At 28.5% G+C, this 57,671-nt stretch carries 52 protein-coding genes and 3 tRNA genes (2 of these 55 only partly in view); 23 read left to right on the plus strand and 32 right to left on the minus strand.

Features of this window, described 5'->3' with window-relative positions:
• Together ACTT9L_RS05130 and ACTT9L_RS05135 are read left to right on the plus strand one after the other, a co-directional pair.
• A protein-coding gene (locus ACTT9L_RS05130) for a histone deacetylase family protein (protein ID WP_440928244.1) crosses the window boundary here: on the plus strand, nucleotides 1–771 show its 3' portion. 159 nt of this gene lie to the left of the window's left edge; only the last 771 of its 930 coding nucleotides appear in the window; its start codon lies beyond the left edge, outside the window; it ends in the stop codon at nucleotides 769–771.
• 33 nt (nucleotides 772–804) lie between these two features.
• Nucleotides 805–1,296: an SET domain-containing protein gene (locus ACTT9L_RS05135; RefSeq protein ID WP_440928245.1), complete on the plus strand. Its 492-nt coding sequence runs from the start codon at nucleotides 805–807 to the stop codon at nucleotides 1,294–1,296.
• On the opposite strand, the gene truA is transcribed toward ACTT9L_RS05135, so the two are convergent.
• The 5 genes from truA to ACTT9L_RS05160 are packed head-to-tail and all read right to left on the minus strand — an operon-like array spanning nucleotide 1,276 to nucleotide 5,403.
• Complete coding sequence (gene truA, locus ACTT9L_RS05140; RefSeq protein ID WP_440928246.1) at nucleotides 1,276–2,016, minus strand: tRNA pseudouridine(38-40) synthase TruA; 741 nt, start codon at nucleotides 2,014–2,016, stop codon at nucleotides 1,276–1,278. The two genes, ACTT9L_RS05135 and truA, sit on opposite strands and share 21 nt — an antisense overlap.
• Nucleotides 2,016–2,939, minus strand: a complete 924-nt coding sequence (fmt, locus tag ACTT9L_RS05145; protein ID WP_440928247.1) for a methionyl-tRNA formyltransferase — start codon at nucleotides 2,937–2,939, stop codon at nucleotides 2,016–2,018. The genes truA and fmt overlap by 1 nt, the downstream gene beginning before the upstream one ends.
• A 9-nt stretch (nucleotides 2,940–2,948) precedes the next feature.
• Complete coding sequence (gene def, locus ACTT9L_RS05150; RefSeq protein ID WP_440928248.1) at nucleotides 2,949–3,461, minus strand: peptide deformylase; 513 nt, start codon at nucleotides 3,459–3,461, stop codon at nucleotides 2,949–2,951.
• 21 nt (nucleotides 3,462–3,482) lie between these two features.
• Nucleotides 3,483–5,246: a hypothetical protein gene (locus ACTT9L_RS05155; protein WP_440928249.1), complete on the minus strand. Its 1,764-nt coding sequence runs from the start codon at nucleotides 5,244–5,246 to the stop codon at nucleotides 3,483–3,485.
• The gene (locus ACTT9L_RS05160) at nucleotides 5,221–5,403 is read right to left on the minus strand and encodes a hypothetical protein (RefSeq protein ID WP_440928250.1); all 183 of its coding nucleotides are present in this window, start codon (nucleotides 5,401–5,403) and stop codon (nucleotides 5,221–5,223) included. Before ACTT9L_RS05160 ends, ACTT9L_RS05155 begins: the two co-directional genes overlap by 26 nt.
• A gap of 57 nt (nucleotides 5,404–5,460) precedes the next feature.
• Here ACTT9L_RS05160 and ACTT9L_RS05165 point away from each other — a divergent pair, with 57 nt between their 5' ends.
• Together ACTT9L_RS05165 and aroB are read left to right on the plus strand one after the other, a co-directional pair.
• Complete coding sequence (locus ACTT9L_RS05165) at nucleotides 5,461–5,973, plus strand: shikimate kinase (RefSeq protein ID WP_440928251.1); 513 nt, start codon at nucleotides 5,461–5,463, stop codon at nucleotides 5,971–5,973.
• On the plus strand, nucleotides 5,960–7,066 hold the full coding sequence (gene aroB / locus ACTT9L_RS05170; protein WP_440928252.1) for a 3-dehydroquinate synthase: 1,107 nt from the start codon (nucleotides 5,960–5,962) through the stop codon (nucleotides 7,064–7,066). The genes ACTT9L_RS05165 and aroB overlap by 14 nt, the downstream gene beginning before the upstream one ends.
• Here the strand turns inward: aroB and ACTT9L_RS05175 are convergent.
• Complete coding sequence (locus tag ACTT9L_RS05175; protein WP_440928253.1) at nucleotides 7,055–7,315, minus strand: BolA/IbaG family iron-sulfur metabolism protein; 261 nt, start codon at nucleotides 7,313–7,315, stop codon at nucleotides 7,055–7,057. The two genes, aroB and ACTT9L_RS05175, sit on opposite strands and share 12 nt — an antisense overlap.
• Before the next feature lie 17 nt (nucleotides 7,316–7,332).
• Between ACTT9L_RS05175 and ACTT9L_RS05180 the strand changes: the two genes are divergently transcribed.
• From ACTT9L_RS05180 to ACTT9L_RS05190, 3 genes are read left to right on the plus strand one after another with little or no spacing between them, the layout of a single operon-like run.
• The gene (locus ACTT9L_RS05180) at nucleotides 7,333–7,866 is read left to right on the plus strand and encodes a J domain-containing protein (RefSeq protein ID WP_440928254.1); all 534 of its coding nucleotides are present in this window, start codon (nucleotides 7,333–7,335) and stop codon (nucleotides 7,864–7,866) included.
• Nucleotides 7,850–8,824, plus strand: coding sequence for a cobaltochelatase subunit CobS (cobS, locus tag ACTT9L_RS05185; RefSeq protein ID WP_440928255.1), 975 nt, complete (start codon nucleotides 7,850–7,852; stop codon nucleotides 8,822–8,824). Before ACTT9L_RS05180 ends, cobS begins: the two co-directional genes overlap by 17 nt.
• Nucleotides 8,824–10,623: a cobaltochelatase CobT-related protein gene (locus ACTT9L_RS05190; protein WP_440928256.1), complete on the plus strand. Its 1,800-nt coding sequence runs from the start codon at nucleotides 8,824–8,826 to the stop codon at nucleotides 10,621–10,623. Before cobS ends, ACTT9L_RS05190 begins: the two co-directional genes overlap by 1 nt.
• On the opposite strand, the gene ACTT9L_RS05195 is transcribed toward ACTT9L_RS05190, so the two are convergent.
• The 3 genes from ACTT9L_RS05195 to ACTT9L_RS05205 form a co-directional block, all read right to left on the minus strand.
• Nucleotides 10,620–11,900 (minus strand): ActS/PrrB/RegB family redox-sensitive histidine kinase, encoded by a 1,281-nt coding sequence (locus tag ACTT9L_RS05195; protein WP_440928257.1) that lies wholly within the window; start codon nucleotides 11,898–11,900, stop codon nucleotides 10,620–10,622. The two genes, ACTT9L_RS05190 and ACTT9L_RS05195, sit on opposite strands and share 4 nt — an antisense overlap.
• Nucleotides 11,901–11,902: 2 nt before the next feature.
• Nucleotides 11,903–13,966 carry a DNA gyrase subunit B gene (locus ACTT9L_RS05200; protein WP_440928258.1) on the minus strand — a complete coding sequence of 688 codons (2,064 nt, stop codon included), beginning with the start codon at nucleotides 13,964–13,966 and terminating at the stop codon, nucleotides 11,903–11,905.
• A 115-nt stretch (nucleotides 13,967–14,081) separates the two neighbouring features.
• Nucleotides 14,082–14,171, minus strand: a tRNA-Ser gene (locus ACTT9L_RS05205).
• A 55-nt stretch (nucleotides 14,172–14,226) separates the two neighbouring features.
• Here ACTT9L_RS05205 and ACTT9L_RS05210 point away from each other — a divergent pair.
• Together ACTT9L_RS05210 and ACTT9L_RS05215 are read left to right on the plus strand one after the other, a co-directional pair.
• Entirely contained in the window at nucleotides 14,227–15,051 is an 825-nt protein-coding gene (locus ACTT9L_RS05210) for a glycosyl transferase family 17 (protein WP_440928259.1), read from the plus strand.
• A gap of 1 nt (nucleotide 15,052) precedes the next feature.
• Nucleotides 15,053–15,877, plus strand: coding sequence for an NAD-dependent epimerase/dehydratase family protein (locus ACTT9L_RS05215; protein ID WP_440928260.1), 825 nt, complete (start codon nucleotides 15,053–15,055; stop codon nucleotides 15,875–15,877).
• Here ACTT9L_RS05215 and ACTT9L_RS05220 read toward each other — a convergent pair.
• Nucleotides 15,867–16,556, minus strand: coding sequence for a class I SAM-dependent methyltransferase (locus ACTT9L_RS05220; protein WP_440928261.1), 690 nt, complete (start codon nucleotides 16,554–16,556; stop codon nucleotides 15,867–15,869). The two genes, ACTT9L_RS05215 and ACTT9L_RS05220, sit on opposite strands and share 11 nt — an antisense overlap.
• 44 nt (nucleotides 16,557–16,600) lie before the next feature.
• Between ACTT9L_RS05220 and ACTT9L_RS05225 the strand changes: the two genes are divergently transcribed.
• Nucleotides 16,601–17,293: a NeuD/PglB/VioB family sugar acetyltransferase gene (locus ACTT9L_RS05225; RefSeq protein WP_440928262.1), complete on the plus strand. Its 693-nt coding sequence runs from the start codon at nucleotides 16,601–16,603 to the stop codon at nucleotides 17,291–17,293.
• A 2-nt stretch (nucleotides 17,294–17,295) separates the two neighbouring features.
• Here the strand turns inward: ACTT9L_RS05225 and lepA are convergent, their stop codons facing one another.
• Genes lepA through ACTT9L_RS05265 form a run of 8 tightly spaced genes read right to left on the minus strand, consistent with a single transcriptional unit; the run spans nucleotide 17,296 to nucleotide 26,869 of the window.
• Nucleotides 17,296–19,107, minus strand: a complete 1,812-nt coding sequence (lepA, locus tag ACTT9L_RS05230) for a translation elongation factor 4 (RefSeq protein ID WP_440928263.1) — start codon at nucleotides 19,105–19,107, stop codon at nucleotides 17,296–17,298.
• A 9-nt stretch (nucleotides 19,108–19,116) separates the two neighbouring features.
• Nucleotides 19,117–21,525: a phenylalanine--tRNA ligase subunit beta gene (pheT, locus tag ACTT9L_RS05235; protein ID WP_440928264.1), complete on the minus strand. Its 2,409-nt coding sequence runs from the start codon at nucleotides 21,523–21,525 to the stop codon at nucleotides 19,117–19,119.
• A complete protein-coding gene (gene pheS / locus ACTT9L_RS05240; RefSeq protein WP_440928265.1) occupies nucleotides 21,522–22,589 on the minus strand; it encodes a phenylalanine--tRNA ligase subunit alpha in 1,068 nt (355 codons plus the stop codon). The genes pheT and pheS overlap by 4 nt, the downstream gene beginning before the upstream one ends.
• A 43-nt stretch (nucleotides 22,590–22,632) precedes the next feature.
• A complete protein-coding gene (gene rplT / locus ACTT9L_RS05245; protein ID WP_023854435.1) occupies nucleotides 22,633–22,989 on the minus strand; it encodes a 50S ribosomal protein L20 in 357 nt (118 codons plus the stop codon).
• A 2-nt stretch (nucleotides 22,990–22,991) separates the two neighbouring features.
• Nucleotides 22,992–23,198 carry a 50S ribosomal protein L35 gene (gene rpmI / locus ACTT9L_RS05250; protein WP_023854436.1) on the minus strand — a complete coding sequence of 69 codons (207 nt, stop codon included), beginning with the start codon at nucleotides 23,196–23,198 and terminating at the stop codon, nucleotides 22,992–22,994.
• 53 nt (nucleotides 23,199–23,251) lie between these two features.
• A complete protein-coding gene (gene infC, locus ACTT9L_RS05255; RefSeq protein WP_440928266.1) occupies nucleotides 23,252–23,797 on the minus strand; it encodes a translation initiation factor IF-3 in 546 nt (181 codons plus the stop codon).
• Nucleotides 23,798–25,714 carry a threonine--tRNA ligase gene (gene thrS, locus ACTT9L_RS05260; protein ID WP_440928267.1) on the minus strand — a complete coding sequence of 639 codons (1,917 nt, stop codon included), beginning with the start codon at nucleotides 25,712–25,714 and terminating at the stop codon, nucleotides 23,798–23,800. It abuts the gene before it with no gap.
• The gene (locus ACTT9L_RS05265; RefSeq protein ID WP_440928268.1) at nucleotides 25,715–26,869 is read right to left on the minus strand and encodes a glycosyltransferase family 4 protein; all 1,155 of its coding nucleotides are present in this window, start codon (nucleotides 26,867–26,869) and stop codon (nucleotides 25,715–25,717) included.
• Nucleotides 26,870–26,911: 42 nt separating this feature from the next.
• Between ACTT9L_RS05265 and ACTT9L_RS05270 the strand changes: the two genes are divergently transcribed.
• Nucleotides 26,912–27,655, plus strand: a complete 744-nt coding sequence (locus ACTT9L_RS05270; RefSeq protein WP_440928269.1) for an alpha/beta hydrolase — start codon at nucleotides 26,912–26,914, stop codon at nucleotides 27,653–27,655.
• Here the strand turns inward: ACTT9L_RS05270 and gltB are convergent.
• Both gltB and ACTT9L_RS05280 read right to left on the minus strand, forming a co-directional pair.
• Nucleotides 27,652–32,157: a glutamate synthase large subunit gene (gltB, locus tag ACTT9L_RS05275; RefSeq protein ID WP_440928270.1), complete on the minus strand. Its 4,506-nt coding sequence runs from the start codon at nucleotides 32,155–32,157 to the stop codon at nucleotides 27,652–27,654. The genes ACTT9L_RS05270 and gltB overlap by 4 nt on opposite strands.
• Complete coding sequence (locus ACTT9L_RS05280; protein ID WP_440928271.1) at nucleotides 32,157–33,596, minus strand: NAD(P)-dependent oxidoreductase; 1,440 nt, start codon at nucleotides 33,594–33,596, stop codon at nucleotides 32,157–32,159. Before ACTT9L_RS05280 ends, gltB begins: the two co-directional genes overlap by 1 nt.
• 183 nt (nucleotides 33,597–33,779) lie before the next feature.
• Between ACTT9L_RS05280 and ACTT9L_RS05285 the strand changes: the two genes are divergently transcribed.
• Entirely contained in the window at nucleotides 33,780–34,544 is a 765-nt protein-coding gene (locus ACTT9L_RS05285) for an undecaprenyl-diphosphate phosphatase (protein ID WP_440928272.1), read from the plus strand.
• Here the strand turns inward: ACTT9L_RS05285 and ACTT9L_RS05290 are convergent.
• The 4 genes from ACTT9L_RS05290 to ACTT9L_RS05305 form a co-directional block, all read right to left on the minus strand.
• Complete coding sequence (locus tag ACTT9L_RS05290; protein ID WP_440928273.1) at nucleotides 34,541–35,434, minus strand: DMT family transporter; 894 nt, start codon at nucleotides 35,432–35,434, stop codon at nucleotides 34,541–34,543. The genes ACTT9L_RS05285 and ACTT9L_RS05290 overlap by 4 nt on opposite strands.
• A gap of 6 nt (nucleotides 35,435–35,440) precedes the next feature.
• The gene (locus ACTT9L_RS05295; RefSeq protein WP_440928274.1) at nucleotides 35,441–36,703 is read right to left on the minus strand and encodes a 2-oxo acid dehydrogenase subunit E2; all 1,263 of its coding nucleotides are present in this window, start codon (nucleotides 36,701–36,703) and stop codon (nucleotides 35,441–35,443) included.
• Complete coding sequence (aceE, locus tag ACTT9L_RS05300) at nucleotides 36,704–39,742, minus strand: pyruvate dehydrogenase (acetyl-transferring), homodimeric type (RefSeq protein WP_440928275.1); 3,039 nt, start codon at nucleotides 39,740–39,742, stop codon at nucleotides 36,704–36,706.
• A gap of 129 nt (nucleotides 39,743–39,871) precedes the next feature.
• Nucleotides 39,872–41,059: an acetyl-CoA C-acetyltransferase gene (locus tag ACTT9L_RS05305; RefSeq protein WP_440928276.1), complete on the minus strand. Its 1,188-nt coding sequence runs from the start codon at nucleotides 41,057–41,059 to the stop codon at nucleotides 39,872–39,874.
• Nucleotides 41,060–41,132: 73 nt separating this feature from the next.
• Here ACTT9L_RS05305 and ACTT9L_RS05310 point away from each other — a divergent pair.
• Both ACTT9L_RS05310 and ACTT9L_RS05315 read left to right on the plus strand, forming a co-directional pair.
• Nucleotides 41,133–41,209 (plus strand) — tRNA-Arg (locus tag ACTT9L_RS05310).
• Between the two features lie 119 nt (nucleotides 41,210–41,328).
• A complete protein-coding gene (locus tag ACTT9L_RS05315; protein WP_440928277.1) occupies nucleotides 41,329–41,754 on the plus strand; it encodes a PaaI family thioesterase in 426 nt (141 codons plus the stop codon).
• A gap of 5 nt (nucleotides 41,755–41,759) precedes the next feature.
• Here ACTT9L_RS05315 and ACTT9L_RS05320 read toward each other — a convergent pair whose 3' ends face one another.
• From ACTT9L_RS05320 to ACTT9L_RS05330, 3 genes are all read right to left on the minus strand, one after another.
• Complete coding sequence (locus tag ACTT9L_RS05320) at nucleotides 41,760–43,745, minus strand: TRAP transporter permease (RefSeq protein WP_440928278.1); 1,986 nt, start codon at nucleotides 43,743–43,745, stop codon at nucleotides 41,760–41,762.
• Nucleotides 43,746–43,796: 51 nt separating this feature from the next.
• Nucleotides 43,797–44,804: a TAXI family TRAP transporter solute-binding subunit gene (locus ACTT9L_RS05325; RefSeq protein ID WP_440928279.1), complete on the minus strand. Its 1,008-nt coding sequence runs from the start codon at nucleotides 44,802–44,804 to the stop codon at nucleotides 43,797–43,799.
• Between the two features lie 80 nt (nucleotides 44,805–44,884).
• A complete protein-coding gene (locus ACTT9L_RS05330; RefSeq protein WP_440928280.1) occupies nucleotides 44,885–46,846 on the minus strand; it encodes an acetoacetate--CoA ligase in 1,962 nt (653 codons plus the stop codon).
• A gap of 173 nt (nucleotides 46,847–47,019) precedes the next feature.
• On the opposite strand from ACTT9L_RS05330, the gene ACTT9L_RS05335 reads away from it, so the two are divergent.
• Genes ACTT9L_RS05335 through ACTT9L_RS05350 form a run of 4 tightly spaced genes read left to right on the plus strand, consistent with a single transcriptional unit; the run spans nucleotide 47,020 to nucleotide 51,106 of the window.
• A complete protein-coding gene (locus ACTT9L_RS05335; protein WP_440928281.1) occupies nucleotides 47,020–49,500 on the plus strand; it encodes a helicase-related protein in 2,481 nt (826 codons plus the stop codon).
• Between the two features lies 1 nt (nucleotide 49,501).
• Complete coding sequence (locus ACTT9L_RS05340) at nucleotides 49,502–49,912, plus strand: TerB family tellurite resistance protein (protein WP_440928282.1); 411 nt, start codon at nucleotides 49,502–49,504, stop codon at nucleotides 49,910–49,912.
• Nucleotides 49,909–50,235, plus strand: coding sequence for a ferredoxin FdxA (fdxA, locus tag ACTT9L_RS05345; protein WP_440928283.1), 327 nt, complete (start codon nucleotides 49,909–49,911; stop codon nucleotides 50,233–50,235). The genes ACTT9L_RS05340 and fdxA overlap by 4 nt, the downstream gene beginning before the upstream one ends.
• A complete protein-coding gene (locus tag ACTT9L_RS05350) occupies nucleotides 50,177–51,106 on the plus strand; it encodes a CarD family transcriptional regulator (protein ID WP_440928284.1) in 930 nt (309 codons plus the stop codon). The genes fdxA and ACTT9L_RS05350 overlap by 59 nt, the downstream gene beginning before the upstream one ends.
• A 353-nt stretch (nucleotides 51,107–51,459) precedes the next feature.
• On the opposite strand, the gene ACTT9L_RS05355 is transcribed toward ACTT9L_RS05350, so the two are convergent.
• Both ACTT9L_RS05355 and ACTT9L_RS05360 read right to left on the minus strand, forming a co-directional pair.
• On the minus strand, nucleotides 51,460–53,190 hold the full coding sequence (locus ACTT9L_RS05355) for an AMP-dependent synthetase/ligase (RefSeq protein ID WP_440928285.1): 1,731 nt from the start codon (nucleotides 53,188–53,190) through the stop codon (nucleotides 51,460–51,462).
• Between the two features lie 7 nt (nucleotides 53,191–53,197).
• A tRNA-Leu gene (locus ACTT9L_RS05360) sits at nucleotides 53,198–53,282 on the minus strand.
• A gap of 61 nt (nucleotides 53,283–53,343) precedes the next feature.
• Between ACTT9L_RS05360 and ACTT9L_RS05365 the strand changes: the two genes are divergently transcribed.
• From ACTT9L_RS05365 to ACTT9L_RS05375, 3 genes are read left to right on the plus strand one after another with little or no spacing between them, the layout of a single operon-like run.
• Nucleotides 53,344–53,943, plus strand: coding sequence for a YqaA family protein (locus ACTT9L_RS05365; RefSeq protein WP_440928286.1), 600 nt, complete (start codon nucleotides 53,344–53,346; stop codon nucleotides 53,941–53,943).
• Complete coding sequence (locus ACTT9L_RS05370) at nucleotides 53,943–54,428, plus strand: disulfide bond formation protein B (RefSeq protein WP_440928287.1); 486 nt, start codon at nucleotides 53,943–53,945, stop codon at nucleotides 54,426–54,428. Before ACTT9L_RS05365 ends, ACTT9L_RS05370 begins: the two co-directional genes overlap by 1 nt.
• Nucleotides 54,412–54,945 carry a demethoxyubiquinone hydroxylase family protein gene (locus ACTT9L_RS05375; RefSeq protein ID WP_440928288.1) on the plus strand — a complete coding sequence of 178 codons (534 nt, stop codon included), beginning with the start codon at nucleotides 54,412–54,414 and terminating at the stop codon, nucleotides 54,943–54,945. The genes ACTT9L_RS05370 and ACTT9L_RS05375 overlap by 17 nt, the downstream gene beginning before the upstream one ends.
• Here ACTT9L_RS05375 and ACTT9L_RS05380 read toward each other — a convergent pair.
• Both ACTT9L_RS05380 and ACTT9L_RS05385 read right to left on the minus strand, forming a co-directional pair.
• A complete protein-coding gene (locus tag ACTT9L_RS05380; RefSeq protein ID WP_440928289.1) occupies nucleotides 54,942–55,511 on the minus strand; it encodes an HNH endonuclease in 570 nt (189 codons plus the stop codon). The genes ACTT9L_RS05375 and ACTT9L_RS05380 overlap by 4 nt on opposite strands.
• Nucleotides 55,512–55,559: 48 nt before the next feature.
• Entirely contained in the window at nucleotides 55,560–56,210 is a 651-nt protein-coding gene (locus tag ACTT9L_RS05385) for an alpha/beta hydrolase (protein WP_440928290.1), read from the minus strand.
• 51 nt (nucleotides 56,211–56,261) lie between these two features.
• Here ACTT9L_RS05385 and ACTT9L_RS05390 point away from each other — a divergent pair, with 51 nt between their 5' ends.
• Complete coding sequence (locus tag ACTT9L_RS05390) at nucleotides 56,262–56,465, plus strand: twin transmembrane helix small protein (RefSeq protein ID WP_271559654.1); 204 nt, start codon at nucleotides 56,262–56,264, stop codon at nucleotides 56,463–56,465.
• Here the strand turns inward: ACTT9L_RS05390 and ACTT9L_RS05395 are convergent.
• Complete coding sequence (locus ACTT9L_RS05395) at nucleotides 56,462–56,971, minus strand: TlpA family protein disulfide reductase (RefSeq protein ID WP_440928291.1); 510 nt, start codon at nucleotides 56,969–56,971, stop codon at nucleotides 56,462–56,464. The genes ACTT9L_RS05390 and ACTT9L_RS05395 overlap by 4 nt on opposite strands.
• A gap of 24 nt (nucleotides 56,972–56,995) precedes the next feature.
• Here ACTT9L_RS05395 and argH point away from each other — a divergent pair, with 24 nt between their 5' ends.
• On the plus strand, nucleotides 56,996–57,671 hold the 5' portion of the coding sequence (gene argH, locus ACTT9L_RS05400; RefSeq protein WP_440928292.1) for an argininosuccinate lyase. The gene runs 716 nt beyond the window's last position; the window shows 676 of its 1,392 coding nt (coding positions 1–676); it begins with the start codon at nucleotides 56,996–56,998; the stop codon falls past the right edge of the window.

The following is a 57,671-nucleotide window of genomic DNA, read 5'->3' on the forward strand; positions in this document are numbered from 1 at the left end:
ATTCTATTAACCACACATGAAAAGAATTACTTAAAGTTATTAAAAAGTTCTTTTCCAAAAAAAGGTTTCTCTTCACTTGATGGTGATACAATCATTTCACCTGGAAGCAAAGATGCAACTTTCGATGCAGTTGGATCAATAATTGCTGCAATTGATGGAGTAGAAAAAAAAGAATTTAGAAATGCATTTTGTGGTGTTCGACCTCCTGGACATCATAGTTCACAAAATAAAGCAGCTGGTTTTTGCATTTTAAATTCAGTAAGTATCGGTGCAAATTATTTGTTGAAAAAATATAAATATAAAAAAGTTGCAATAATAGATTTTGATGTACATCACGGTAATGGAACACAGGATATTTTTTATGAAAATGAAAATGTTCTTTTTATATCAGCTCACCAATATCCCTACTACCCAGGAACTGGTTCTGAACAAGAAAAAGGTAAATTTAATAATATCTTTAATATACCTTTGCCAGCTGGCATAAGTTCAGAAGAATATTTAAATGTATTTGACCGTGTATTAAAAAAATTAGAAGAGTTTAGACCAGAGTTTATATTAATTAGCGCTGGTTTTGACGCACATGAAGATGACCCTCTCGCTCAATTTAATTTAAAAACAGAGGATTATTTTACTATTACTAAAAGATTATTGGAAACTTCTAAAAAGTTTTGTAATGGAAAAGTTGTCTCAATTTTAGAGGGCGGTTATGACCTAAATGCACTTCGAGACAGCACTAAAAGACATGTTGATGCTTTCTTAGAATTTAATTGATAAATCTTAATAAAACTCTAAATAAAAATTTTCATGAAATTATATAAAATAAAAAAGTCTGAAATTGATAATAAAGGTAAAGGACTTTATGCAACTCGTGACATTAAAGAGGGAACCAAAATAATTGACTATATCGGAAAACTTATAACAAAAAAACAAACACAAGATTCTGATAAATACGATAATAATAAACCAATATATTTATTCACAATAAATAAAAGATACGATCTAGATGGAGATTTTCCATGGAATACCGCAGGTTTAATAAACCATTCTTGTGATAATAATTGTGATTACGATGGAAAGGGATTGAAAATTTGGGTCAAAGCAATCAAAGATATTAAAAAAGGTGAAGAGTTTACCTGTGATTATGGATTTGGTTATGATGAAAACTACAAACAATTTCCTTGTAAATGTAAATCAAAAAACTGTTGTGGATATATTTTAAGAGCTGAGTCTAGATGGCGAATAAATAAAAAGTTTGCTATGAGCAATAAAAATAAATTAATAAAGAACCCTAAATAAAAATAAACCATTTGGTGGTGCTGGAGGAGCACACAGTGTTCTTTTTTTTGACTTAAATCTCTTTTCAAAAGTTTTCAAATCCCATTTCTTTTCCCCCAAATATTTTAAACAACCAACCATAGATCTAACCTGATTTTGTAAAAAAGATTGAGAACTAAATTGAAATTCAATTTTGTTTTTTGATGATTTAATATTTATTGATTTTATAGTTTTAATTGGACTTTTAGCGTTACAGCTTGATGATCTAAAAGTTGAATAATCATGGGTTCCTAATAACTTTTTTGCACCCTTTTTCATTAATTCTAAATTTAAAGACTTACGAACATGCCATGCTCTATTTTTTTCAATTATGGGTTGGCTTATTTGATTAAAAATAAAGTATTTATAAATTCTTTGTTTTGCTGAATATCTAGCATGAAATTTATTGTTTCTTTTTTTAATATTTTTAATTGCAATGTCTTTTAAATTTAAAAAATGATTTATAGATTTTAAAAATTTAATTGTATCAATTATTTTAATTTTGCAATCAAAGTGTGCGGATTGCTCAAATGCATGAACCCCAGCATCAGTTCTTCCTTGACCATATAAAATAATCTTTTCTTTTAATAATTTTGATAATTTTTCTTGAATTAATCCTTGAATTGTTGGGCCTTTTTTTTGAATTTGCCAGCCTCTAAAATTTGTCCCTACATACTCAATAAATATTTGGTATCTATTCATTATAAAAATGAACCTTTTTTAATTTGTGTTCCTAAAACAAATTCACCAATACTTTGAGGCTTTTTTCCTTGTCGTTGTATTTCTTTAATTTTTATTGATTTTTTATCTCCACACGATATTTCTAAATGGTCAGATAAAACCTCACCTGGTTTTCCTTGTGCTTGTCCAATTTCTGCTTTTAATATTTTATATCTCTCACCGTTAAACATGAAATAAGCACCTGGAACTGGATAAAGTCCGTTTATTTTACCAATTATAATTTTAGCATCTTCTTTCCAATTAATCTGCCCCTCAAATTTTTGAATTTTTGATGCGTATGTCGCTGATGAGTGATCTTGTTCTACAAAGTTTGCTTTATCCTCATAAATATCATCTATATTATCTAAAATTTTCTCTGCAGCCAGACTTGATAGCTTTTCATTAATATCTTCAGCATTTAAATTATTTTCAATATTAATTTTATAAACATTACATACCGGTCCTGTGTCTAGTTCCTCCCCTATTTTCATAATACTAATTCCTGTCTCTTTATCTAAATTCATAATTGATCTTTGAATAGGAGCAGCACCCCTCCATTTTGGAAGAATAGATGCATGTATATTAATAAATCCTTTTTTAGTTAATTTTAAATATGACTTTGGTATAATTTGACCATAAGCAACAACTATTGCCAAATCTGCCTCTAAAGATTTAAAATATTCTAATTCCTCTAAATTTTCTTTTAATGAATTTGGTGATCTAAATTCTATATTTAAAGTTTCCGAAATTAATTGAATTGGTGACTTGTTAATTTTTTGACCTCTTTTAGATTTTTGAGGTGGTTGTGTATAAACACAAGAAATAGGATATCCATTTTGATAAAGCGATTTTAAAATTGGAACAGCAAACATGGGGGTACCCATAAAAACTATTTTTTTTAGCATTGATTAAGCTTATACAGAAGTAGATTTTAATTTTGATAATTTTTTAATTATCATTGACCTTTTTAATTTTGAAAGATAATCAATAAATAGGATTCCCTCTAAATGGTCCATTTCATGCTGAATACATGTTGCCAGAAGGCCATCGGCTTTTAGCAATTTCTTTTCTCCATCATAATCAAGATATTCTACTTCACACTTACTAGGTCTATCTATTTCTGCAAACTGATTTGGCACAGAAAGACATCCTTCCTCATAGGTTGCTTTTTCTGGATCTTTATTTTTAATAACTGGATTTACGAAATATCTTGGCTCTTTTTTATTCTCATCTTTACTTATATCCATTACAATAATCCTCTTTGGTACACCAACTTGTATCGCTGCTAGACCAATTCCGTTTGCGTCATACATTGTCTCAAGCATATCATCCATCAATTTTTGTTCTTCTATACCAACACTATTGACTGGTTTAGATATTTGCCTAAGTAATTTATTAGGTTCTGTTATTATAGTTCTGATAGCCATAACTTGATTTTAGTATAATTTTTATACTTTTAAAGGAAGAACTTTTAATAATAGTTTATTTCTAATTAAATCAACATTTAATTGATTTAAAGTATTGATAATAAAATAAACTGTATCTTCATCAATATTTTCAATTTTATCAGGTCCAATTACCTCAATTATTCTCAACAACGCAGCACCAATCTCATTATTGTCTATCATTGTTTGAATATCTATAGGCATTTCTGATCGCTTGACCTCATATAGACCTTCATATTTTTTTGAAATTTTAACTCCATCAGATTTAAGTGCCTCTAGAAAAATTATATCTTTTTTTGATAAAAAATATTTTTTATCCTTTTTAATTTTCTTTAAAAATTTGTCTAAATCTTCCTCAATTTTAGATTTTGCATAGTCTCCATTAAAATAATTTATAAGTTTTGATTGATGTAAAATTTTACTATTATATTTAATCTTTTTATCTACTGTCTCTTTCTCTTTTAAATTACTATTATAAAAAGTTGTAAAATTTGACGGGACATCCTCAACATTAATGTCACTTAAAAATTTTTTTAGTTCTAAATCAAAGGCATCACCTATACCATCAGATATAAATAGATCCTTTAAAATCTTTATAAATTCTAATTTGATTTTTGGTTCTTCTGTTAAAAGAGTTCTTTGATATAAAAGAGCACGCCCCTCGATTGAAGATAGAGACTTATATGCCTCTTTTGCGTTTAAAAATTGATTAATATTAAATTGGAATTTTTTATAAAATTCGAATAACTCCTCTTCAGAATAATTTTTATCATTAACAGCTTTTTCTATAGTGGAAATTTTTTCTACATTAGTAATTTCTATATCTTGAATTTTAAAAAGTAAATTAGCAGCTGAAAGATATTTCCAAATTATTTTAGGTGTATCTTCATTCGGTTCATAAGAAAACTCTGGGTTAGTTCTGTGAGCTAAATGAAAATCTAAAATTGAGTTTATTGAAATTTCTTTATCTGCCTCATCTAGATATCCAAATAAATAATTTATTTTGTTTTCATAATAATTATCTTCGAAACCTAACTCTTTTTTTAAATCTAAAATTAGTTGTGCCTCTTCATTTTTTCCATAATTGATTAAACAATATAAATTAAATTTAGACAGATATTCGTCTTGGATAGGTTCTGTATTTTTAGAAAAAATCTCACATGACTTTTTTATGTTTGATTCTGATAAGTAAGTATCTACCAAATATCTTGCTAAATTAGGGTGCAAATTTATTATTTGATTTTTAATTAAATATTCTTCAATTAATTCTAAGTTTGCATCTTTTATTAACCAGTTAGATTTAAAGCTCATAAATTCTTGCTCAGTAATGTTTTGAGTTGGGGAATAAGCATTGGTTAATAAAGATATGTGCATTATATCAGATGCATCTTCTGAAAGATTAAACTTATTAATATTCTGAAATAAAATTTTTAATTTTGTTCCATCTGAATTTAACCACATATCCATACTTAAGCCGTATTCACTTGGATCATATAAACCAACAATTTTAATTTCTTTTGATGAAAATTCTTTATCAAGTTTAATTGTGTCCGTTTGTTTATTTGTTTGTAATTCATAAACACTATTCTGAGTAGTGTTTACAGTGTTTTCGCTTGAAATATTTGTTTCTGTAATAACCTGATTATCTTTTTTTTCTAGATTCCAAATATCAATTGGTTTCTCTTCTGCAAATACAGGTGTAAAAAAAATAAGACAAACTAATATAGTTGAAAAAATTTTCTTATTTAACAATTTTAAAATTTTCATTTGGAATGATTTTTTCAATTTCTTTTTTAGGTGCAGGAAAATCAATTGTACTTAGAAAAAAAATAATACCTAAAATAACCCCTAATCCAATTATAGATCTAATCACAAGTCCTATGATACTTGCTTTGCCTGAACTTGTGTTTTTAATGAATTGCATATACTTTTAGATAATTTCAAATTAAGACATATTTATGTTTTTTCAATAAAGAAAATTATGAAATCAAAAGAAAATCTTGTTTTTTTGGGTATGATGGGTTCTGGTAAGAGCTCTATTGGATCTTTAGTAGCTAAGAAATTAAAGTTAAATTTTGTGGATATCGATAAAGAAATTGAAAAAAATTTAAACATTACAATAAAAAAAATCTTTGAAGTTAAGGGTGAGAATTTTTTTAGAAAAATTGAAGAACAAACAACTTTAAAAAAACTTAAATTAAGCTCTACTGTGATTTCACTTGGTGGCGGAGCTTTTACAAATATAAATATTAGGAAAGAAATTTTAAAAAATCATTTATCTTTTTGGCTAAATTGGGATGATAAAACATTGTTAAATAGAATTAAAAACAGTAAAAAAAGACCATTAGCGATTAATGCAACAGATACTGAGTTATTTGATTTAATCAAGAAACGATCTAACATTTATTCAAAAGCTTTATATGAGATAAAGTGTGATAATCTTTCTAAAATTGAAATAGTAAAAAAAATTGTAGAAATTTATGAAACAAACTAGATTAAATATAGTTACTAAAACTGAAAAATATCCAATAATTATTGGATCAAATTTGACCTCAACTGTGTCAAAAATTTTTAAATCAAATTCAATTGATTTTGATAAATGTTTAATTGTTGTTGATAAAAATGTTCCAAAAAAATTTGTTTCAAATATTAAAAAGTCTTTAAAAAATAAAAGTATTTTTATTTTATTTTTTAATGCTATTGAAAAAAATAAAAATACAAATAGCGTAAATAAAATTCTAGAAGTTTTATTAAATAAAAACTTTTCAAGAAATGATGTTTTAATTTCTTTAGGAGGAGGAATTACAGGCGATGTAAGTGGTTTTGCGGCTAGTCTTTTCAAAAGGGGTCTAAAGTTTGTAAATATTCCAACAACTCTTTTAGCTCAAGTTGATTCATCAGTAGGTGGAAAAACTGGAGTTAATTCTAAGTATGGTAAAAATTTAATAGGAAGCTTTTACCAACCATCATTGGTTCTCTCAGATATTCAACTTCTTAAATCTTTATCAAAAAGAGAGATAATTTGTGGATATGGAGAAATATTAAAGCATTCATTAATTGAAAATAAAAAATTTTTTAATTTCTTAAATAAAAATTTTAAAAAGATTTTAAGTCTTTCATCTCCATTTATTGAAAAAGGTATCTATGAAAGTTGTAAAATTAAAAAAAAGATAGTCGAAAAAGATGAAAAAGAAACAGCATTAAGAAAAGTATTAAATTTTGGTCATACATTTGGCCATGCTTATGAGGCAGGCTTAGGGTACAGTCATAAACTAAATCACGGTGAAGCTGTGATACTTGGAATGAAGACAGCACTTAATTTTAGTTTAAAGGAAAATATACTCAGTAAAAATGAATATAATTTAATTATAAATCATATTGATAATTCTGTTCTACCTTCCTCAATAAAAAAACATTTTTCTATCAAAGATTTAAATAAAATTTTATCTTTTATGATTAAAGATAAAAAAAATAATTCTAAAAAAATCAATTTAGTTTTATTAAAAAAGATTGGTAAGCCAATTTTCAACAAACAATATTCGAAAAAAAAGATAAACTTATTCTTAAGAAAATTTTTAACTAATTAAAATTTGGATTGAGTGAATAAATTCTTTTAATTCTTGATCTAAAATCTTGTAAATTTTTTTATTACTTTCAATTTTACTCATTTTTTTTAGTTCTTCAGAAACAATAATTAATTTTAAATGATATTTTCCCTCTTGATTTCCTTTGTGATTTTTATGAAGAAAAGATTTATCTTCAATATTTATACTTTCAATATTAATTTGATTTAATAATTTATTTTTTACAATTGTAATTAACTCATTTATATCCATATATGTTATTATATATCATGAAAAATATTTGTGACTGGAATAATTGTAATGAAATAGGTGAATATAAGGCGCCAGTTGAAAAAGATAATAGCAGAAAATTTAGAATGCTTTGCCTTGAGCATGTGAAAGAATTTAATAAAAATTGGAACTATTTTTCAGGTATGAATGATGATCAAGTAATGAATTTTTTAAAATCTGACATGACTTGGCACAAACCCACGCAAAGCTTTAGCTCTTCAGATAATTTTTTCAAAGTGTTATGGAATACAACTTTGAGAGATGAGTTCGATAAAGAAAAAATAAATGGAGATTATGATCATATGCGTCAATTTAAATTTGATCATAAAGATATAAAAGCTTTTGGAATATTAGGGGTTTCAGTAGGTTTAAAGTGGAAGAAAATTCAAGATAAATTCAAATTGCTTGTGAAAAAATTTCACCCTGATATGAATTCTGGAAATAAAAAATACGAAGAAAAACTTAAACTTATAACATTGGCTTATACTCAGTTGAAAAATACCTATAGGGAAAAAATTGACACCAAATCTTAACACAGAACCAGATATTAAAGTCTCAATAAAACAAACTTTTGGAATTGATTCAGAAATGGAAGTAGACGCATTTTCAAAAAAAAATGAATATGTTCCTGAAATTGATAAAAACTATAAATTTGATAGAGATACTACATTATCTATTATTTCAGGATTTGCGTTTAACAAAAGAGTTTTAGTTCAAGGATATCATGGTACTGGTAAGTCTACTCACATTGAGCAAATCGCTGCGAGATTAAATTGGCCATGTATCCGTGTAAATTTAGACAGTCATGTAAGTAGAATTGATTTAATTGGAAAAGATGCAATCGTTCTTAAAGACGGTAAACAAGTAACTCAATTTAATGAGGGAATTTTACCGTGGTCTATTCAAAATCCAGTTGCACTTGTTTTTGATGAATATGATGCTGGAAGACCTGATGTAATGTTTGTAATTCAAAGAGTTTTAGAAGCTGAGGGAAATTTTACTTTACTTGATAAAAATAAAATAATTAAACAAAATAAATTTTTTAGATTATTTGCTACCTCAAATACTGTAGGACTAGGTGATACGACAGGTCTTTATCATGGTACACAACAAATTAACCAAGGTCAGATGGATAGATGGAATATCGTTACAACATTAAATTATCTCAGCCTTGATAGAGAAATGGACATTATTTTATCTAAAAATAAAAACCTAAATAATACGAAAGGAAAAGAGAAAGTTGCTAATATGATAAAAGTAGCATCTCTAACGCGTAAAGGATTTATTGCAGGAGATATTTCAACAGTGATGAGTCCAAGAACGGTTTTACATTGGGCAGAAAATACGGAGATATTTAAAGATACTGGTTACGCCTTTAGAGTAACTTTTCTTAATAAATGTGATGATATTGAAAAAAATACTATCGCAGAATATTATCAAAGATGTTTTGGTGAAGAGTTACCTGAATCTTTGATTAATATTCAAATCTGATGAGCACTGAAGAAAATAATTTAAAAGAAAAATTTAAAATTGCTTTAACTTCTACAGCAAAGGTAATTGCTGATGATTTTGATATAAAAAAAACAAATTCTGAAGAAAAAAAAATAAAAGAATTTAATTTTCTAGAGATTGACAATTTAACTAGTCCAGCCGATTTTATAAGATTGCGTGCAGAAACAGATTCCTCTGCTTTGAAAAAAAAATTTTGTAATGAAACAATTTACAAAAAAAACCTTCCCTCAAATACATCTTCTAAATCCCTTTATAATATCGCTGAAAAAATACGTTATGAGACTCTTGGAGGAAAAATGTTAAAAGGAATTGAAAAAAATTTTCAAGAAAATTATCATCAAATAATAAATCGTAAACGCAAAGATCAATTAAAAACTAAAGAAGATGTATCTGTTACAGAGGCATTCGAGCTATATATGCTTAAGAATTTTCATAAAATTGAACTAAATCCTTTAACAACAAAAATGCTTAATTTTTGGGAAAAAGACTTTGAGGACGCTATAGAAAAACATAAAGAATTTTTACTTAAAAATCTTGAAGATCAAAATATTTATAGTTCAAAGTTTTCAGAAATATTGGAAGAAATGGACATATTTCAAAATGAAGATGAAGACGAAAGAAAAGAAGAAAATCAAGATCAAGGACAAGATAATCCATCAAATGAAGATGAAAATAATGACAAAGAAGATAATAAAGATGAAAAAGATGAAAACGTATCAGAGGCTTCACTAGATGCTGATTATAGTATTGATGAATTTAACTTTGACGATCAACTGTCAGATACAGAGTCAGATGAACAAAGTTCTCAGCAAGTAGCTCAAAAAAAAATAGATAATATCAATTTAGATTATAAAGTTTTTACAACTCAATTTGATGAAGTTGTAAAAGCTGAAAATCTAGAAAATGCAGATGAAGCAACAAAATTAAGAAGAAATTTAGATCAACAATTAGTAGGCTTTCAAGATATTATAACAAAGCTTGCTAATAAACTACAAAGACAATTGCTTGCTAAACAAAATAGAGCATGGGAATTTGATTTAGAGGAGGGATTATTAGACAGTTCAAAACTTCCAAGAATTATTATGGATCCATATAACTCTTTATCATTCAAAAAAGAAAAAGATTTAGATTTTAAAGATACAGTGGTGACTTTACTCATAGATAATTCTGGATCTATGAGAGGAAGGCCAATTACTATTGCTGCTATTTGTGCAGATATCTTATCCAGGACGCTAGAAAGGTGCTCTGTTAAAGTTGAAATTTTAGGTTTCACAACTAAAAATTGGAAGGGTGGACAGAGTAGAGAATTATGGACCACAAATTCTAAACCTAAAACACCAGGAAGATTGAACGATCTAAGACATATAATTTACAAAGGAGCAGATACCCATTGGAGACAGGCAAAAAATAATTTAGGACTAATGCTTAAAGAAGGATTGCTAAAAGAGAATATTGATGGTGAAGCTATATCTTGGGCTTATAATAGAATTAAAAAGAGAAAAGAAGAAAGAAAAATATTAATGGTTATTTCTGATGGAGCCCCTGTAGATGACTCAACTCTTTCTGTAAATTCAGGTGATTTTTTGGAAAAACATTTAAAAAAGATTGTGAAGTTTATTGAAAATAAATCAGATATTGAAGTTTTGGCTATAGGAATTGGTCACGATGTTTCAAGATATTATGATAAAGCTATCAAAATTACTGACGTAAATGAATTAGGAGATGTTATGATATCTCAATTAAGCTCATTATTTGAAACAAAGAACAAATATCACTAAATATTAAATAATTCTTTATTCTTCCATCTAATAACAACTTCAGCACCATTACGTGTTTTTGAATTTCTACAATTAACTGATGCAAAATTTTTTTCTAATAAAGTTTTTCCAATAAATAACCCTAGTCCTAGGCCCTCTTTAGACTTATCTTTTGAATAATTTGATTTTAAATACGGTTCTCCAATTTTTGATATAATATCTCTTGGATAACCATTGCCATCATCTTCTACTGTAATTTCTGTAAATTCACTGTCACTTTTTAAATTGATAAAAATAGAATGTTTGGCAAATTTATTCGCGTTTCCTATAAAATTTCTCAATCCATAAACTATTTCAATAGATTTACTTATTTTTTTTGGGTTTGAGTCTTGATCATAATTGAAGAAAAATTCCTTTTTACTTATTTCCTTAAATGAAGAAATAATTTCATGCAAATAATCTCGAATATTAATATCTTTATCAATAAATTCATCTTCTTCTACAGGATTTAGAGTTAATCTCTTTAAAATTTCATTACATCGCTCAACCTGGCTATTCAATAACTCTATATCTTTTTCTAAATCTTTATGCCCCTGAAATTGCTTCATTAAATCATGTGCAATTATTGTTATCGTAGAAAGTGGTGTACCTAAAGAATGTGCGGCTGCAGCAGCTTGACCCCCCAAAGATAAAAGTTCATGTTCTTTAGCCATAACCTCCTCCATTTTTCCTAATGCCTCTTTTCTTAATCTAGATTGCGTGCCAAACGTCATTGCAAAGTAATTTAAAAATACTAAAGCGATAATCAAAGAAATTGGGATAGAATAATAAAAATAATGATTGTTATGAAAATCACTATTTAAATTAATTGGTAAATCTTGATAATTAAAAGTTAAAAATACAACTATAATTATTGTTAATATTACTAACAAAGTATTAGTTCTTAAGCTTAAATTTGATGAGGAAAAAACACTTGGTATTAATATAAAAATTACAAATGGATTGGTTATTCCACCTGACAAATAAAGGAGAACACCTAATTGCAAAATATCTATAAGCAAGAAGATAAAAGCAGATCTATCTGATAATTGTGTTTTTTTATAAATAAAAATTAAATATAAATTACTTAATATTCCTAAAAATATAACTAAATTTGAGGTAATAAAATCAAAACTAGGATTTAGAAATAAATAAACAAAATTTACTGCAATTAATTGTCCAATAATTCCAATCCATCTTAAAGTTATATAAGTTGATTTTTTAAAAGAATGATATTTTGAAGTTTCAAAGAACTTCATTTTTAAATATCAAGATTTTTTACATTTATAGCATTAGAAACTATAAAATCTTTTCTTAATGCCACATCATTACCCATTAAAGTATGAATTAAACTTTGATCCTTTTTCAAATCTTTTGAGTATTGTACTTGAAGTAGATTTCTTGTTTCTGGATCTAATGTAGTGCTCCATAACTCTTCCGGATTCATTTCTCCAAGACCTTTAAATCTTTGTATATTCATTTTTGATTTTTCCTGATCAATTTTTTTTGAATAATCTTTAGTTCCTTTTTTAATTTTTTTTAACTCCTTATTATTATTTATTATGTAGTCTTCTAATTCCTTCTCATCCTTGATATAAATGCCTTTAGAGCCTTTGTTAATTTTAAATAAAGGCGGCTGTGCTAAATAAACATGGCCATTTTCAATTAACTTATTAAATGGTTTATTATTGAAAAAAGTTAAAAGAAGTGCTCTTATATGGGAGCCATCTACATCGGCATCCGTCATAATAATTATTTTTCCATATCTTAAATCCTTTAAATCAATTTCTTGTGCTTTTGGGTCCAGACCTAGAGCATTAATCAAGGTAACAATCTCATTTGAAGAAATCATTTTAGACAAAGCTTTTGTTCTTTGATCAGAACCACTTCCATTGCCGTTACCATTTTTTTTCAAATTAAAATCTTCTACATAAGTATTAAGTATTTTCCCTCTAAGAGGTAAAACTGCTTGATTAGCTCTATTTCTTCCTTGTTTAGCAGATCCACCCGCTGAATCCCCCTCTACAATAAACAATTCAGTTCCTTCTTGTTTTCCAATTTGACAATCAGCTAATTTTCCAGGAAGACCACTTAATTCAAGAGCTCCTTTTCTTCTTACATTTTCTCTTGCTTTTCTAGCAACATCTCTGGCCATTGCAGCTTGAATAACTTTAGCTAAAATAATTTTTGCAATAGAGGGATTTTGATCAAACCAAATAGATAATTTTTCATTTACTAGTGTTTCTACTATCATCCTTACTTCTGATGAAACTAGCTTATCTTTTGTTTGAGATGAAAATTTTGGATCAGGGATTTTAGTTGATAGTACACAAGTTAGTCCCTCCTTGATATCATCACCTGAGATTGCTAATTTATTTTTCTTTAGTAAATTATTTTCATTAGCATATTTGTTAATTACTCTTGTTAATGCACTTCTGAAACCCAACAAATGGGTTCCTCCATCTTTTTGATGTATGTTGTTTGTATATGGAAATATATCTTCTGAATATCCTGCGTTCCATTTTAAAGAGCACTCTAATTCAATATTATTTTTTTTACCTTCGATATAAATTGGTTTTCTAAATAAGTCATTTCCATTTTTGTTTAGTAGCTTTTCTCTTTTATCATCTAAAAAATCTACAAATTCTAGAACACCACCATCAAACTTAAACTCTGATATTTTTTCTTTCTTTTGGCTTGCATCTGTAAATATTATTTTTATGCCTTTATTTAAAAATGCTAATTCTCTCATCCTTTTAATCAAAATATTCGCACTAAATTTTATTGAAGAAAAAATTTCTTTAGAGGGTAAAAAAGTTATTTGAGTTCCTGAATTTTTTGCTTTTCCTATTATTTTTAAAGGAGCTTTGGCTTCACCATTTTGAAATTCTATATAATATTTTTTTCCATCTCTAAATATCTCTAACTGTAATTTTTCTGAAAGCGCATTAACAACTGAAACACCAACACCATGCAGTCCACCCGAAACTTTATATGAGTCATGATCAAATTTACCTCCAGCATGAAGTTGTGTCATAATTACTTCTGCTGCTGATTTTTTTTCTCCTTTATGGATATCAACAGGAATACCTCTTCCATCATCATTTACTGTAATTGTTCCGTCAGAGTTAATTTTTACATTAATATTTTTACAATATCCTGCTAATGCCTCATCAATAGAGTTATCAACAACTTCATAGACCATATGATGTAAACCTGTTCCATCATCTGTATCACCAATATACATACCTGGTCTTTTTCTGACTGCTTCAAGACCCTTTAAAACTTTGATGGAGTCTGCCTGATATGTATTTTTGTTTAACATTTTTTTAAATTTTGGAAAAAGAAAATTATAACATTTTTTAAAAAAATTGCTGATTTATCTTAACAAAAAAACTGAAAAATACTTGAAAAATACTTGAAAAATAAAGCTTATTTAATGGCGGAGAGAATGGGATTCGAACCCATGAAAGAATTACTCCTTTACACGCTTTCCAAGCGTGCGCCTTAAACCTCTCGGCCATCTCTCCATAAATTTTAAATTAAATTTATATTCTAAATAAGTTTTTTTGATACATTAATTTTGTGAAAAAAAAAATTTTTGATTGCATAACTTTTTTTAATTCAAATCATTTATTTGAAATAAGATTCCATACTCTTAAAGATATTGTAGATTATTTTGTTATTTGTGAGGCAAATACAACCCATACAGGTGAAAAAAAAAAATACAATTTTAAAATTAATAAATGGAAAAAATATAAAGACAGAATTATTTATATTAAAGTAGAGAATATTAAAAAAATTAAATTAGGTCAAAAAAATAAATTTGAATTAATAAAAAAGCAAATAGAATTTATATCTAAAGGATTAAAAAAGGCTAATAACAATGATATAATTATTTTGTCTGACGAAGATGAAATTCCAAATCCAAAAAGTATCAAAAATTTTAATTTTGAAAAATATAAATTTGGGATATTTAAGCAAAATTTATATTATTATAAACTAAATATTCAAAATTTAACTGAAGCTAGCGATGGATGGCCTGGATCTAGAATAAGCTTAAAAAAAAACATAAAATCTTTTTTTGATTTTAAAATATTAAAAGAAAAAAATAAATACGAACCTTTTTGGAAATTCTATAAAGAAAAAAGTATACAATTAATTAAAAAAGGAGGTTGGCATTTTACTTACTTATACAAACCAAAGGGTATATCAAATAAAATAAAAAATTCAGGTCATATAGAATATAATAAAAAAAAATATACTTCATTAAAAAGAATAAAATTTAGAATTAAAAATTTAAAAGACCCGTTTGATAGACCGGCAAAATTGAAATTAGTTAAAATAAATAAAACTTTTCCAGAATACATTTTTAAAAACAAAAATAAATTTAAATTATGGATAAATTAAAATGAAAAAAAAAATAATAATAATCGGTAAAAATAGTTTTATTGGTTCAAATATTAATATTTATCTTCAAAATAAATTTAAAGTAATTAATATCAATTTAAATCAATTTAAAAAATTAAAAAAAAATCAATTAAAAAAGTTTGATTATATTTGTAATTGCTCTGTTAATAAAAAGTATATTCATAATAAATATAATACAAAAAACGACATTGACTTACAAATTGCAAATATAATAAAAAATAATAAAATTAACTATATTTTTTTAAGCTCTAGAAAAATTTATAAACCTAAATTTAATACAAATGAAAAACAAAATCCAAATCCTATAGACATCTACTCCCACAATAAAGTTATAACAGAAAAAACTTTAAAAAAAATTTTAGGTTCTAAACTTTTAATTTTAAGGATTTCAAATGTTATTGGATTTAAAATTAGAAAAAATAAAAGACAAGTAAACAAAACCTTTTTTGATAACTATATAGAAAGTGTTAAAAACAAGTCTGAAGTTAATTATTATAATTTATTTAAAGATTTTATCTCAATTGAACAACTAGCCGATTATTTCTATTACGCAATAAATAAGAGACTAACTGGAAAATTCAATGTTTCTTTAGGTAAAAAAATATATGTAAAAGAAATTTTAGGGTGGCTTAATAAATATAATAAAAATAAAAAAAATTTTATTTGTCTAAAAACACCAAAAACACTAATTAACAAAACCTCTTTTACCTTAAATAATAACAAAATTTATAAACTTATAAAATACAGACCTTCTAAAAACGAGCTTAAGAAGTTTTGTGTAAATATAAGTAAATCTATTCACTAATTTTTTTGATTATTAGGATATTTCTAAGGTACATAATTTCAATTTCTTTTTTGAACATATTTATGAATGAGATTACACCCTCATATGTTTGATATTTTTTATTTTTATCAATATCTAACATTGCATCATCAAAAATCATAATTCCCTGTTTTTTTAAAATTTTAAAACTTTCAATTGCATCAACTATAACATCTTCACCATTATGTGATCCATCAATATAAATATAATCAAATATAGTTTCTCTTTGAATTAATTTTCTTATCTCTATTATTGAATCTCCCTTTTTTTTTTCTAAATTATCATATCCATTTAGGTTACTATCAAAATTTTTCTCTGCTCTATTAAGATCTAAACCAATATCCTCAGAATTAAAGTTTGGTTTCGACCATAAGTCTATAGCTATGGCTTCACTATTTTTATAAAAATGTTTAACATTCAAAAGTGATAATCCCTCAAAAGATCCTATTTCTAAATAACTAAATTTTTTGTTTTCATCTTGAGGCAAATAGTAATTAAATATTTCAAAATTATTTAAAAACCATTTTTCTGTAAAATTTTTTTTTTTAATCAAGTTCTCAAAGATAACTTTTCTATTAATTAATTTTTTTTTTGCTTTTTTTTTTATAAAAACTGATTGAAATACTTTATTTAAATTTTTTAATTTAAAAAAAAATTTCATATTTATTTATTATTAGAACGTTGTATTATATATTATTTATTTTTATGAAAACAAATAAAAACATTCTAATTTGGGGCGCTGGTTTAAGATGTAACAATACTATAGAAAAGTTAAAACAATCAAAGTTTTTTATAAAAAATAAATTGAAGGTAAAATATATATTTGATAATACTAAAAAGAAATTAAATTTTCAAACAGAAGTAAAATTTTTAAACAAAACTAATGACTTATATAAAATAATTGATGAATGCAATTATTTTGTTGTTGCCATAGGTTCAGAATATGGCAAAGCTAGATTTTTAATTTCAAATGAACTTCTTAAGCATAAATTAAAACCTTTAAATTTAATTGATAATAATTCTATTATTGCTCATGATGTTTTTTTTGGAAAAGGTTTTCAATCTGAGGCTGGCTCAATAATACAAAATAAAGTCAATATTGGTGATTTTTGTATTTTAAACACTAATGCTAGCATTGATCACCATTCGAATATTGGAAACGGATGTCATATTATGCCAGGTGCTACTATTGCTGGTAAAGTTAATATTAAAGATTTTGTTACTATTGGATCTAATGCAACTATATTACCATACATTACAATTGAAACTGGAGCAGTAATTGGTGCTGGAAGCGTGATAACAAAAAATGTAAAAAAAAATGAATTAGTTGCTGGAAATCCTGCAAAAAAGATAAAGACTGTAAAACATAAATTTGATTTATCTCCTTTTAAAAAATAAGTTTAATTTTTTTGACTATTAATTTTTAAAACCCCAATAAACGCCTCTTGCGGTATCTCGACTCTACCAAATTGCTTGGATCTTGCTTTCCCTTTTTTTTGTTTTTCTAAGAGCTTTCTCTTCCTATCTGTGGCACCACCACCATGAATCTTTGTTAAAACATCCTTTTTAAAACCTTTTATTGTCTCTCTTGCAATAATTTTACCTCCAATCGCAGCTTGAACTGGGATCATAAAATTATGTCGAGGAATTAAATCTTTCAATTTTTCACAAACTTCTCTTCCAGTTTTTTGAGCAAAATCTTTATGAATCATCATAGCTAAAGCATCAACAGGTTCTCCATTAACTAGTATCCCTAACTTAACTAAATCTCCCTCTCTATGTTCAATTATTTCATAATCAAAACTAGCGTATCCACTTGTCATTGATTTTAATCTATCATTAAAGTCAAAAACTACTTCGTTTAAAGGTAACTCATAATTCACAACTGCTCTATTACCTGAATAATTTAAATTAGTCTGAATTCCTCTTTTATCCTGACACATTTTTATAATTGAACCTAAATATTGGTCAGGAGTAATGATTGTTGCTTTAATCCATGGTTCTTCGATGTATTTTATTAAAGTTGGATCAGGTAAACTTGATGGATTTTGAAGATCAATTACATTTCTATTATTAAGATGAACTTTATAAACAACACCCGGTGTGGTTGTTAATAAATTAACATCAAATTCTCTTTCCAATCTTTCTGTCACAATTTCCAAATGAAGTAAGCCTAAAAATCCACATCTAAAACCTAATCCTAAAGCAGAAGATGACTCTGGTTCAAATGAGAAACTTGCGTCATTTAATTGTAATTTAGCTAAACCATCTTTAAGTTTTTGAAACTCAGAACTGTCTACTGGAAATAATCCGCAGAACACTACCGGTTTACTTGGTTTAAATCCTGGCAAAGCTTCTTTTAAAGGTTTTGAGGCATCACAAATTGTATCTCCAACTTTCGTTTCAGATAAAACTTTAATTCCTGTTGTAATAAATCCAATTTCACCCGTTTTTAATTCATTTATGTCTACTGGTTTTGGAGTAAAAACCCCAACTTTTTCAACAATATATTCTTGATTAGTTGACATCATTTTAATTTTCATATGTTTTGAAAGTTTGCCATCTATCACTCTCACTAAAATCACTACACCTAGATATGTGTCATACCAGCTATCAACTAATAAACATTTTAGATCTGCTGAGCTTTCCCCTTTTGGCGCAGGTAATGTTGTGATTATTTGTTCTAAAATATCATCTATTCCTTCGCCAGTTTTACCTGAACATGGAATTGCGTTTTCAGTATCAATACCTATCACTTCTTCTATTTGTTTTTTTGTTCTATCTAGATCTGATGCAGGTAAATCAACCTTGTTTAAAACTGGCACTATCTCATGATTAGTGTCTAAAGCTTGATAAACATTTGCTAATGTTTGGGCTTCTACCCCTTGTGTACTATCTACGATTAAAATTGAACCTTCGCATGCATATAAAGATCTGCTAACTTCATAACTAAAATCAACATGGCCTGGAGTATCAATAATATTCAAAATATAATTTTTTCCATTTTTAGCTTTGTAATTTAATTTAACTGTTTGGGCTTTAATTGTGATTCCTCTTTCACGTTCAATATCCATAGAGTCTAAAACTTGAGCTTTCATTTCTCTTTCAGTTAATCCACCACAACTATGAATAATACGATCAGCGATAGTAGATTTTCCATGATCAATATGTGCAATAATTGCGAAATTTCTTATATTATCAATTGAACTCATTAATTTATTTTAGGAACGAATTTTAGCACCAGTTTTATTTTCAACTGTTTCTATTATTAAATTGTTAATTTTTTCCAAATCATTATCTGTTAGAGTTTTTTCTGAAGACTGAATTGTTACACTGATAGCAATTGATTTTTGATTTTCAGGAATATTTTCTCCGTCATAAACATCAAATACTTTAACATTTGATATTAAATTTTTATCAATACTAGATATTACACTTATTAACTCTTGTACTTTTATTTTTTTATCAATAATAAATGCAAAATCTCTTTCAGATTTTTGAAAGTCTGATATTGAATATTTTGTTTTTTGATCTTTTAAAGGTTTTTTAGGTAATTTTAAATTATCTAAAAATATTTCAAAACCTACTAAAGACTCTGTTTTAACATCTAGCGTTTTAATAATGTTTGGATGAATTTCACCAAAATAAGCAGCTACCTTATCTTTTCCCTTATTTAGAAATATTCTTCCTGATTTTCCTGGATGATAATAATTTGGGCTTTCATCATCGATATAAAATTTTTCTGAGTCATAACCAGCTTCTACTAATGTTTGTGTCACATCTCTTTTGATATCAAAAACATCGACATTTCTCTCTTTTTCAATCCATGAAAGTCTAGATTTTTTTCCAGCCGACAAACCACAAACAACTGTATTTTGAGCTCCAGGTTGTGAACCATAAAATATTGGCCCTATTTCAAATATTGATAAATCTTTAATTCCTCTATCTAAGTTTTTGCTCATGTACATCACTAAATTTGAAAAAATAGAATTTCTTAATACTCCCAATTCTGAGCTAATTGGATTTACAATTTTTATTTCTTTATTGGCTTCTTTAAAGTGATCGTTATATTTTGAATCTGAAAAAGACCAAGTGATTGCTTCCAAATACCCTTTGGATGCTACTGCCCTTTGAAGAAAATGAAATAACTTTTGAGTTGGATTTAAAGTGTTTTTTGATCTTTCTTTAATAGGGTTTTCTATTTTTATTTTTTCATAACCACTAATTCTTACAAGTTCCTCAACTATATCAATTTCTTGAACAATATCTGGTCTCCAAGATGGAACTGATAATTTAAAGAATTTTTTTTCTTTTTTTAATTTAAAACCAAGTTTTTCTAAAATATTTATCATTACTTTGGTTGAAATTTTAAAACCAGTTATTTTTTCAAATGTTTTTGGGTCAAATTTTATTACTTTGTTTTTATAAGATTCTATTTTTTGAATATCTATTTTACTAATTTCACCACCACAAATTTCCTTAATTAAAGTAGCTGCTTTATTCAATCCATTTTCAATTGATAACTGATCAATACCTCTTTCAAATCTAAATTTAGCATCTGTATCAATACTCAAATTTTTAGCAGTTTTTCTAATTGATCTTGGATCAAAATAAGCCGACTCTAATAAAACATTTTTTGTATCTAACTCTGTACCAGATCTTGTTCCCCCAATAATTCCACCTAGACCTAAGACACCTTTGTTGTCGCTTATTACACACATTCCATCACCTAGTTTATAATTTTTATTATCTAGAGCAGTAAATTCTTCTCCTGATTTTGAATTTCTAACGATTATTCCCTTATCAATTTTATCAGCATCGTATGCGTGCAAAGGACGATTAATATCAATCATGACATAGTTAGTTACATCTACAATTGCAGATATTGGTTTTTGGCCTATAGAGATTAATTTATCTTTCAACCATTGAGGACTTTCTGTATTTTTGACGTTAGTTATTAAACAGCTACCAAAAGATAAACAGCCTTGATTTTTTTCCTTTGTTATTTTTACTTTTAAAGTCTGTTTTTTATTAGATTTAATTTTTTTATCTTTTTCTGGTTTTAAGTTTCCAAAACCTGCTGCTGATAAATCTCTCGCTATCCCCCGAACACCAAGACAGTCTGGTCGATTTGGTGTAATTGATAAATCGATGAGATTAGAACTTGGTTTAGAAAAATAACTTTTTCCAATATTTTTCCCATATTTAGATGACAACAGCTCAGTAATCCCATCACTTTCATCTGATAAATTCAATTCAGATTCAGAGCAGAGCATTCCATAAGATGTAACATCTCTTATTTTAGCAACAACAAGTTTGGTTTTGTTTTTTGGGATTATAGCGCCTGGTGGGGCATATACAGTAAGAAGGCCCTCTCTTGCATTTGCAGCTCCACAAACAACTTTTTTGATTTCGTTATCACCAACATCAACATCACAAACTTTAAGTCTGTCTGCGTTAGGATGTTTTTCTGTTTTTAAGATTTTTGCTACCTTAAATAAATCTAACCCTTCAGATAAGTTTTCTATACTCTCAACCTCAAGACCTATGTCTGTTAGTTTCTCAAGAAGTTTATCTTCTTTAGCGCTTATTTTTAAATGATCTTTCAGCCAATCATATGTAATCTTCATCTGCTTAAACCTCTGTAATTTGAAGGAACATCGAGTGGATCAAAACCAAAATGATTTAGCCATCTGTAGTCACAATCAAAAAACGCTCTTAAATCATTAATGCCGTATTTAAGCATTGCTAATCGATCTATACCTATACCGAAGGCATATCCTTGATATTTTGAAGGATCTACGTTTACATTTTTTAAAACATTAGGATGCACCATGCCACAGCCTAAAATTTCAAGCCACTTATCTCCTTCTCCAATAATAATTTTGCCATCTTTTATTTCATAACCAATATCAACTTCTGCAGATGGTTCTGTGAATGGAAAATGACTAGGTCTAAATCTCATTTTAATTTTTTCAACTTCAAAAAATTCTCTAATGAAATAATTCAAGCATCCTTTCAAATGCCCCATATTAATGTTTGTGTCAATATGTAAACCTTCTACTTGATGAAACATTGGTGCGTGTGTTTGATCACTATCAGATCTATAAGTCCTTCCTGGAGCAATGATCTTAAATGGGGGTTTGTCTTTTAGCATAGTCCTAATTTGAACTGGTGAAGTATGTGTTCGTAATAAAAATTCTTTGCTTTCATCTAAGTAAAACGTATCATGCATATCTCTTGCTGGATGATTGTCAGGTGTGTTTAAAGCAGTAAAATTGTTATATTCATTTTCAACATCAGGGCCTTCCTCAACACTAAATCCTATTTCTGAGAAAATGGATGAAATTTCATCAATAGTTTGCGATACTGGATGAACTTTCCCTCTAACGAATGGTCTTTCAGGTAAAGTTATATCAACTTTTTCCTTTTCTAATTTTTCGTTTATTTTTTTTCCTTCTATCTCTCTAATTTTAGAAGTTATCAGATTTTGAAGTTCATCTTTAGCTTGATTTAAATCTGATGCAAATTTTTTTCTATCAGCATCTGGAATTGATCCTATTGTTTTAAATTTAGATGAAATTAAACCATTTTTACCAAAAAGCTCAGTTTTGATTTCATTTATTTGATCAATGCTTAAATCATTTTCAAGCTTTGATATAAACTGATCTCTAATATTTTTTATCTCTGACATATTAGTAGATTATTTCCTTAAGAAATAAAAACAATAGCGAAGATTAATTTAAAGCTGATTGAGCTTTTTGTACAATTGTTTTGAATGCTTCTGGGCTATCGTAAGCAATTTCAGCAAGAATTTTTCTATCTATTGCAATACCACATTTATTTAATCCATTGATAAATTTTGAATAAGTTAATCCCTCGGCTCTAACTCCAGCATTGATTCTCTGTATCCACAATGATTTAAAATCTCTTTTTTTATTTCTTCTGTCTCTGTAAGCATATTGCATGGATTTTTCCATAGCTTGCTTAGCAACTCTAATAGTATTTTTTCTTCTACCCCATTGACCTTTTACAGCTTTTAAAACTTTTTTATGTTTAGCTTTGCTAGTTACACCTCTTTTAACTCTTGCCATTATTAACCTCTTAAACTGTAAGGCATGTATGACTTAACAATTTTTCCATCTTGTTTAGACAAAGTTGTAGTGCCTCTTAGTTTTCTTATTTGTGAATTCGTTCTTTTAATCATGCCATGTCTTTTACCCGCCTGAGCAGAAATAACTTTACCCTTAGCAGATATTTTAAATCTTTTTTTTGCTGAGCTTTTTGTTTTTAGTTTTGGCATAATTCTGCGGACTTATACAAAGAAAGATATAATTTTACAACCTCTATTAAGGCTTATAAAGGCTGAATTACCATTATCATTTGCTTCCCATCAAACTTGGGATGCAATTCTACCTTACCGATATCCTTCATATCTTCTTTAATTTTGCCCATAAGTTCATTTCCTAGATGGGAATGCTGAAGTTCTCTGCCTTTAAATCTAATAGTGAATTTAACCTTATCTCCTTTAGCTATAAATTTTTTAGCATTTTTAACTTTAAACTCGTAATCATGAGTTTCCGTAACAGGTCTCATTTTAATTTCTTTTAAAGAAACGATTTTTTGTTTTTTCTTTGCAAGATTTGCTTTTTTCTGAGCATCATACTTATATTTACCCATATCCATTATTTTACATACAGGAGGGTTTGCATTAGGTGCTATTTCAATTAAATCTAAACTTTGATTTTTTGCAATGGAAATAGCTTCATTGGTATTCATCACTCCAAGATTTTCTCCATCACTTGCTATAACTTGTACATCAGGAGAAGAAATTCTGTTATTAGATCTTGGACCTTTGTCCTTAGTTCTTCTTTGAAAATAATTTTGTTTGAATTCTGCCACTTAGTTTGATGATGCTTTATTTAAAGCAGAAAATGTTTTTAAGAATTGATCTATACCCATATTTTCTTGTTTATTAGAGTCTAACCTTCTAATCGTTACTGAATTGGAGTCAACTTCTTTTTTACCACAAATTAATAAAAGCGGTATTTTTGCTAAGGAATGATCTCTAATTTTATAATTTAAATTATGATTTTTTAAATCTACTGCTGAACTTATACCTGAATTTTTAATTTTATTTGACACATCGACTGCATAGTCATTAAATTCTTCTGAAATAGGTATTACCATAGTCTGTAAAGGAGATATCCAAAATGGAAACTTACCTGCATAATTTTCAATTAAAATTCCAATAAATCTCTCTAGAGAGCCAAATAATGCTCTGTGCAACATAACAGGAACTTTTTTAGTTCCGTCTTTGTCAATATAAGAAGCATCTAATCTTCCAGGTAAATTTAAATCTACTTGCAACGTTCCACATTGCCAATCTCTGCCAATAGCATCTCGTAAAACAAATTCAATTTTAGGACCATAAAATGCTCCCTCACCTTTATTAATTGTATATTCTAATTTAGAAGCTTTAACAGCTTGAAGCAAAGAGGCTTCTGCTTTATCCCATACTAAATCATCACCAACTCTTACTTCTGGCCTGTCTGCATATTTTAGAATTACATTTTCAAAACCAAGGTCCTTATAAATATCTAGTATTAAATTTGTAACAATTAAACATTCACTAGTAATTTGATCTTCAGTGCAAAAAATATGGGCGTCATCTTGAGTAAAAGCTCTTACTCTTAATAACCCATGTAAAGCACCTGATGGCTCATAACGATGAACTTTTCCAAATTCAGCAAAACGTAAAGGAAGATCTCTGTAACTTTTTAGGCCTTGATTAAATACCTGGATATGACCAGGACAGTTCATCGGTTTAATCGCAAAAACTTTCTCATCTGGTGTTTCAGAAGTATACATGTTTTCTCCATATTTTTCCCAATGCCCAGATTTTTCCCATAGTTGTCTATCTAATACCTCTGGAGTATTTACCTCTTTATAACCAGCAGCATCTTGTCTGCTTCTCATATAATTAATGAGTTTCTGAAATAAACCCCATCCTCTTTCATGCCAAAATACTGAGCCAGGGCTTTCTTCTCTAAAGTGAAATAAATCCATTTCTCTACCTAATTTTCTATGATCTCTTTTTTCTGCTTCTTCTATTCTTTTTAAATATTCATCTAGATCTTTTTGAGTTGCCCAACTCGTACCATATATTCGTTGCAACATTTCATTATTAGAGTCTCCTCTCCAATATGCTCCTGATACTTTTGTAAGTTTAAAATATTTTCCTATTTTACCTGTAGAGGATAAATGTGGGCCTCTACATAAATCATGCCATTCTCCATGAAAATAAATTGATACATCTTCATTTTCAGGTATTGCTTCAATTAGCTCAGCTTTATAAATTTCTCCTTTTTTTTTAAAATGGCTAATTGCTTTGTTTCTATCCCAAACTTCTCTTTTTGTTATTTCATTCCTATCGACAATCTCTTTCATTTTATTTTCAATTTTAACAAGATCATCTTCTGTAAATGGTTCTTTTCTAGCAAAGTCATAATAAAATCCATTTTCAATCACGGGTCCAATTGTAACTTGTGTTCCAGGAAATAATTCTTGAACAGCCATAGCTAAAATATGAGCTGTGTCATGCCTTATAGTTTCTAATCCCTCAGGATTTTTTGAGGTAAAAATTTTTACAGAACAATCATTTTCAATTAAAAAATCAAGATCTTTAAGTTCACCATCAACACTTATGACCATGGCTTGTTTGGCTAATGATTTGCTAATTTTTTCAGCTACTTCAAGTCCAGTAACTTTATTAGGAAAATCAATATTGTTTCCGTCAGGTAATGTTATTATAGGCATTTAATTTAATAATCTTTTATACTCTGAATAAGTAGAAAAGCACATTTTTTCAACATTAAATTTTTGAACTATGTTTTTTCTTCCTTCATTACCAATTGTTTTTAATAGAGTTTCATCCATGTTAAGAGTTTTCAAAATTTTATCACTTAATGATTTAGCATTTCCTGCTTCATATAAAAAACCAGTTTTTTCATCAATTATCGTTTCGTTAGAACCTCCAATATTACTTGCTATAATTGGTTTTTCCATTGATTGTGCTTCTACAGAAACTCTTCCAAAAGCTTCTGGTTCGGTTGAGGCTGAAACAATAATATCAGAAACTTTATAAGCTAAGGCCATATCCTTACAATGATCTATGAATCTTAATTGTTTCGATAATCTGTATTGCTCTGAGAGTCTTATTAATTTTTTCTTATATAAATCTCTACCTTGATCACTACCTAAAATGACAGCATAAAATGCTTCATAACCCAGTTCTATATTCACTAAGTTAACTGCCTCGATAAAAACTTCCTGTCCCTTCCAAGAAGTCAGTCTACCAGGTAAAAGAATAATTTTTTTATCTTTTTCAATGTCCCATTTTTTTAATAATTTTTTTTCATCAATTTCAATTTTGGTTGTTGGATCAAAGTAGTCAACATTTATTCCTCTAAAAATAACCATTAATTTTTTTTTCTCATTTAAATATTTTGAATAATTTTTTTTAATATGTGAAAAAATAAAATTAGATCCTGCAATTATTAAATCAGCTCTAGTCATTACTGAATTATAAATTTTTTTTATATTACTCTTAAAATTATATGTTCCGTGAAATGTAGTTACAAATTTTCTTCCTGTGATTTTCGTTGCTAACAAACATGACCAAGCAGGCGCTCTACTTCTCGCATGGACCAAAGAAATATTATAAACTAAGATTATTCCAATTAAGAAAAAAGCATTAATTAAAATTAGTAAAGGATTTTTGCTTTGCACTGGAAGTCTAAATATTTTAACTTTTTTTCTATCTACAAATTTAAGCAATTCACCACCACTTGTTACAATAAATGACTTACAATTATTTTCTGTTAAATAATGCGCAATATCATAACAGCCGGTTTCGGCTCCTCCATAGCCTAATTTTGGAATTACTTGTAAAACTTTTAAATCAGATGACATTTGATATGATTATATATTAATAGACAAAACTTATAAACGATTATGACAAAGTTCAGATTTCATCAAATATCAAATACAAAGAAAATTAGACATATTTCCAAAATTTTTAAAGATAGTTCTTTTATAGTTTTTTTGCATGGCTTTATGTCAGATCTTGAAGGAAAAAAACCAAATGCATTTTTGAAATTTGCTAAAAAAAATAAAATAAGTTTTTTGGCACTAGAGTACTCTGGTCATGGGAAATCATCTGGAAAATTTGTTAATGGAAATATTTCAAAATGGAGTAAAGAGACGTCAATTTTAATTAGAAAATACGTTAAAAAAAAAGAAATTGTATTAATTGGCTCAAGTATGGGTGCATGGATTTCGCTCAATCAATTCAAAATTTTCAAAAAACAGATTAAAGGATTTTTAGGAATTGGGGCTGCTCCTGAATTTTTAGAAAATTTAATGTGGAAAAAATTTACTAAAAAAATGAAAGAAGAGACAATACGTAAAGGTATTTATCAATTAAAACATGGAAATTATGAATATCCAATAACTCTACAATTAATAAAAGATGGAAGAAAAAACAAGGTATTAAATAAAAAAATTAATTCAAATATTAAAGTAACAATGGTACATGGTGAAAAAGATGAGGCAGTTCCTGTCTCATATTCAAGAAAAGTTTTAAGATTATTTCCAAAAGCTAAGAGAAAATTAAATATTGTAAAAAAAGGTGATCACAGTTTATCAAATAAAAAATGGTTAAATATAATTTTAAAAGAGCTTAAATTATTAATTTAGCTAACTCTTTTTATATCTTTTTTTAAAGTAATTGGATTTTTTAATTTATCCAACATTTCTTTAGGACACACCTGAACAAAATTATTTACTTCACCATCAAAGTTTTCAATTATTTTTTTTGTTAATTGAGACTTGGTTTCTTTGAAGTGCTCACTGACTAAATTTTTTAAATATTCTTTCCAATAATCTGTCTCTACATTTTGCCAAACTACTGTTTCTGGATTTACTTTCTTTTCAAATTGTTGAGATTTATCATATATAAAAGCCATTCCACCTGTCATACCAGCTGCAAAATTATCACCAACATCTCCTAAAATTACTACAGTTCCACCAGTCATATATTCACATCCATTAGAATCGCATCCTTCAATTACTGTAACTGCACCAGAATTTCTAACTGAAAATCTTTCACCAGCTTGGCCAGCAGCAAAAAGTTTTCCTGAAGTAGCTCCGTAAAGTACAGTATTTCCTAAAATTGTATTCTCATTTGAAACTAAATTGCTTTCTTCAGGTAATTTTATTGAAATAGTAGCTCCTGACAAACCTTTACCAACATAATCATTTGCATCTCCCTTTAATACTAGTTTCAGTCCTTTTGAGGAGAACGCACCAAATGATTGACCTGCTGATCCTTTAAAATTTAAAACTAAAAAGTTTTCATCAAGTTTTTCATAACCATATTTTTTATACAAATGATGAGAAATTCTAGTACCTACTGCCCTATGAGTATTTTTTATTTGATATTCTTTCTCAATTTTTTCAGAATTATCTAAAGCTTGTTCAATTTCTGGCCAAATTTGTTGGTCAAGAGTATCTGGTACACTATTTATTTCTTGATCCTCACAATACCTTGGATTATTTCCAGTATCAGCTTGAACAAATAAAGGATTTAAATCTAAGTCATCTAAATTTGGAGAACCTTTACTAACCTGTTTTAATAAGTCTGTCCTACCAATCACTTCATTTAATGATTTAAAACCTAAATTTGCTAATATTTCTCTTACTTCACTGGCTATAAATGTAAACAAATTCACTACTTTTTCTGGAGTCCCAGTAAATTTTTCTCTGAGCTTTTCATCTTGAGTGCAAACGCCTACAGGACATGTATTTGAATGACACTGCCTTACCATTATACAACCCATTGCAACTAAAGCTGTAGTAGCAACACCATATTCTTCAGCTCCCATCATTGCAGCTATTACCACATCTCTTCCAGTTTTAATTCCACCGTCTGTTCTTAATGTAACTTTATGTCTAAGATTATTTAGAGTTAATACTTGGTTTGCTTCCGTCAAACCCATTTCCCATGGTATTCCAACATACTTAACACTAGTCTGTGGCGTTGCTCCTGTTCCACCATTATGTCCAGAAATTAATATTATATCTGCTTTTGCTTTAGCTACACCAGCTGCAATTGTTCCTACTCCAGATGAAGCAACAAGTTTAACTCCAATTCTTGCTTTAGGATTTATCTGTTTTAAATCATAAATTAGTTGTGCAAGATCTTCGATTGAATAAATATCATGATGTGGTGGTGGTGATATTAAAGTAACTCCAGGAGTTGAATGTCTAAGTTTAGCAATCTCCTCTGTAACTTTAAATCCTGGTAGCTGACCTCCCTCACCAGGCTTAGCGCCTTGTGCAATTTTAATTTCTATCTCATTACAATTATTAAGATAATTAACTGTAACTCCGAATCTTGCGGAAGCTATTTGTTTAACTCTTGAGTTTGCGCTGTCACCATTATCTAAAACTTTAAATCTACTTGCATCTTCACCGCCCTCTCCACTACATGAAGCACCTTTAATCCTGTTCATACCAGTTGCCAAGGTTTCATGTGCCTCTTTTGATAAAGCTCCATGAGACATACTCCCACTTCCAAATCTTTTTAAAATATTTTCTATTGGCTCAACCTCAGAAATATCTATTGGCCCACTTAATTTTTTTTCTCTGAAATCAATTAAGTCTCTAAGATTAATAGGTGGTAAGCTGTATATTCCCTCCGCATATCTTTTATAGGCATCATAAGAATTAGATCCTACTGAACTTTGAAGTAAATGAATTAATTTTCCTTGATATTGATGAGTTTCACCATTTTTACGATATCTATATATACCGCCTATAGGCAATATGGTTTCAGAACTTTCAAATGCCTCTTTATGTATTTCTCTAATTTTTTTCTCTATACCTGTAAGTCCAATACCTGAAATTTTAGAGACAACTCCTGGAAAATAATCTGCAACAATTGTTCTACTTAAACCTACGGTTTCAAAGTTACATCCACCTCTATAAGAACTTAGAACTGAAATACCCATCTTAGACATGATCTTTAATAAACCTGCGTTTACTGATTTTATGTATCTCTCTACACATTCATCAAAGCTAAATTGACCAAATAATTTCTTTTCATGACGCTGAAATAAACTATCAAATGCTAAGTATGGATTTACAGTAGTTGCTCCAACTCCTATTAAGGTTGCAAAAGAGTGTGTATCTAAAGCCTCTCCAGATTGAACATTTATTGATACATATCCTCTTAGTTTTTTTTCAATAAGGAATGAATTAATTGAGCCAACTGCTAAAAGCATTGGTATTGGAAGTTTTAAGCTAGAAAGCTCTTTGTCACTTAAAATCAATTGAGTAACTCCCTGTCTTACTGCAATTTCAGCTTCTTTTTGAATTTTTTTGATTGAATCAAATAAAGTTTCTTCCTCAGAAAAAGTACAATCAATTATAGATGAATTGTTACCAAAAAAATTTATAAATTTTTCAAACTGAGAATTTGATAATATTGGACTATTTAAAACATAAATATTTTGCTTTGTTAAATTATCAAAATTTAAAATATTTCCAAGATTTCCAAATCTTGTTTTCAAACTCATAACCTTGTTTTCTCTTAAAGAGTCTATTGGTGGGTTTGTGACTTGACTAAAATTTTGTCTAAAAAAATGGTACAACGGTCTATACCTATCTGACAAAACAGCCAATGGTGTATCATCCCCCATAGATCCAGTTGCTTCTTTAGCATCTTCTGCCATAGGATGCAGTATGAGCTCAAGATCTTCTAGACTTATTCCAAAAGTATATTGCCTTCTTCTTAAATCATCTCCCGAAAAAGAATTTTTTTCATCTGAAATAGTTAACTTATCATCTAGGTCGATAATTTGTGAATTAAAGTGTTTATACTCTTTAGCTAAATAATCTTTTATTTGCTTGTTTGTAAATACTTTACCTTTTTCTATTCTAACTCCAATTATTTCTCCAGGACCCAATCTTCCCTTTGACAAAATTCTTTTTTCATTTAATTCAATCATTCCTGTTTCAGAACCTGCAAATAATAATTTATCTTTTGTAATTGCGTATCTTAAAGGTCTTAATCCATTTCTGTCATTTGCAGCTATAACCCACTCATTATCAGTTCCAGCAATAGCAGCCGGTCCATCCCATGGCTCCATTGTGCTGTTCAAAAAATTAAATAATTGTTGGTGATCTTTTGGCAGAGTTTTATTTTTTTTAGACCATGCGTCTGGAACTAACATAAGCTTCGCCAAAGGCGCAGGCTGACCAGATATATTTAATAATTCAAAAACATTATCTAATGCAGCAGAGTCTGATGCTCCCTGTTGTATAACAGGTTTTAAGTTCTCAACATCGTCAAAAAGGGGACTGTTCATCTCTTGTTCATGAACTTTCATCCAATTTTTATTTCCTCTATAAGTATTAATTTCTCCATTATGTGCTATAGCTCTAAAGGGTTGAGCTAAATTCCAGCTAGGCGCTGTATTTGTTGAAAATCTTTGATGAAAAATAGCAAACCTTGAAACAAATCTCCCATCTTTTAAATCGAGATAGAAATCTGAGATAGCTTCAGCTAAAAACATCCCTTTGTAAATGATAGATTTAGAACTCAGTGAACAAATATAAAAATTGTTTAAAGATTTTTTAAAAGCTTCATTTTCTATCTTTCTTCTAGTTTCATAAATTTTTCTTTCTAAATCTTTATTTGTTAATTCTGGATTATAAGGTTTAAACAATACTTGGATAATTTCAGGCATTGTTTGGAATGCCTTTTCTCCTAAAACTTTTGGATTAACTGGAACTTGCCTCCAACCGTAAATACTAAAATCATTTTTTATTAATTCACTTTCTACAATAGTTTTGCAACTTTCTTGACCTGCGTAATCATTCCGAGGCAGAAATATCATACCCACACATATTTCAGAATTGTCATGTGTGTGTCCTGTCACTTCTATCTTTTCAATGAAGAAATCTTTTGGTATTTCAACATGAATTCCAGCTCCGTCACCAGTTTTCCCATCGGCATCTACAGCGCCTCTATGCCAAACTGCTTTTAACGCTTCAATACCATACTCTACAACTTTACGAGATTTTTTACCTTCAGTTGATGCAATTATACCAACACCACAAGCATCATGCTCCATGTCTTCTGAATAAACATTATTTTCTTTTAAAAGGTGAAGGTTTTTTTTATAATTTTTCATTAAGCCACTTTTTTTTCCACTTTAGATTTACTCTCTAAATAAGTTTTAATTGAAGCTGCTGCATCTCTTCCATCTTTTATCGCCCAAACAACTAATGAAGCTCCTCTAACTATATCACCAGCAGCAAACACCCCTTTTATATTTGTTTCCATAGTATCAAAATCTGTTTTTAATGTTCCCCACTTTGTTACTTGTAATTCACTACTATCAAATAAATTCGGTAAATCCTCAGGATCAAAACCTAGTGCTTTGATAACCATATCTGCTTTTGTTTCGTAACTTGAGCCTTCTTGTACTTGTGGCTTTCTTCTTCCTGTCTCGTCTGGATCACCTAGTTTAATTTGATCTACAATTATTTTTTCTATTTTATTTGTACCTTTAAATTCTTTAGGACTTGATAACCAGACAAATTCAACACCTTCTTCTTCTGCATTTGCAACTTCTCTTGCAGATCCTGGCATATTTTCTTTATCTCTTCTATACAAACATTTAACAGATTTTGCCTTCTGTCTTATAGAAGTTCTCACACAATCCATTGCTGTGTCACCTCCACCGATTACAACAACATCTTTACCTTCTGCGTTTAAAATTCCTTTATCAAACAACTCAACATCATCTCCTAGGCCTTTTTTATTAGATGCTGTTAAAAAATCCATTGCAGGAAAAATATTATCAAGATCATTTCCAGGTAAGTTTACTTCTCTTGCTTTATAAACTCCTGTAGCAATTAAAATTGCATCGTGTTTTTTTCTCAATTGGTCTAGGCTTGCATCCTTACCAACTTCAAAATTTTGAATAAATTCAATTCCTCCATCCTTTAAGAGTTTTGTTCTTCGCTCTACAACTTCTTTTTCTAGTTTAAAATTTGGAATTCCATAAATTAATAATCCTCCTGCTCTATCATATCTATCGTAGACAGTTATTTTATACCCATTTTTTCTTAATTGTTCTGCGGCAGCTAAACCAGCAGGACCTGCTCCTATAATTCCTACGCTTTGATTTTTTTCATTAGTTACCTTAATTGGTTTTACCCAGCCCTGAGCCCAAGCATTATCTGTAATATATTTTTCTACTGATCCAATAGTTACTGTTCCATGACCAGACTGTTCAATTACACAATTTCCCTCGCATAATCTATCTTGGGGACAAATTCGGCCACACACTTCAGGCATATTGTTTGTGCTTTGGGATAATTCATACGCCTCTTTTAATCTTCCCTCTGCTGTCAGTTTAAGCCAATCTGGAATGTTATTACTTAATGGACAATGAACTTGGCAAAAAGGTACTCCACATTGCGAACACCTACTCGACTGTTCTTTAGCTTTTTCATTGATATACTCGTCATAGATTTCTTTAAAATCTTCCTTTCTCGTATCAACTTCTCTTTTAGGTGGAGTTTGTTGACCTATTTTAACAAATTTGAGCATTTTATCTGGCATAATATTATTTAATTTTTGGCAAAATATACCCTGATTTATGTATATAAAGTATAAAATAGGTCATAAATATTGACCTTAATTTTTAAATTATTACCGTCAATAAACAAGTTTTTAATTATTGCATAGCTAATATGCTTAAATCGAATTGTTTTAAATAAATACTTTATAAGTTACGTAGAAATAATGTTTCAAAATATTATAGAAGTTTTAATTCTCTCTGCAATTCAAGGAATATCTGAATTTCTTCCTATTAGTTCCTCTGCTCATTTAATTTTGGTTTCTACTTTATATGAATTTAAATCTAGTTCTTTACTTATTGATATCGGCCTCCATCTAGGTTCTCTAATAGCAATAATTTATTTTTTTAGGGATGAACTATTTGATGCTAGAAAAAATAAAAGACTTTTAAGTTTAATTATACTTGGATCTATTCCGTTAATAATTGTTGGATACATACTTTATAGCACAAATTTAATTTATCAGTTTAGAAACATAGAAATTATAGCATGGACTACTTTAATATTTGCAATAATTTTATACATCTCAGACAAAAATCGATTTGATAAAAAAATTTCTTCAAATTTAAATTTTCAGTCAATAATATTTATAGGTATTTTCCAAATTTTCTCTCTTGTACCTGGAGTAAGTAGAGCAGGAATTACTATAACAGCTGCGAGAATTTTAAAATTTAATAGAGTAGACTCAAGCAAAATATCTTTTTTACTTTCAGTCCCAGCGTTAGCTGGAGCAAGTGTCTTAAGCTTAAAAGATGTTTTTGAACAATCAATACAATTAAATTACTTAGTTGTTATCGCAATTATATCCTCTTTTATTTTTTCTTTTCTTACGGTAAAATTCTTTTTAATTTATATAAATAAATTTTCAATGAATGCGTTTGTAATTTATAGAATAATAATTGCTTTGATTTTATTTAGTTTAATTTATTAAATATACTTCTTTTTAATCAAAGGAAGTAATTGAGACAAAAGAACTCCACATAGAATAAAAAAGCATCCAAGTAAATTATTAATATTTAGAATTTGATTTAAAATAAACCAAGCAGCTATAGTTGCAAATACACCTTCAAGAGAAAAAATTATAGCTGCAGGTGCTGGAGTAATATTACGCTGGGCATAAATTTGTAATACAAATGCAAATCCACCAGATAATATACCTGCATATAAAATTGAATAAATTTCCATTAAAATATTACTTAAAATAAATTCTTCATAAGTAATTCCAATTATAAATGAAAAAATAGCCACAATTAAAGTCTGTGCAGCTCCTAAAGTAAGTGGAAGATTGTATTTAGTTATAATGATTCCAGTAAAAATAATATGAGTGCTCCAAAATAAAGCTCCAAGAACGACTAGAGTATCTCCTAATCTTACTGTTGCATCATGAAAATTTGTTAATAAATATCCTCCAATTAAACATAAAACTACAGAAGGCCATACACTCCAATGCATTGATTTTTTACCAAACAAAAAAATGATAATCGGTACCATTGGCACATAAAAAATTGTAAAAAAAGCAGCATTTGCAACATCTGTATAAAGCAAAGCTACTTGTTGAAGTGCAGAGCCTAAAAATAAGGAAATTCCAATTAATAATGAATAAATTATGAAAGTTTTTTTATCTAATTTAAATTCTGATTTAAAATTTTTTAATTCAAATAAAATCATAAGTGGAATTATGGCTAAAAAACCAACAAAAAACCTCACAGCATTAAATGTAAAAGGGCCAATATTATCCATGCCTGTATCTTGGGCAATAAAAGTTGTTCCCCAAATGAAAGTGCACAATAAGGCACTAAACAATGATATGGATTTACTCATTTTTAATTAGACAGCTAGTTTATAAGCAAAATTTTTGCCTAAGTTTTCTTTTAGATCATTATTAAACCTAGCTGCCTCTGCACCATCAATAATTCTGTGATCATAAGATAAAGAAATTGGGAGCATAGTCCTGGTTTGAAACTTCCCATTTATAAAAATTTGTTTTTTTTCTGATCTTCCTACTCCTAAAATAGCAACTTCAGGATAATTAATTATAGGGGTAAAAAATGAACCTCCTATACCTCCTAAACTAGTAATCGTCATCGAGCCACCAAACAATTCTTTTTTATCAATTTTTAAATTCCTACAAAGTTCACTTACCTCTTTTAATTCTTTACTTATGAGAGAAATTTTTTTGTTATTTGCATTTCTTATTTTTGGAACCATTAATCCATTTGGCGTATCGACTGCTATTCCAATATGGTAATATTTTTTTAAAGTCATTTTTCCAGTTTCAATTTCGTCGATAGAAGAATTAAAACTAGGAAATTTCTTAAGAGATGCAACTAAAGCCTTTATTATAAATGCTAGAGGTGTAATTTTAATTTTTTCTCCAGTATACATATCTATTAATGAACTTCTAAAACTTTCCATCTCCGTTATGTCGGCTTCATCGTGATTTGTAACATGAGGAATTGTTGTCCATGAATTTGTAAGATATTTTGATGATAATTTTTTTACTCTTGGTATGTCTTTAATTTCTATTTCGCCAAAATCAGAATGTTCAAATTCGTTTTTAATTTTATCTGGTTTAATATCTTTTGCTAAAACTTTGTTTTTTGAATTAAATGAAACAAATTTTTTAATATCATCTTCAACAACTCTGCCATCTTTCTGACTTCCCACTACTTGATTAATATCTACGCCAAGTTCTCTAGCAAATTTTCTAGCTTTTGGACTTGCAGATGAAATCTCTGAAATATTATTTTTAGAAAAAGTTTTCCCTTGAATTTCAGGTTTTATTACCTCAATATTTTTTGACTCTTTTTCAATTTCTGGTTTTTCTTTAACCTCTTCCTTTTTAACTTCTAAATCACTTTCTACAGTTAAAATTAAGTCGCCTTCAGAAACTTTGTCTCCTACTTTTATTTTTAAATTTTTAATTTTACCCTCTAAATTTGATGGTATTTCTACGCTAGATTTATCACTTTCAATTGTTATTAGAGCATCATTTTTTTTAATTGATTGACCTTCAGAAACTAATACCTCAATTACCTCGACATCTTTAAAATCTCCAATATTAGGTACTTTAATCTCAATTTCTGACATTTATAATTTCGTTGGCATTGGTTTGTTACTGTCAATATTATACTTCTTCATTGCATCTTTTGCATATTTAGAAGTTATAAGCTGTTCCTTTGCCAAAATACTTAAACCGTAAGCAACTAAGTGTTCTTTATCTACCTCAAAAAATTTTCTTAAATTTTTTCTTGTATCACTTCTCCCAAAACCATCTGCTCCTAATGAATAAAAACTTTTATTAGTGTAAGATCTGATTTGATCTGAATTCATTCTCATATAATCAGATGCAGCCATAATTGGGCCCTCAGTTTGGCCCAGGCATTGCTCAACATAAGATTTTTTAGGTTCTTTATCTGGATTCAAAAGATTATATCTTTCTACCTCCATTCCATCTTTTCTTAATTCATTAAAACTTGTTACACTCCATATCTCACTATCAATTTGATAATCATTTTGTAAAATCTCTGCAGCAGACATCATTTCCCTCAGGATTGTTCCTGATCCTAAAAGTTGGATTTTAGTTTTTTTGTATTTGTTAAATTCTTTTATTTTATACATACCCTTTAGAATGCCTTCCTCACAATTTTTATCTTTTGGCATTTCTGGGTGTGAATAATTTTCATTCATTGTTGTAATATAATAAAAAACATTCTCATTTTTCTCATGCATTCGTCTGAGACCTTCTCGAAAAATTACTGCTAATTCATAATGAAATGTAGGATCATAAGTTACACAATTTGGAATAGTTGATGCAATTAAATGACTATGCCCATCCTGGTGTTGCAAGCCCTCTCCAGCCAATGTTGTTCTTCCAGCTGTTGCACCCACCAAAAACCCTCTAGCCTGACTATCACCAGCTGCCCAAGCTAGATCTCCTATTCTTTGGAAACCAAACATTGAATAAAAAATATAAATTGGGATCATTTCAATATCATGATTAGTATAAGCAGTGGCAGCAGCAATCCATGAAGACATAGCACCTGCTTCATTAATACCTTCCTCTAAAACTTGACCACTTTTATCTTCTCTATAAGAACTTAATTGAGCTGCATCCTCAGGTTCATATTTTTGTCCCTCATGCGCATAAATCCCTATTTTCTGAAAAAATCCTTCCATGCCAAACGTTCTTGCTTCGTCAGGAATAATAGGAACCAGTCTAGGAGATATATTTTTATCCCTTAATAAATTTGTTAACATTCTCACAAGTGCCATAGTAGTAGACATTTCTTTTTCACCTGTTGATACTTTCATGAAATCGAAAATATCTTTTGAGGGTGCTTTGATTGGTTTAGCGAAAGTCGAACGTTCAGGTAAATATCCACCTAATTTAATTCTTTTTTCTTTTATATATTTTATTTCTGGAGATTTTTCGTCAGGCCTAAAGTATTCAATATTTCTCACCTGTTCATCTGTTAAGGGAACATCAAATCGATCTCTATAGTACATCAAGTCATCAACATCTAATTTTTTAGTTTGGTGAGTAGTATTTACACTTTCCCCTGATTTTCCCATTCCGTAACCTTTAATAGTTTTTGCAATTATCACTGTTGGGCTCCCCTGATGTTTAGTCGCTTTATCATATGCTGCAAAAACTTTATGAGGATCATGTCCACCTCTGTTGAGCCGCCATATATCTTTATCAGACATACTTGAGACTAATTCTAATGTTTCAGGAGATTTTCCAAAAAACTTTTCTCTAACATAAGCACCATCTCTTGCTTTCATTGCTTGATACTCACCATCTACAGTTTCATTCATAATTTTTATTAAGTGACCAGTTTTATCGTTAGCTATCAATGAGTCCCAATATGATCCCCAAATAACTTTTATTACATTCCACCCAGCTCCTCTAAAACTTCCTTCAAGTTCTTGAATAATTTTTCCATTACCTCTAACTGGACCATCTAATCTTTGAAGGTTACAATTAACTACAAAAATTAAATTATCTAAGTTTTCTCTTGCAGCTAGCCCGATTGCACCCATGGACTCTGGTTCATCCATTTCTCCATCACCTAAAAAAGCCCATACTTTTCTCCCTTCATCTTTAATCAAACCTCTATTGATTAAATATTTCATGTACCTTGCTTGATATATTGCAAGCATGGGACCTAATCCCATCGATACTGTAGGGAACTGCCAAAATTTTGGCATTAACCAGGGGTGTGGATATGACGATAGACCTCCAGGTTTTACTTCTTGTCTAAATTTATCTAATTGTTTTTCATTTAATCTACCCTCCAAGAATGCCCTTGCATACATTCCTGGAGCACTGTGTCCTTGAAAATAAATTAAATCTCCACCAAATTTGTTATTTTTTGCTCTCCAGAAATGATTCATCCCAACATCATATAATGTTGCAGCAGAGGCAAATGTACCAATGTGTCCACCAAGTTCGGGATATTTTTTATTTGTACGTACCACCATCGCAGCTGCATTCCATCTAATTAACGATCTAATTCTTCTTTCAATATTTTGATCGCCACTAGACTTTACTTCAGCCTCAGGAGGTATTGTATTAATGTATGGTGTATTTTGAGTATAGGGGATATTTGCTCCTTCACGATAAGCTTTATTAATTAATTCTTTTATTAAAAAATGGGCTCTATGATTTCCGTCTTTAGAAATTACCGCAGATAAAGACTCTAACCAATCTTGAGTTTCAAGTGGATCGATATCAGAACCATTAACAGCTTGAATTGTAGATTGTTTTTTCTCTACTACTGGTTCATTTATAATCTTTTTTTCATCTTTTTTTTCAGCTATTGCTTCTTCAGCTTGTTTAATTATGTTTTCTGTATCTTTTGGAAGAGCACTTTCAGATGATGTTTTTAATGATGATGTAAGATTGAGCAATAAATCTCCCTTAGAAACTTTATCACCAACTTTAACTGCTACTTTATCTACTTTTCCATCAACAGTAGAAGGAATTTCTACACTTGATTTATCGCTTTCAATTGTAACTATCGGATCATTTTCTTTAATTTGATCACCAGGTTTTACAAGTATCTCTATAACCTCAACATTTTCAAAGTCACCAATATCAGGAACAAGTAATTTTTCGCTCATTATTTAAAACGTTTTATATACCCAAAAAAATATTATTGGACTTTATTTTATCACATTAACAAGGTTTTTTTCTTTAATCTTGTATTTTTATTATACAAAAAATAAAAAAATAATTGAAATTTAAGCTTTTTAGCTTCTCTCAATACACATAGCTATTCCCATACCACCACCTATACAGAGTGCCGCACAACCTTTTCTTTTATCTTGCTTAATCATTTCATGAATTAGAGTAACCAAAATTCTCGATCCAGAAGCTCCTATCGGATGACCTAAAGCAATTGCACCTCCATTGACGTTAACTTTCTGCTCAGGTAATTTTAATTCTTTAATTACTGCAATACTTTGTGCTGCAAATGCTTCGTTTATTTCAAATAAATCAACCTCATCAACTTTCCATTTGGCTTTAGATAAAGCCTCTTGAATTGAAGGTATTGGTCCAAGTCCCATTAATGAGGGCTCAACCCCACAAGTCGCCCACGATACAATTTTAACTAATGATTCTAACGATTTTTTTTCCGCTTGCTCTCTGGACATTAACACTAAAGCAGCTGCACCATCATTTATTCCTGAAGAATTACCAGGTGTTACAGTTCCATTTTCTTTAAAAACTGTTTTTAATTTTTTTAAATCTTCAATACTTAAATTATTTCTAGGGTGTTCGTCTTTTTCAAAGACAAATTTTTTATCACCATCTTCAATTTGTAATTTTATCAGCTCATCTTTAAATTTATTTTTGCTGTAAGCTTTTTCTGTTTTTTTTTGAGAATTTAGAGAAAAATTATCTTGTTCATCTCTTGAAATTTTATACTTTTCTGCAACATTTTCAGCAGTAACACCCATGTGATAATCATTAAATGAGTCTAAGAGACCATCATTTATCATTGTATCTACCAATTTTTTTTCAGAAAATTTTTTATCTTCTCTATAAAAAATTGCATGAGTTGCTCTAGACATGCTTTCTTGACCACCTGCAATGACAATTTTATTTTCTCCTAAACTAATTGATTGATATCCTGAAACAATAGATCTTAATCCAGATCCACAAACTTGATTAACAATATGAGCAGGTTTTGAAACTGGTACTCCAGCACCAATTGAAGCTTGTCTAGCAGGGTTTTGACCTAGTCCAGAAGTTAAAACGTGCCCCATAATTACTTCATCAATCTCCTCTAAATCTAATTTTGATTTATAAATTACCTCTTTAATTGCTATTGATCCTAATTTTGATGCGCTAAGGTTTTTTAACGACCCTTTGTATCTACCAATTGGAGTTCTTAGTGCTGAAGTAATAACAACATCGCTAGAATTTTTGCTCATAAAGTAATTAACATAATATTTTATAAGTTAAATTACATCAAAAACTTTGATATATGAGATATATTATTAAAAAGGACCGCTGGCCAAATTGGATAAGGCGCTCGGCTACGAACCGGGAGATTCCAGATTCGAGTTCTGGGCGGTCCACCAAAAAGGAAATAAAAATGTTTAATTGGCTTTTGAATGCATCTTTACAACAATCAGTAATTTATTTTTTTATAATTATTTTAATAATTTTATTAATTTTAACTTTAATATTATAAAAAATTATGAGCAGTAAATTTGAGCAAATAAGTATTAAACCTGGATTTATGAAACACAATGGGGGTGTTTTATTTAAAGCTATTTCAGAAAATGAATATGAATTTAAATCTATAATTAATGAAAATCATTTAAATGCTGCTGGAATAACTCATGGAGGTTATTTATCTGCTTTAATAGATGCAGGAGCAGGAACAGCCGCGCATAGAGCTGCAGGAAATGCACCATGTGTAACTATCTCTTTAGATATAAAATTTATAGGAGCTTCAAAAGTTGGAGATGAAATTATTGGATATACAAAAATTTTAAAAAAAACAAATACTCTTGTGTTTTTATTTTGTGAGCTAAAGTGTAATGATAAAATAATCACCTCTGCATCAGGAGTATGGAAAATTATTAAAATAAAGCCTTCTAATTTAGGACCAGGAGGATAAAAAAATTATTTTTTAAGTTGTAAAAAAATTACTGGAGATATCAAAAATAATCCTAAAATAGAACTCAGAATTCCTGGGGCAATAAAAAATAAAGAATTCACTCCTAAATACCAACGTTGGTAAATTGGTACACTTTTTAACCAATAGCCAGAAAAACTTATTCCTATTAATCCTATTCCTATCATTGCAGAAATTAATGTTTGAAAAAAAATGTATATATCAAAACCCTGGGCTACCAATAACAAAGATGGTGAATAAACAAAAACAAATGGAACTAATGCCTTGGCAATACCTAACCTAAATGCTGTGTTTCCTGTTTTAAAAGGATTAGAACCTGCTATTCCTGCAGCTGCATAAGCAGCAAGAGCTACTGGGGGAGTTATATCTGCTAAAACACCATAATAAAAAACGAAGAAATGAGAAACAATCGGTTCAATATTTAGTTGTGTTAATGCTGGTGCTGCAACAGCCACTAAAATTATATAAGTTGCAGTTGTTGGAACCCCAGTTCCCATAAAAATACAAGAAAAAGCGATTAATAATAATGAGAAAAAAAGTGTCAAATCTTCAATAGTTAGCAAACCAAATGGAATAAAATTTAGAAAAAAACCTCCTATGTCACCTGCTGTTTGAATTACAACATATCCTAATCGAAATCCAACACCAGTTAGTGTTACAACACCAACTATAATTCCGATCGCTGCAGCTGCAGCTCCAACAGCTAAAGTATTTTTTGCTCCTTGTGATAAACACTGAACGAGATCTTTAATTGTAAGTCTATTTGTTTTTTTTACAAAACCAATTAATATGCATGCTATAATTGAAATTACTGCAGCATAGTCAGGTGTACGACCAATCAAAATTAAATAAACTAAAAGTATTAATGGTGCCAAGGACAACCAGTTATCTTTAACTACTGATAAAAATTTTGGTACTTCTTCATCTGTTAACCCTCTAAGGCCTAGCTTTTTAGCTTCCAGGTGAACCATTATAAATATGCCAAAATAATGAAGTAAAGCAGGAATAAGTGCTGCTGCTAAAATATCTCTAAGTGGAAGTTCTAAATATTCTACCATTATAAATGCTGCAGCTCCGAGTATTGGGGGTGTAATTTGGCCACCTGTAGAAGCTGTTGCTTCAACAGCTCCAGAAAAATGTGGTGGATAGCCAACTTTTTTCATTGCTGGAATTGTTAAAGACCCAGTCGTAACAGTATTAGCGATAGATGAACCAGAAATAGTTCCTAAAAAAGCAGATGAAAAAATCGCAACTTTTGCTGGACCTCCAGAATATTTTCCTGCTATGACCATAGCTAAATCAATAAAAAGTTGGCCCAATCCAATTCTTGTTGCAAGCACACCAAATAATATAAATAAAAAAACATATTGAGCCATAACCCCGACAGCAATTCCATAGATTCCTTGATTAGTAAGATAAATATGATTTACAAAACCAACCCAACTAGCGCCTCCATGTTTTAAAGCACCAGGAAAATAAGGTCCAAAAATAGCAAACAAAATAAAGAGCACGCAAATAAAAGGTAGAGTAAAACCAATTGATCTTCTTGCAGCCTCTAAAGTCAATACTATCAAGAAAGATCCCATTATAATATCTATATTTTCAGGATTACCAACCCTCGGTGCTAAAATCTCTGGAGGTAGTAATGGTAAATATAAAGCTGAAATAACTACTAAAATTGAAAGAATTATATCAATAAAAGGTGTATTAAAATTTTTTTTACTATGATCAATTTTTTTCCAACTATAAAAAATAAAAACTAAACCTACAACGAAAGAGATATGTATTCCTCTATGCAAAATTTCTCTAATTGTACCAAAACCAGAAGCATAGAAATGATAAACAGACATTAATGCTAAAACTAAAAAAGCAAAAGATTTTAAAACATTTTTTAATTCCCTCTCATTAGTTTTAACCTCATATCTTTTTTGTAAATCAGAAACTTTTTTTTGTGAAATATTAAACTCAGACATGAAAAAATGCCCTAGATCAAAATGGATCTAGGGCAGTATATTTTTTATTAATTATTTTAATAGTCCTGCTTCTTTATAGAACTTTTCTGCACCAGGATGTAATGGTACTCCTACTCCCGAAAGGGCTGTATCAGGTGTAATTGTTTTCCCTTTTGCATGTCCTACATCCATTAGCTTTCTAGACTCCTTATTCCACAAAGCTTTTGTTATTTTATATATTAAATCAGTGTCCTCTTTTGCTGATGTAAACCACTGAGCACCAACAGCAACGGTATTAACTGCATCAACACCTTCGTAAGTTCCTGATGGTATTGGACTTTCAGAAAAAAAACCATATTTTGAAGTTAGAGCTTTTGCTCCAGCACCATCAATAGGTACTAATTTAATATCAACTGCAGATGCAAGCTCAACTATTGCACCAGTTGGATAGCCAGCTACAACAAAAATAGCATCAACTTTACCATTTCTTAAGGCATCAGTTGCGGCCTTTCCTTTCAAAGCTTCTGCTTTAACATCATTAGTGCTTAATCCATTTGACTCTAAGATTAATTTAGCATCTACATATGTTCCAGAGCCTGGCTCATCTAATGATACTCTTTTTCCTTTTAAATCTTTTACTGAATTAATATTACTTTTTTTTAAAGCTACTAAATGGATATGTTCCTGAAATAAAGCCGCAATCGTTCTCAAATCTTTTGCGGGTTCCTTACCTTCCATTGTCCCTGTTCCAGTATAAGCCCAATAAGCAACATCAGATTGTGCAAATCCAGAATTTCTTAATCCTGAAATAATAGCGTTTACATTATCAACTGAACCTCTAGAGGAAACGGCAGATGCAATCAAACCATCAACTCCGCAACTTCCACCTTTTCCACATTCCCTTGAACCTGGAGGTTTTGAAATAGCATTGGCTATCATTCCTCCTACTGGATAATAGGTATAAGCAGTTCCTCCAGTACCAATTGTAAAAAAAGTCAATTCATTAGAAATTGCTTTCCCTAGAAAAGAGCCTGAAAGAAACAAAAAAACTGCAAATGTTCTAAATAATTTTTTAAACATAAATCTCCTTCTATTTTATATTTTTATTAAAAACTAATTAATCATATCATCTAAGAATATCGAATTCTAATAATTTATATTTAGATACTTAATTCTTTTAAATTACTATATTGTTCAAGAGCTTCCGGATTTGCTAAAGCTTCAATGTTTTTAATTTGACTTCCTTCTATCTTACTTTTAACTGCAAGTTCAACTATTTTGCCACTTTTTGTTCGAGGTACATCTTTTACAACAATAATTTTACTTGGAACATGTCTAGGAGATGCATTTTTTTTTATTTTTAATTTAATTTTGTTAATTAATTCTGCTGTTAATGAATAATTTTTGCTCATTACAATAAATAAAACTATTCTAACATCATTATCCCATGATTGTCCTACAACGATAGACTCTTTTATTTCTTTAAACTTTTCAACTTCTGAATATATCTCTGCTGTTCCAAGTCTTACACCTCCTGGATTTAAGGTGGTGTCTGATCTACCATGAATTATATACCCACCACTATTTTTTATCTCTGCGTAATCTCCATGGTGCCATATATTTTTAAATCTATTAAAATAGGCACTCTTAAACCTACTATCATTTTTATCATTCCAAAACTTTAAAGGCATTGATGGAAAGGGATTTTTACAGACAAGTTCTCCTTTACTATTTTTTAAAGACTTCCCTTTATCACTTAGTACATCTACATCTAAAGCTAAACCATTGTTTTGTATTTCTCCTATATTTACTGGCTGATATAAATTTCCTAACACAAAGCATGAAACAATGTCAGTACCACCAGAAATTGATGATAAGTGTACATTTTTTTTAATGTGTTTATAAACATATTTAAAACTTTCCTGTGAAAGTGGTGACCCAGTTGAGCAAATTGTTCTTAATTTATTAAGTTTGAATTTATATTTTAATTTTGGTTTAAACTTTCTTAAAGCATCTACGTACTTAGCACTTATTCCAAATAAAGTTATTTTTTCTCTTTGTGCTATTTTCAAAAGCAAATCAGCAGATTTAAACATTGGAGATCCATCAAACAGAACAATAGATGCCTTAGAAGCTAATGAACTAACTAACCAATTCCACATCATCCATCCACAAGTAGTAAAATAAAAAACATTATCGTTTTCTTTAATATTACAATGTAATTGATGTTCCTTCATATGCTGGATTAAAACACCACCAGATCTATGACAAATACATTTGGGTTTTCCAGTAGTTCCACTTGAATATAATATTGCTAACTCTGTTTCAAAATCAAATCTTTTAAAATTAATTTTTTCAGCATTAGTTTGTATTAATTCATTCCATTTAAAAAAATTAATTTTTTTAAATTTAAATTTTTTTTTAATAAATTTTTTTCCAGGATAATTACTAATTACAACATTTTTAATTGATGGGATTAATTTTAAAATCTCTGGAAGTCTTTTTAAAACATCTATTTTTTTTCCATTATAAAAATATTGATCAGTAATGAATAAAACTTTTGGATTAATTTGAGAAAATCTTTCTATTACACCTTTAGAACCAAAATCAGGACTACAAGAAGACCAAATACCACCGAGGGAAGTTGTAGCAATGAATGCTTCAACCGTTTGAATAGTATTTGGCATATAGGCTGCTACTCTGTCTCCTTTTTTAATATTTATTTTTTTTAAAAATTTTGAAATTTTATTAGTATTAAAATTTAATTGCCTCCATGATCTTTCTTCTCTAAACCCATTTTCACTTATAAAAGTTACTGCTTTTTCTTTATTATTTTTTGATAATAAATTTTCACCAAAATTTAGTTTGCTACCTGGTAAAAATAAATTTTTATAAAAAGTTTTTGATTTTCTAATTTTTTTTTTACTTTTAGTTCCTTTTATTTTGCTAAAATCCCAAAATTTACTCCAAAACTCAGGTGAATTTTTAATACTCCAATTTAATAATTTTTTATAATTTCTATTAAATTTTATTTTTAATTTTTTTGAAATGTAATTTTCAAATGCAAATAAATTTGAATTTTTTTTTTCATTCAAAGGGGGTTGCCAAAGTTTTTTACTCATTTTATTAAATTAAATTACTGTTATAAAATTAATCTTATTTATGATAATCTCACTAACATTTAAAATAAAATGAGAACTTTTTACCCTCCGATTCGGTCATGTTTTAGACTATTTTTGTTCTTTAGCAGTAACAATATCTGGTAGGAAAAAAAAAAGAAGCACAAAAGATAGAAATGACTAAAAATAAAATTACAGCTGTTCTCGGTCCTACTAATACAGGCAAAACCCATCTTGCTATCGAAACTATGCTTTCTTTTGAGAGTGGAATGATTGGATTTCCACTTAGATTATTAGCAAGAGAAGTATATGACAAAGTAATCAATAAAATAAGTTTGGATAAAGTTGCATTAATAACTGGAGAGGAAAAAATCATACCAACTAATGCTAAATATTTTTTATGTACAGTTGAGTCTATGCCAATTGACAAACATTTAGAATTTGTTGGGGTGGATGAAATCCAAATGTGTGCTGATCATGAAAGAGGTCATATTTTTACTGATAGACTTTTAAATATGAGAGGTGAAAAACTTACAATGCTGATGGGCTCAAGTACCATTAAAAATATCATCTCGAAATTGAATGGAGATATTGAATTTATCAACAGAGAAAGATTATCTAAACTTACCTACGCTGGTCACAAAAAAATATCAAGAATTGACAGAAAAACAGCAATCATTGCATTTTCGACAGAGGAGGTTTATGCGATTGCAGAGTTAATAAGAAGACAAAAGGGTGGTGCTGCTATTGTAATGGGATCACTAAGTCCAAAAACAAGAAATGCTCAAGTTGAACTATATCAATCTGGGGATGTTGATTTTCTAGTTGCAACAGATGCAATTGGTATGGGAATAAATATGGATTTAGATTTTGTTTATTTTTCAAATGTTAAGAAATTTGATGGAAAAAAATTAAGAAGATTAAATCTTGCAGAAATAGGTCAAATAGCAGGTAGAGCTGGCAGGTATCTTAACGATGGGAGTTTTGGTATTACTGGGGATTGTAAAGAAATATCTCCAGAAGAAGTAGAGTTATTAGAAAATCATAGATTTGAAGAAATTAGAACTTTATTTTGGAGAAATTCTAATCTTAATTTCAATAATCCAATTAGTTTGATCAGAAGTTTAGAAGAAAAACCTCAAGTGGAATGGCTAAGAAAAATTCATGAATGTGAGGACGAAAAAGCTCTAAAATATTTTTTAAAAGATCAAAGAATTTTAAATATAGGATTTGATAAGAAAACTTTAATGCTTTTATGGGAATGTTGCCAAATACCTGATTTTGTAAAAAAAACTTACGGAAATCATTTTGAGGTTGTTGGGAATGTATTTAAATTTTTAACTAGCAAAAAAGGACTAATTTCTGAAGATTATATGAGATTACAGCTTATGAAACTAGATAAATTAGATGGAAATGTAGATTCTTTATCAAATAGAATTGCAAATGTCAGAACTTGGTCATATGTTTCGAATAAAAATAATTGGGTAGAAAACCAAAATTATTGGATAGAAAAAACTAAACACTTAGAAGATAGACTTTCAGATAGGTTGCATGAAGAACTTACTAAAACTTTTATTGACAAAAGAGCAAGTGTACTCGCTAGAGGTTTAAAACAAGATATGGAATTTAAAACTGAAATTTTACAAAACAACGATGTTAAAATTGACGATCAATTTATTGGAAAGATAAAAGGACTAAAATTAGAACTAGATCTGAAAAAAGGTGCTTTGGAAACAGATATTAAATCTTTAAAAAAAGCTGCAAGACAAACTATTGGTCCAGAATTAGAAAAACGTGTTCAAACAATAATTGATACAGGATTAATTCATTTGAATGAAGACTTTAAAATTTACTGGAATGATTTCCCAATTGCCAAATTAACAACAGGTAGCGACTATTTAAATCCTAATTTTGATTTAATAGTTGATGATATTATTGGACAAAACACTAAACAGAAATTAAACGATTACATTAACAAATGGATACATTCAAAAATAAACAATGTTCTCAAAAGTTTAATTGATTTAAAAAATATAAAAGAAAATAATTCATCAATTAAAGCACTGGCATACCAACTCTATGAAAATAATGGTGTATTAAAACGGGACCAAGTTTCTGAATACTTAAAAAACCTAGAACAAAATGAGAGAAAAATTCTTAGAGACTTAGGGGTAAAGTTTGGAAGGTATCATGTTTTCCTTTATCAATTAATTAAGCCTGAAGCAGTATCTTTGCGAACATTATTATGGAAAAATTTTTATCAAAAATTTCATAATTTAAAACCACCTACCTTCGGCTTGAATTTTTTAGATGATAAAAAAATAAGAAATAAAAACTTTATGCTTTTGTGTGGATTTGAAAGATTTGATAATTTTTTTGTAAGGATTGATATTTTGGAAAGATTGTTTGTGTTAATAATAAATTCTAATTCAAAAGAAAATTCTGAAATAAAATTAGTTCCTGAAATGTTAAATCTTTTAGGATGTAGTAAAGATAAATTCAAAAAATTACTTCAAAAAATGAATTATAAAATATTTGAAAAAGAAGATGAAACATTTTTTAAATACAGTCCAACTAAGAAATTTAAAAAAATTACTACAAAGAAGATTTCAAATGAAAATCCATTTAAAATATTAAAAAATTTAAATTTAAATTAAAATGTTTTTTAAAAAAGATGAAAAAATAAATAATAATTTTCTTCCTAAAATTTGTGCTTTATTAATTCATGCTGCTAAAATAGATGAGAATTATACAGATAAAGAGGAAGAAATTATCAAGAAAACACTTAAAGAGCTTGGTGTAGAAGATGAAAATATTTCTAAAACAATTGAAGAAGCAAAAAAAATTGAAGAAAACTCAAATCAAATATTAGATTTTACTAAAGAAGTAAAAAATTTACCTGAACAAGACAAAATAAAAATCGTAGAGGCTTTATGGTCTATAATTTATTCAAATAAAGATGCTGACATATATGAAACTAATTTAATGAGACGACTTGCGGGATTACTTTATATTGACAATAAAACAATGGGCGATATTAAAGAAAAAATTAAACAAAATTCAAAATGACATATATTGTTAACGACAATTGTATTAAGTGCAAACTAACAGACTGTGTTGATGTCTGCCCAGTTGATTGCTTTTACGAAGGTAATAATATGCTTGTAATTAAACCCGATGAGTGTATAGATTGTGGCGTTTGCGAGCCAGAATGTCCCGTCGATGCCATAAAAGCAGACACTGAACCTGGAAGTGAAAAATGGTTAGAGATCAATAAAAAATACTCTGAAATCTGGCCTAACATAAGTGAAAAAAAAGATCCACCTGCGGATCATGAGAAATTTAAAAATGAGCAAAATAAGTACGAAAAATATTTTAAAGAAAATCTTTAGAGGCAAAACAGATAAAAAAGTGAAAAAAAAAGTTTCGAAAAAGAAAGTTGTAAAAACCAAAAAAACAGTAAAAGCTAAAAGAACAGTAAAAACTAAAAAGCTTAAAAAAATAATTTCAAAAAAAGTCAAAAAAGTTGTTAAAAAAGTTTTACCCAAAACAACTAAAATAAAAAAAAATGTTAAAGTTACAGAATCAACAGCTGAAACAAAAGTAGATAATTTAAGAATTTCAAAAACCAACGAAGTTAAGCCTGAAATAAAAAAAGTTAAAAAACAAGAGACTGAAAAAAGGGAATACAAAATTAAAGATCATGTTGTTTATCCAAAGCATGGAGTGGGGCAAATTACTGAATCTAAAAAAATTAACATTGGTGGAATTGATGTTGAAACATATGTTATTAAATTTGAAAAAGATAAAGCTAATGGAATGGTCCCTGTAAACAAGCAATCTCACTTAAGGCCGTTAGCAACTATTAATCAAGTTAACAAATGTATTTCAATATTAAAAAGTAAACCAAAAATTAAGAGATCAATGTGGAGTAGAAGAGCACAAGAGTATGAAGCGAAAATATCTTCTGGAAAAATATATGAATTGGCTGAAGTAGTCAGAGATTTAAATAAAGGTGATGATCTTATGGTAGATCAGTCTTATAGTGAAAGACAACTATTTGAAAAGGCTTATGAAAGAATTTTGTCTGAATTTCAGATTGTCTTAAATGTTTCTTTAGAGGATACTCAGAAAAAATTAGACAAAGCACTGAAAAGAAATATAGGTGGGCAACCCCAGCCAGTAGCTCCTGCAAAACCTGCAACTAGTGAACTACCTGTGGACGAGCCAATTTCTGATAACGATGAAGCGATTGACGAGTAAAAAAAACGCCTCTCATACAAATTGTAATGAGAAGCGTTTTTTGTAAAGAATACTAAGTTACTATTTTCTTCTTCTTTTTTTTGCTTTTTTCTTAGCTTTTTTCTTAGCTTTTTTCTTAGTTTTCTTTGCCGCTTTTTTTCTTTTCTTAGGCATCTTTAGCTCCCTTTTTTAGTTAAACGAATCAAATTGATTCGCTGTTAACATATTTTTATTTTTTTCTATAAGTTATGTCAATTCTTTAATTAAAAGTAAAATTTTATGAAAATTATTTTTAATTTTTTATTTTTATAAAACTTTTTTTTACTAATTTAGTTAATGTTTATGCGGCTAATAAACAATTTTATTTAAGTAATTTAATAAAGATTTTCTAGCTGATTTTTATATTTTTCAGTAACTTTTTTTCTTTTTACTTTCATTGTTGGTGTCATTAAACCATTTTCAATAGAAAAATTTTCATCTATTAATTGAATTCTTTTTATCTTTTCTAATAAAGTTAATTTTGCATTTATTTTTTCAACTACTTGATTTATTTTTTCTTTTTCATTCAAAAAATCTTTATTAGGTACAATTAAAGCTACTAAATAATTTTTTTTGTCACCATAAACCATACATTGATCTATCTCAGGCTCATTCGTGATCATATTTTCGATTTTAGCTGGTGAAATATTATCACCTCCAGCACTTACTATGATATCTTTTTTTCTATCGGTAATTTTTAAATAACCGTCATTTGGATCTATCTCTCCAATATCACCAGTATGAAGCCATCCATTTATTATTACTTTATCAGTTTCTTCTTTTTTATTCCAATATCCTAACATTACATTTTCACCTTTAACTAATATTTCTCCGTCTTCTGCAATTTTAACCTCATTTCCTTTAAATGGAGGTCCTACAGTTTCTACTTTAATTTTATGTATTGGATTGCAACTTACTACTGGTGATGTTTCTGTTAAGCCGTATCCCTGAAGTGTCGGTAATCCTATAGCATTTAAAAATTCACCTATTTCTTTATCTAAAGCACCACCACCTGAAACGAAAGCTTTTAAATTTCCACCAAATTGTTTTTTTACTTTCTTTCTAACTAATTTATCAACCATAAAATCGAGCAATTTTTCATAAAAAGTCATTTTTTGATTTAATAGTTTTTTTCTCCCCAGACGAAGAGTTACTTCAATTAATTTTGCTTTAAGACCCGTTTGTTTTTTTAAATTAATGTTTATTTTGTTGTAAAGGTTCTGATAGAACCTTGGAACAGCAGTCATAAGCGTAGGTTTTGCCTCAGAAATATTGTCTAGAAGTTTTTCAATTTTTTCAGCATAAAATACTTTAGCTCCTACTGCTATTTGTACAAATTGAACACAGTGCTCATAAGAATGAGAAAGCGGAAGCCAAGTTAAAAATACTGGTCTTGAGTTAAATAATGGTTTTATAATTCCACACGATCCCTCAACATTATTCAAAATTCCACCATGACTCAAAATTACTCCTTTAGGATTCCCTCCAGTTCCTGAAGTATAAATAATACATGCTGGAGACTTTCTGTTTAATTTATTATTTTCGATTTTATCTTCCTCTAATAAATTATTCTCAATTATTAAGTTAAAATCTAAGTATTTTTCTTTATTAATTAAATTTAAATTATTTGTTACTTTATCTATTTCATCCAAAGTAATAACTTTTTTGATGAAGTCTTTTTCATTAATTGAATTATTTAATTTTTTTAACATTTCATTATTTGAAACAATAACTAAGCTTGGTTCACAATCTTCAATCAAATACTTATAATCACCTTCCATATAAGTTGTATATGCTGGAACTGTAATTCCACCGGCAACCATAATAGCTAAATCACAAACAAACCATTCGGGTCTATTCTCTGAAACTAAAAGACATCTATCACCTTCTTTTATATTTTCTTTTATAACTTTTGATAATTTTAAAATATTCATTTCAGTTTGTTCCCATGTATATGTTTTTTTATTACTTGAATTTAGCCATTCTAAAAAAATATCTTTTTTATTTTGTTTATTTGCTTGATTTACAAACAATTCGATCAAATTATTTAAATTATTTATATTCATAATTACGTGGTGGGCGAAGAGAGAATCGAACTCTCACTTCTTGCGAAACACGATTTTGAGTCGTGCGCGTCTACCAATTCCGCCATTCGCCCTTGGTATTCAATTAAATTATATTTAATAGTATAAGAACTAAATTTATATTAAAACCAAAAAATGTTTCAAACACTTTACAAAAAATGTTTAGAATTAGCTGCACATAAAAGTTCAAATTTTTATTTAGGGCTTGTATCTTTTATAGAAAGTTCTTTTTTTCCTATACCTCCAGATGCAATGATAATCCCAATGGTTATTGCTAAAAAAAAGGAATATTTGAAAATTTTTTTAATAGCATCAATATTTTCAGTCCTTGGTGGAATTTTTGGATATTTAATTGGGTATCTATTTTTTGATTTAGCAATGTATGTAATCGAATTTTACGGTTATCAAGATAAAGTTGAAAATTTAAAATTAAGCATGTCTCAAGGTAGTGGTTTCCTCGTATGGCTGAGTATTCTTTTTTTAGCTGGCTTTACACCATTACCTTATAAAGCCTTTACGATCTCAAGTGGCTTAATTGCTTTTAATCTTCCTATTTTTATAATTGTTAGCTTAATTTCAAGAAGCCTGAGATTTTTTATAGTTGCCTTTTTATCTTATAAATTTGGAGAATTATTTACAGAGTACATGGAAAAATATGGATCAAAATGGTTCACAATAATTGGAATTATTATAGTTATAATATTTATTATTATTTATTTATTTTTTGAAATTTAATGGTTGAGATTAACAAAACAATTACTCTAAAATTAATTTTTTTAATCAGCATTATTGCTTTATCTTCGGCATTTTTTATTGAATATGTTTTAGGTCATCAACCTTGTAACCTATGTATTTTAGAGAGAATACCATACTTAATGGCTATAATAATTATTGTACTAAATTATAAATTTATTCATCTTGAAAAATATTTTATACTTTTGCTTATCTTGGTTTTTTTAGCTGCTACAATTTTATCTTTATATCATCTAGGTATTGAGCAAGGTTTCATTGAGGAGTCGTTAGTTTGCGATTTAAAAAAAGGGTCAGATTTAATATCTAAAGAGAACATATTAAAACAATTACAAGAAAAAAATATAAGCTGCAAAGATGTGACATTTAAAATTATGGGATTATCGCTTACAAGTTATAATATTTTGATTTCTTTACTAATAACTATTAGTGGTGCAAAGATTTATTTAGATTATGAAAACAATAAGTAAAAAAAGAATAGAAGAGTTTATTAGAGTTGATCATGCTGGAGAACGTGGTGCTGTTAAAATTTATGAAGGACAGTTGCTAGCTCTAAACACATTAGTTAAAGATGAAAATTTAAAAAAAACAATTGAGGAAATGAAAATTCATGAAAAAGAACATTCTGATTATTTTGAAGAAGAAATTAAAAAAAGAAATATAAAACCAACAAAATTTTTACCCTTATGGGATTTATTAGGTGTAGGATTAGGTTTTGGTTCAACTTTGCTTGGAAAGAAAGCAGCTATGCTTTGCACTGCTTCTGTTGAAGAAGTTATAGATGAGCATTATTTAAACCAAATAAAACAACTTGATAAAAGTGAACCAAAACTTAAAAAAAAAATTATTAAATTTAGAGAAGATGAATTAAGTCATAAAGATATTGCTTATGAAAAGGGTGCAACAAAAGAAGGTCCTTACTCTATATTAGATAAAATTATTAAAACTGGATCAAAAATTGCAATAAATATTTCTGAGAAAATTTAAGACACTAGTTCTACATCCCAATATAGGTAATCCATCCAGCTTTTGTGTAAAAAATTTGGTGGAAAATGTTTGCCATTTTTATGTAGATCCTCTGTTGATGGTCGATAAGGGTGCTGATGTAATTTCATACCTGAATGTTTTAATAGTTTTCCACCCTTTTTTACATTGCATGCAGAACAGGCTGTTACAACATTATCCCAATTAGTTTCACCTCCTTTTGATCTAGGTAATAAATGATCAAAAGTTAACTCTTCATTGCTTCCGCAATATTGACAGGAAAATTTATCTCTTAAAAACACATTAAATCTAGTAAAACTTGGTTTGCTTTGAGGAACAATATAATCCTTTAATGCGATAACACTTGGTAATCTCATATTAAATGATGGACTTCTTATAGTTCTATCATAATTACTAACAATAATAACTCGATCCAGAAAAACAGATTTGACCGTATCCTGCCATGACCACAAAGATAAAGGGTAGTAACTCAGGGGTCTATAATCTGCATTGAGGACTAATGCAGGGCACTTTTCTAATGAAACATTTTGTTCAATAAAGTTATTCATTAATTTAATTTTAACTTAGTTGAAGAATTTTATCAATAATAAGAGATGTTAAATTTTTTTTAAAATAAAATTTAAAGCTGTACTTGATGCTTCAATAGGAATATGATGATCACAATTTTTTATTAATAGTGTATCAACTTTAACATTATTTCTAATTAAAAAATCTTTTGCTTCCAGTAAATGGGTAGATGGGACAATTTGATCAGCTTCACCATGTATAAGTAATGTTTCAGTTCTATTATTGATTCTATTTTTTAAATCATTTTGATTTATTATCTTTCCAGAAAAACCGACTATACATAAAAAATTTTCTCCAAATGTAAGACCAACATTTATAGACATCATGCATCCTTGGCTGAATCCTGATAAACATATTTGATTATTTGATAACTTGAACTCTTTTTTTATTTCATTAATAAATTTTTTTAATACTTCTTCAGCTTTAATTGATTGCTCTAATATGTAATTAGAATCCTCTTTTGTTAAATCAAACCATTGATAACCGGAGGGATTTATAGCACATGGCTCGTGACCATTTGGACAAATAAAGACTGTATTAGGCATATGTCTCTTCCAGTTTAAAGATAACATGCTAATATCCTTTCCATCACCTCCATAGCCATGAAGCAAAATAATTGCATTTTTAATTTCAATACCATTTTCTGGTTTAATAATTATGGATTCTAGGCAAAATGTCATAGTAGATAAATTATGTTTTTTATGTCAAAACACAATCTAAAATAAAAAAAAATGATTTCAGGAATATTAGTAAAAGTTTTATCAATAGCCCTTTTGATAGCTGTTGGAGTAGTTTTAATCTTAGGTATCGGAACTCTTTTTAAGGGAGGAGAGACAAGTAAAAAATATTCAAATAAATTAATGCAATTAAGAGTTATTTTACAGTTTATTGCTATTATTGCTTTAGTTGGCTTTGCTTATTTTTTTAAAAATTAGTTATATTTTTTTATCCAATTAATAAAATTTTTATCTTCAAAATTAATTGAACCCATAATTCTAGCAAATTCTTGGCCCTCTTTATTAATTAGAATTGTTGTAGGGACACCTCTTAAAGAAAACTTTTTTGCTAATGTTGTAGGTGGATCAAAATAAGGTTCGAAGTTTTTAATGTTAAGATTTATAAAAAATTTATTAACTTTATCTAAAGTTTCTTTTCCAATATTAATTGGAAAAATTTTTATTTTATCCAATTCTGGATTAGCTTGGAGTTTATCTAAAGATGGCATTTCTTCTTTGCAAGGTTCACACCAGACCGCCCAAAAATTCAATATCAAAAGATTACCCTTATATTCATTGATATTAATTTTTTGATCATTTTTGTCTAAAAAAATAACATTATCGTATGTTTTTGGTATTTTATGGATTACTATATTTTTAATACCAGGTAGTTCTTCAGCTACAACATTTGTTATCAAAAAAATAAATATTATTAAAAATCTCATGTTAAAAAGGTATAATTAAATATCATGGCAAAAAATAAAAACAACCAAGCAATCTGGAACACACGAATAAAAAAAAATGCATCAAGTTTGTTTCAAAAAGTGGGTAATTCAATAGATATTGATAAAAGACTTTATAAAGAAGATATCCAGGTATCAATTGCTCATGTTGAGATGCTTTTTAAACAAAAAATAATTTCATTCAAAATAAAAAATAAAATTATTTATGGACTAACAAAAATTGACAAGGAAATAACAAACAATAAATTTGAGTTTAATAAAAAATATGAAGATATTCATATGAATATCGAAAAGAGACTTTTTCAAATTATAGGTGAAGATGCTGGATACGTTCACACTGCAAGATCAAGAAATGATCAAGTAATTACTGATTTTAAAATTTGGATGAAAAAATCAACCAACGAAATAAATAATAACATTAATAAAGTTATTAAGAGTACAATTAAGTTAGCTGAAAAAAATGTGGAAACCATTATGCCTGGATTTACACATCTTAAAAATGCACAAGCTATCTCTTTTGCACATTATTTAATGTCTTATGTAGAAATGTTTAATAGAGACAAAAAGAGATTTTCTAATAATTTAGACAGTTTAAATGAAAATCCATTGGGTGTTGCGGCTTTAGCAGGAACATCATTTAATATAGATAGAAATTATACATCCAAAAAACTTGGTTTTAAAA

Origin of the sequence: Candidatus Pelagibacter sp., from assembly GCF_052049675.1 — a bacterium.
In the GTDB taxonomy this organism is placed as follows: domain Bacteria; phylum Pseudomonadota; class Alphaproteobacteria; order Pelagibacterales; family Pelagibacteraceae; genus Pelagibacter.

What these genes read in the sequence shown, in the direction of transcription:
- ACTT9L_RS05135 (WP_440928245.1), top strand. Translation starts at nt 805, where the DNA reads ATGAAATTATATAAAATAAAAAAGTCTGAAATTGATAATAAAGGTAAA.
- truA (WP_440928246.1), bottom strand. Translation starts at nt 2,016, where the DNA reads ATGAATAGATACCAAATATTTATTGAGTATGTAGGGACAAATTTTAGA.
- fmt (WP_440928247.1), bottom strand. Translation starts at nt 2,939, where the DNA reads ATGCTAAAAAAAATAGTTTTTATGGGTACCCCCATGTTTGCTGTTCCA.
- def (WP_440928248.1), bottom strand. Translation starts at nt 3,461, where the DNA reads ATGGCTATCAGAACTATAATAACAGAACCTAATAAATTACTTAGGCAA.
- ACTT9L_RS05155 (WP_440928249.1), bottom strand. Translation starts at nt 5,246, where the DNA reads ATGAAAATTTTAAAATTGTTAAATAAGAAAATTTTTTCAACTATATTA.
- ACTT9L_RS05160 (WP_440928250.1), bottom strand. Translation starts at nt 5,403, where the DNA reads ATGCAATTCATTAAAAACACAAGTTCAGGCAAAGCAAGTATCATAGGA.
- ACTT9L_RS05165 (WP_440928251.1), top strand. Translation starts at nt 5,461, where the DNA reads ATGAAATCAAAAGAAAATCTTGTTTTTTTGGGTATGATGGGTTCTGGT.
- aroB (WP_440928252.1), top strand. Translation starts at nt 5,960, where the DNA reads ATGAAACAAACTAGATTAAATATAGTTACTAAAACTGAAAAATATCCA.
- ACTT9L_RS05175 (WP_440928253.1), bottom strand. Translation starts at nt 7,315, where the DNA reads ATGGATATAAATGAGTTAATTACAATTGTAAAAAATAAATTATTAAAT.
- ACTT9L_RS05180 (WP_440928254.1), top strand. Translation starts at nt 7,333, where the DNA reads ATGAAAAATATTTGTGACTGGAATAATTGTAATGAAATAGGTGAATAT.
- ACTT9L_RS05190 (WP_440928256.1), top strand. Translation starts at nt 8,824, where the DNA reads ATGAGCACTGAAGAAAATAATTTAAAAGAAAAATTTAAAATTGCTTTA.
- ACTT9L_RS05195 (WP_440928257.1), bottom strand. Translation starts at nt 11,900, where the DNA reads ATGAAGTTCTTTGAAACTTCAAAATATCATTCTTTTAAAAAATCAACT.
- ACTT9L_RS05200 (WP_440928258.1), bottom strand. Translation starts at nt 13,966, where the DNA reads ATGTTAAACAAAAATACATATCAGGCAGACTCCATCAAAGTTTTAAAG.
- ACTT9L_RS05215 (WP_440928260.1), top strand. Translation starts at nt 15,053, where the DNA reads ATGAAAAAAAAAATAATAATAATCGGTAAAAATAGTTTTATTGGTTCA.
- ACTT9L_RS05220 (WP_440928261.1), bottom strand. Translation starts at nt 16,556, where the DNA reads ATGAAATTTTTTTTTAAATTAAAAAATTTAAATAAAGTATTTCAATCA.
- ACTT9L_RS05225 (WP_440928262.1), top strand. Translation starts at nt 16,601, where the DNA reads ATGAAAACAAATAAAAACATTCTAATTTGGGGCGCTGGTTTAAGATGT.
- lepA (WP_440928263.1), bottom strand. Translation starts at nt 19,107, where the DNA reads ATGAGTTCAATTGATAATATAAGAAATTTCGCAATTATTGCACATATT.
- pheT (WP_440928264.1), bottom strand. Translation starts at nt 21,525, where the DNA reads ATGAAGATTACATATGATTGGCTGAAAGATCATTTAAAAATAAGCGCT.
- pheS (WP_440928265.1), bottom strand. Translation starts at nt 22,589, where the DNA reads ATGTCAGAGATAAAAAATATTAGAGATCAGTTTATATCAAAGCTTGAA.
- rplT (WP_023854435.1), bottom strand. Translation starts at nt 22,989, where the DNA reads ATGGCAAGAGTTAAAAGAGGTGTAACTAGCAAAGCTAAACATAAAAAA.
- rpmI (WP_023854436.1), bottom strand. Translation starts at nt 23,198, where the DNA reads ATGCCAAAACTAAAAACAAAAAGCTCAGCAAAAAAAAGATTTAAAATA.
- thrS (WP_440928267.1), bottom strand. Translation starts at nt 25,714, where the DNA reads ATGCCTATAATAACATTACCTGACGGAAACAATATTGATTTTCCTAAT.
- ACTT9L_RS05265 (WP_440928268.1), bottom strand. Translation starts at nt 26,869, where the DNA reads ATGTCATCTGATTTAAAAGTTTTACAAGTAATTCCAAAATTAGGCTAT.
- ACTT9L_RS05270 (WP_440928269.1), top strand. Translation starts at nt 26,912, where the DNA reads ATGACAAAGTTCAGATTTCATCAAATATCAAATACAAAGAAAATTAGA.
- gltB (WP_440928270.1), bottom strand. Translation starts at nt 32,157, where the DNA reads ATGAAAAATTATAAAAAAAACCTTCACCTTTTAAAAGAAAATAATGTT.
- ACTT9L_RS05280 (WP_440928271.1), bottom strand. Translation starts at nt 33,596, where the DNA reads ATGCCAGATAAAATGCTCAAATTTGTTAAAATAGGTCAACAAACTCCA.
- ACTT9L_RS05285 (WP_440928272.1), top strand. Translation starts at nt 33,780, where the DNA reads ATGTTTCAAAATATTATAGAAGTTTTAATTCTCTCTGCAATTCAAGGA.
- ACTT9L_RS05290 (WP_440928273.1), bottom strand. Translation starts at nt 35,434, where the DNA reads ATGAGTAAATCCATATCATTGTTTAGTGCCTTATTGTGCACTTTCATT.
- ACTT9L_RS05295 (WP_440928274.1), bottom strand. Translation starts at nt 36,703, where the DNA reads ATGTCAGAAATTGAGATTAAAGTACCTAATATTGGAGATTTTAAAGAT.
- aceE (WP_440928275.1), bottom strand. Translation starts at nt 39,742, where the DNA reads ATGAGCGAAAAATTACTTGTTCCTGATATTGGTGACTTTGAAAATGTT.
- ACTT9L_RS05305 (WP_440928276.1), bottom strand. Translation starts at nt 41,059, where the DNA reads ATGAGCAAAAATTCTAGCGATGTTGTTATTACTTCAGCACTAAGAACT.
- ACTT9L_RS05315 (WP_440928277.1), top strand. Translation starts at nt 41,329, where the DNA reads ATGAGCAGTAAATTTGAGCAAATAAGTATTAAACCTGGATTTATGAAA.
- ACTT9L_RS05320 (WP_440928278.1), bottom strand. Translation starts at nt 43,745, where the DNA reads ATGTCTGAGTTTAATATTTCACAAAAAAAAGTTTCTGATTTACAAAAA.
- ACTT9L_RS05325 (WP_440928279.1), bottom strand. Translation starts at nt 44,804, where the DNA reads ATGTTTAAAAAATTATTTAGAACATTTGCAGTTTTTTTGTTTCTTTCA.
- ACTT9L_RS05330 (WP_440928280.1), bottom strand. Translation starts at nt 46,846, where the DNA reads ATGAGTAAAAAACTTTGGCAACCCCCTTTGAATGAAAAAAAAAATTCA.
- ACTT9L_RS05335 (WP_440928281.1), top strand. Translation starts at nt 47,020, where the DNA reads ATGACTAAAAATAAAATTACAGCTGTTCTCGGTCCTACTAATACAGGC.
- ACTT9L_RS05340 (WP_440928282.1), top strand. Translation starts at nt 49,502, where the DNA reads ATGTTTTTTAAAAAAGATGAAAAAATAAATAATAATTTTCTTCCTAAA.
- fdxA (WP_440928283.1), top strand. Translation starts at nt 49,909, where the DNA reads ATGACATATATTGTTAACGACAATTGTATTAAGTGCAAACTAACAGAC.
- ACTT9L_RS05350 (WP_440928284.1), top strand. Translation starts at nt 50,177, where the DNA reads ATGAGAAATTTAAAAATGAGCAAAATAAGTACGAAAAATATTTTAAAG.
- ACTT9L_RS05355 (WP_440928285.1), bottom strand. Translation starts at nt 53,190, where the DNA reads ATGAATATAAATAATTTAAATAATTTGATCGAATTGTTTGTAAATCAA.
- ACTT9L_RS05365 (WP_440928286.1), top strand. Translation starts at nt 53,344, where the DNA reads ATGTTTCAAACACTTTACAAAAAATGTTTAGAATTAGCTGCACATAAA.
- ACTT9L_RS05370 (WP_440928287.1), top strand. Translation starts at nt 53,943, where the DNA reads ATGGTTGAGATTAACAAAACAATTACTCTAAAATTAATTTTTTTAATC.
- ACTT9L_RS05375 (WP_440928288.1), top strand. Translation starts at nt 54,412, where the DNA reads ATGAAAACAATAAGTAAAAAAAGAATAGAAGAGTTTATTAGAGTTGAT.
- ACTT9L_RS05380 (WP_440928289.1), bottom strand. Translation starts at nt 55,511, where the DNA reads ATGAATAACTTTATTGAACAAAATGTTTCATTAGAAAAGTGCCCTGCA.
- ACTT9L_RS05385 (WP_440928290.1), bottom strand. Translation starts at nt 56,210, where the DNA reads ATGACATTTTGCCTAGAATCCATAATTATTAAACCAGAAAATGGTATT.
- ACTT9L_RS05390 (WP_271559654.1), top strand. Translation starts at nt 56,262, where the DNA reads ATGATTTCAGGAATATTAGTAAAAGTTTTATCAATAGCCCTTTTGATA.
- ACTT9L_RS05395 (WP_440928291.1), bottom strand. Translation starts at nt 56,971, where the DNA reads ATGAGATTTTTAATAATATTTATTTTTTTGATAACAAATGTTGTAGCT.